This is a genomic window from Streptomyces sp. NPDC058796, from assembly GCF_042745235.1.
Taxonomy (GTDB): domain Bacteria; phylum Actinomycetota; class Actinomycetes; order Streptomycetales; family Streptomycetaceae; genus Streptomyces.
In genome coordinates this window covers 336011-392353 of the sequence record NZ_JBHYOP010000008.1, presented here as the reverse complement: position 1 = coordinate 392353, position 56343 = coordinate 336011, and the positions used below count along the sequence as shown (strand labels likewise).

Genomic DNA, 56343 nt, shown 5'->3' with positions numbered 1-56343 from the left:
GAGTAGTCGTCGTAGTGCACCGGCAGGATCAGGCGCGGGTCGAGACGGCGGGCGAGTTCCGCGCCCTGACGCCCGTCCATGGTCACCACGAAACCGCCCGGCAGCGTCGTCCCGCCCAGGTGCAGCACCGCCAGGTCCAGGTCCGGGAAGCGCCGGGCGATATCGTCCAGGCCGTCGAAGAGCAGGGTGTCGCCGGAGACGTAGAGCCGGTGCCGCGGGGGGCCCGTCGCCGGGCCGAACTCCAGCAGGCTGCCCATCACCGGCGGCAGCAGGCGCCGCAGCACCGGGTGCCCGGCGTGCCGGCCGGGAAGCGAGGTGATGCGCACCCGCGCGTCCGCGCGCCGCACGGTCTCCTCCTGCCAGGTGCGCAGCCCCACGGCACGGTGGAACCCGTGCACGCCCTGCAGCCGGCGGGAGGCGTGCGGGGTGGTGACGATCGGCAGCGACCGCGGCAGCGACCGCCTGGCCCTGCGGTCCCAGTGGTCGCCGTGCAGGTGCGACAGCACCACGGCGTCGAGCTCCGGCAACTGGCCGGGGTCCAGCGCGGGTTCGGTCAGGCGACGGCTCACCAGCCCGTACCCGAGGTGTGCGCGCTCGCCGCGGTGGAGGAAGTTCGGATCGGTGAGCAGGCTCAGCTCGCGGTAGCGGAGCAGCACCGTCGCGTTGCCGACGAAGTGGATCCGCAGGGAGTCGTCCGGGGGCTGGGCCGGGGACGAAGGCGTGGACGGGGACATGAGGGTGGTCCGATCCTGTCCGGGAGTACGGGGCCGGGGCCCGGGCCGCCCGGCTCCGGGACCCCGTCGGAGGACGGAGTACCCCGACCGCGGATCCTCACCCGACCGCCCGCACCGCCAGGTGTCCCAGGCGCGGCCCGGGGCACCCATCGGCCATGGACGCACAACGCCGCCCGCTGATGGACCGCACCCTGGCCGTGCTCACCGAGGGGTACGCCTGGCTGCCCGACCGGATGCGCGAAAGCGCCGACTCCGTGGTGCGCACCCGGCTGCTCGGCAAACCCGCGCTGGCGCTGCGCGGGCCGGACGCCGTGCGCTTCTTCTACGACGAGGCACACGTCCACCGTCACGGCGCCGTCCCCGCGCCCGTGCTGGACACCCTGTTCGGGCAGGGCGCGGTGCACACCCTCGACGGCGACGCCCACCGTGTCCGCAAGGAACTGTTCCTGCCGCTGCTCGACCCCGACCGGGTCGCCGGCCTCACCGAGCACGTCACCGAGGCCTGGGACGAGGCCGTGCCCGCCTGGAGCGGGCGCACCCGTGTCGTCCTGTTCGACGAGGCGGCCGTGGTGCTCACCCGCGGTGTCTGCCGCTGGGCCGGGATCCCCGACGAAGCCGTCGACGCGGAACACCTCGCCCGGGACCTGACCGCGATGGTCGACGGCTTCGCCACCCCGGGACCGCGCCATCTGCGGGCCCGCCGGGCCCGGTCCCGGCAGGAGGCCCGGACGGCCCGGCTGATCGAGGACGTACGGTCCGGGACGGTCACCGCCCCGGCCGGCTCGGTGCTCGAGCGGGTCGCCCTCCACCGCGACGCCCCGGACCGGCCGCTGGACGCCCGGACCGCCGCGGTGGAACTGCTGAACGTGCTGCGGCCCACGGTCGCCGTCAGCTGGTTCGTGGCCTTCTCCGCCCACGCCCTGCACCGTTGGCCGGCCCACCGGGAGCGGCTGCGGGCCGGGGACGGCGCGTTCGCCACGGCCTTCGCCCACGAGGTCCGCCGCTTCTACCCCTTCGCCCCGTTCCTCGGCGGCCGGGTGGTCACCGACCTCGCCTGGCGCGGCGCGTCCGTCCCGGCCGGCGGCATCCTGCTGCTCGACGTCTACGGGCAGAACCACGACGAGGAGCTGTGGGGCGACCCGTACGCCTTCCGGCCCGAGCGGTTCCTCGACCGGCCCCCGGGGCGCGACGAACTGATCCCGCAGGGCGGCGCCGACCCGGCCACCGGCCACCGCTGTCCCGGCGAGCGCCTCACCGTGGGGCTGCTGGAGGCGCTGGCGGTACGGCTGGCCCGCCTGGAGTACACGGTTCCCGAGCAGGATCTGCGCATCCCGCTGCGCCGCATCCCGACCCGCCCGCGCAGCGGCTTCGCCGTCACCGGCGTACGGGCGCCCTGACGCGGTCCGTCACGAGCGGGCGCCCTTGTGCCCTCGGCCCGCCTCCACCGCGTCGCGCCGCCCCGTCTGTTCGGCCTGGTCGAGCCGGACGAGCTCGGGGTGGTTCAGGTCGAAGGCCGGCGACTCGGAACGCACCCGGGGCAGCGCGTGGAAGTTGTGGCGGGGCGGGGGACAGGACGTGGCCCACTCCAGTGAACGTCCGTACCCCCAGGGGTCGTCGACCCCGACCGGCCGCCCGTACCTGGCGGTCTTCCAGACGTTGTAGAGGAACGGCAGCGTCGACAGCCCCAGCAGGAAGGCGCCGATGGAGGAGACGGTGTTCAGGGCCGTGAAGCCGTCGGCGGCCAGATAGTCCGCGTACCGGCGCGGCATGCCCTCCACCCCGAGCCAGTGCTGCACCAGGAACGTGGTGTGGAAACCGACGAACAGCGTCCAGAAGTGCACCTTCTCCAGCCGGTGGTCGAGCATGCGGCCCGTCATCTTCGGCCACCAGAAGCTGAAGCCGCCGAACATCGCGAACACGATGGTGCCGAACAGGACGTAGTGGAAGTGCGCGACGACGAAGTAGGAGTCGGTGACGTGCCAGTCCAGGGGCGGGGAGCCGAGGATCACCCCGGTCAGTCCGCCGAAGAGGAACGTCACCAGGAACCCGGCCGCCCACAGCATCGGCGGTTCGAAGGACAGCGACCCCCGCCACATCGTGCCGATCCAGTTGAAGAACTTCACGCCCGTGGGGACGGCGATGAGATACGTCAGGAAGGAGAAGAACGGCAGCAGCACGGCACCGGTGGCGAACATGTGGTGCGCCCAGACGGTGGCCGACAGCCCCGCGATGGCGATCGTCGCACCGACCAGCCCCATGTAACCGAAGACCGGCTTGCGGGCGAAGACGGGGATGATCTCGGTGACCACCCCGAAGAACGGCAGCGCGAGGATGTACACCTCGGGATGGCCGAAGAACCAGAACAGGTGCTGCCACAGGATCGCCCCGCCGTTCTCGGCGTCGAACACGTGCGCGCCGAAGTGCCGGTCGGCCTCCAGCACCAGCAGCGCCGCCGCCAGCACCGGGAACGCCAGCAGCACCAGGACGGACGTCAGCAGCACGTTCCACACGAAGATCGGCATGCGGAAGATGGTCAGGCCGGGAGCGCGCATGCAGACGATGGTGGTGATGAAGTTGACCGCGCCCAGGATGGTGCCGAAACCCGACAGTGCCAGCCCCATGATCCACAGGTCGGCGCCGAGGTACGGGGAGCGCAGGGGCCCGCTGAGCGGTGTGTAGGCGGTCCAGCCGAAGTCCGCGGCGCCCTGCGGGGTGAGGAAGCTCGCGAGGACGATCAGGCCACCGAAGAGGAACAGCCAGTACGACAGCATGTTCAGTCTGGGGAAGGCCACGTCCGGGGAGCCGATCTGCAACGGCATGACCGCGTTGGCGAACCCCGCGAAGGTCGGGGTGGCGAACAGCAGGAGCATGATCGTGCCGTGCATCGTGAAGGACTGGTTGTACTGCTCGTTGGAGAGGAGCTGCAGCCCGGGGCGGGCCAGTTCCGCCCGGACGAGCATCGCCAGCACTCCCGCGATCAGGAAGAACGCGAAGGACGTGATGAGGTAGAGGTGGCCGATGCGCTTGTGGTCGGTCGTGGTGAGCCAGGAGACGACCACCCGCCCTCTGTGGCGGCGGCGCGCCGCCGGGACCGGAGCGATCGGTTCGGTCTGTGTCGCCATCCGACCACAGCAGCCGACCCCCGGCCGTATGCGTCGACGCCACGTCACGCACCCACCCAGGTAGGGCCGATTGGCTGATCGTTTCTATCCGTCCGGGTGTGTCGCCGCCCCGAAGGGGCGCGGCGGGCGTCACCCGAATGGCCCCCGCTCGCTACTGGTGGCGGCCGATCCGGTGTCTCCTGGAGTGTGTCAGCGGCGTCCAGGCTGGGAGGCCGATCATGTACGAAATGTGCGTGGGCCCGGAGAAGGCGGGCGGAGCGTTGGTGTGGCACGTGATGGCCAAGAAGGCAGCGGCCACCCTGTGCGGAGAGCAGCTCCGCGAACGTATTGAAGCATCCGACGGCGAACGGGCGCGTCACTGCCCGGACTGCATGGCTTCCTTCGAGAAGCTCATGGCGACCACGCCGTGCTGACGGACCGTCCGCAAACCGTCCGCCCCGTCGCGTCCCGCGGCGGGGCGGACGGCGTACGGCGGCCCGACCGTTCGTGGCGGGCGGTCGGCGTGATTGTCGGGCTGGGTGCATGGTCATGGAGCTGGGCTGCTTCGGTGATCTTTCCCCGGGTGGTGCGCCGGAACTCCGCCCGCACGGTGCGGCAGCCGATTGACTGGCGGTGCGGCCGGCGCGGTGCGAGGCCCCGCCGGTTCCCGCTCACCTCCCTGACGTCCCCATCGCGAGGAGTAGTTCGTGTCGCAGATCACCGACTCGGCCCCGGCAGGAGCCTTCCCCCGGCTGGACTGGGTCGACGACATGCTGTCGCCCGCCCTGCGGGCCGCGGTCGAGTCGCTGCCCGCCGCCGAGAGCCTGGTGGCCCGGTACCACCGGGGGTGGTGCGAGGCCGACGGCGAGGCCCGTACGTCCGCCTCCGGCGGTGGCAAGGTGGTGCGTCCGGCGCTCACCCTGCTGTCGGCCGTGGCCGTCGGTGGCAGCCCGTCGGACGCGGTGCCCGGCGCCGTGGCGGTGGAGCTGGTGCACGACTTCACCCTGTTGCACGACGACGTCATCGACGGCGACGCGCTGCGCCGGCACCGGCCCGCCGCCTGGTCCCTGTTCGGCACGCCCGCCGCCGTGCTCACCGGGGACGCGCTGCTGGTCGCCGCGATGCGAGTCCTGGCCCAGACTCCGCCGGCCCGCGCCGGAGCGGCCGTGCAGGAACTCGTGGGGGCCCTGCTGGAGCTGGTGGAGGGGCAGAGCCACGACGTCGCCTTCGAGAAGGCGCACGACGTGACGGTGGCCGACTACATGACCATGGCCGCCGGCAAGACCGGCGCCCTGATCGGCTGCGCCTGCGCCCTCGGCGGCGTGCTGGCGGGCGCGGACAGCGTCCGGGTGGGCGGGCTGCGGGACTTCGGCCGCCACCTCGGCGTGGCCTTCCAGTGCGCGGACGACATCCTCGGCATCTGGGGCCGCACCGCGCGCAGCGGCAAACCGGTCGGCGCGGATCTGGCAGCACGCAAGAAGTCGCTCCCCGTGGTCGCGGCCCTCGCCGCCCCGGGGGCCGCGGCCGAGCGGCTGCGCGAGCTGTACCGGGCACCGCACCCGCTGGCGGATAGCGACGTCGACCTGGCGCGTCACCTGGTGGAGGAGGCCGGCGGACGGCAGGCGGCCGAGGAGGAGGCCCGCCGTCAGACGGCGGCCGCACTGCGCTCCCTGTCACTGGCGCGTCCCACCGCGGACGCCTACCGCCAACTGCACGACGTCGCCCGGTCGATGACCTGCCGCGAGTCCTGACGCGCACCCGACCCCGGGTCACCGCGGGCAGCACCCTTCTCGCGGTCACCGCGTGCGTCGCCGCCCTGGCCACTCCCGCACCCCCCAACCGGCCCAGCCGCCTGGAGCGAGGACGTCACCGGCGCGTGACCTCGGGCCGGACGGACCGTTGTCCTGGCGATGACCGCTCCGTTCCCTCGCCCCGGCCGCGCCGTGGCCGTCCGCCGCGGCCCCGATCCGACGAAACACAGTGGAGCCGTGCAGACCACCGAGCACAGCGCAGCGCCCCCGGGCGACCTCCCGGCCGTGGCCGCCTACGGGCTGACCGTGGCCCGGGGCACCCGGCCGGTGCTGCGCAACGTCAGTTTCACCATCCCCCGCGGCCGCATCGTCGGCCTGCTCGGCCCGAGCGGATGCGGCAGACCACGCTGCTGCGCTGCGTGGTCGGCGTACAGCAGCCGAACGCCGGCCACGTCCAGGTGCTCGGCCACTCGGCGGGCGCCTGGCCGCTGCGCACCCGCGTCGGCTACGTCACCCAGGCGCCGTCCGTGTACGCCGACCTGACGGTGCTGGAGAACCTGCGGTACTTCGCCGCGGCCCTCGGCATGCGCGGCTGGCGCCGGGAGGACGCCGTGGTCCGCGTCGTGAAGGAGGTGGACCTCGTGGCGTACGCGGACCAGCCGGTCGCCCGGCTGTCGGGCGGTCAGTACTCGCGGGTCTCCCTCGCGGTGGCCCTGCTGAACCGTCCCGACCTGCTCGTGATGGACGAGCCCACCGTCGGCCTCGACCCGATGGTGCGCCGGGAGTTGTGGCTGGTCTTCCAGCGGCTGGCCCAGGAGGGCACCACACTCCTGGTGTCCAGCCACGTGATGGACGAGGCCGACCGCTGCGACCGGCTGCTCCTGATGCGCTCCGGCCGGCTCCTCGCCAGCGCCGACCGGGACAGCCTGCTGAAGCACACCGGCTGCGCCGAAGTCGAGGAGGCGTTCCTGCACCTCGTACGCGCCGCGGCGGCGGCGGAGGCGCGGGCGGCCCGGCAGCACGACGCCGTCGACGGACTGTCGCCCCATCTGCTCGACCAGCCCGGCGCGCCCGACGCCGAACGCACCTTCTTCGCTGCGGACACCCTCACATGACTGCCTCTCACCTGACCGACCGGCTGCCGTTCTCACCCGGCATCACCACCGCGACCGCGGTACGGGTGCTCCAGCAGATCTCCCGCGACCGCGGCAGCACCGCCCTGCTGCTGGGCATCCCCTGCATGCTCATGGTGCTGCTCAAGCTGATGTTCCACGACTCCGAGGAGACCTTCGAACGCGTCGGACCCCAGGTCTTCGGCATCTTCCCGGTCATCGTGATGTACCTGGTGGCCTCCGTGTCGACGCTGCGGGAACGCACCTCGGGCACCGCGGAGCGCCTGCTTACGATGCCGGTCCGGCGGCTGGACATCGTCCTCGGCTACAGCCTCGCGTTCGCGTTCCTGGCGCTGCTCCAGGCCGTGCTCTTCACGCTGCTCGCGGTGGGCCCGCTGGGGCTGGACATCAAGGGGCCCGCCTATCTGCTGATGGTCGGCGCCCTGCTGGGCCTCGCTCTGGGCCTGCTGGTGAGCGCCTTCGCCCGCAACGAGTTCCAGGCGGTGCAGTTCCTTCCGGCCGGTGTCCTGCCCCAGTTCCTGGTCTGCGGACTGTTCGTGCCGCGCGACGAGATGCACGGCGTGCTGGCGGCCGTGGCCCGGGCGATGCCCATGACGTACGCCGTGCAGGCCGCGGGCGAGGCCGCCACGCACACGGGCGTCACCGGGCTGTTCGTCCGCGACGCGGTGCTGATCCTCGTGTGCGTGGTGCTGGTGCTCGTGGCCAGCGCCGCCACGCTGAAACGACGATGAGGGCCGTCGACCGACGGCCCTCATCCAGGTGTTCCCGCTGCCCGGTCCGGCTAGCGCGCCAGACCCCAGGAGAAGCCGCCGGAGACGCTGCCGAACTTCGGGATCTCGAACGGGCCGAAGTGCATCGGCGGCTCGTGGCCGCCCCGGAACCCGTTGCCACCGCCGTCGGGGCCGAGCGAGGCGACGGCCGGGGCCGACGCCTCGGCGGCACCGGCGGCCGACACGGCCCCGCCCGCCGTCAGGGCCAGCGCGGCCAGCGACACCACGGCGGCGCGGCGCAGCTTCAACGACATGAAAAACCTCCGAAAGGAATGAGAAAAGGGAGAGGGGGTGTGAACGATTGCAATGCTAGCCAATCCGGTCTCGCCGCGGTGCCGTAAAAGGCCGTGTTCCCTCGAATGAAGTTGCCGGATACACCAACAGAAAACGCGATGAACGTCACCGGCGATGCGAACGCTGCTTTTCGGTGGCCGGAAAAGGAAAGGCGATAAAGAATATGACCCGGATGCGGCGGCCGGCGCTCGCCCTCTGCGCGGTCCTCACCGCACTTCACGTCGTCCAGGGACCCGCCTGGGCCGGACCGCCGCCCGCACCGACGCCGCCCGCCCCCTACCGGGCGCCGCTGTGGCCGGTGCCCGAACCGGGCCGGTGGCAGCCCGCGCCCGGCCAGCCCGCGCCCGGTCAGTCCGCCTCCGGCGCGTCCGCCTCCCGGCCGCAGACGGGCGGTTCCGGCGCGGCGGACGACCGCATGGTCGACGCGGTCAACCGGCAGCGGAAGCAGGCCGGATGCTCCCCGGTGCGGCTGCACGGGGCGCTCGACCGGGCCGCGCAGAAGCACAGCGCCGCCATGGCCCGCATCCGCCGGCTGACCCACACGGGAACCGACGGCAGCAGCCCCGCGGACCGGATGCGGGCCGCCGGATACCGGGTCGGCTCGGCCGGCGAGAACGTCGCCGCCGGGTCGGACACCGCCGAGGCCGCCGTGACCGTCTGGATGCGCAGCGCCCCGCACCGCGACATCCTCCTCACCTGCCGTTACACCCATGCCGGTGTCGGCCGGGCGAAGGGCTCCGGCGGCCCCTGGTGGACGCTCGACCTGGCTTCGCCGCGCTGAGCGGAGCGCACCCGTCCGGTCGTCAGGAGAGGTCCGCGTCCCACCACCACGCGATGGCGGGGGCGCCCTCCACCGGTCCCGGGCGGGTGTCGGACGGCTCGTCGGCCCAGGTCAGCAGCGTGTCGTCCATTTCGTCCGGCCAGTACCCACTGCGGATGTACCGCGGCACCCGCAGCCCCCACTCGTTGTTGCCGCGGATGCCGTACGTGAGCCCTCCCAGGTACGTGCGCAGGTCCTCTCCGGCGGTCGGCCGGACCCGGTCGTGCAGCTCCATGAAGCGCAGCAGGACACGGTCCCGCAGGCCGGTGGCCGCCCGCACCGCGTCCTCGAGCGGACAGGACAGTTCCTGCATGAGCACCGTGTAGACGTTCTGGTCGGCCTCCCCGCCGCCGAGCTCCTTGCGCAGCGAGTGGCCGTCGTTGTCCAGGGCGGCCACGAGGACGGCCATCTCGGTGAGCGCGCGGACGGCCGGGCGGTGCAGCTCACGGTCCGGGACCCGCGCACCCGTCGCCAGCTCCAGCAGGGCGAAGGTGGGCTCGCCTCCCGACGACAGCAGTCGCATCGTCAGGAAGTCGTCCAGGCCCGGCATGCGGCCGGCCGCCTGGTTGCCGATCTGCCAGGCCACCCCCGACAGCCAGGCGCGGTGGGCGTGCACGAACCTGCTGACCTGCGTGGGCGGGGCGAAGCGGCGGAAGCGGCGCATGATGTCCTGCAGGGCGCCGACGAAACGGTCGGCTCCCGTTGCCGAATCCGTCTCGCAGGCCCGCTGCACCTGGCCGGCCAGCGCGTTGAACTGGGCCGGGCGGCTGCTGAGCGGACCGCTGTCGCACCGCGCGTCGTCGAAGGCGAAACCCCAGTACACCCACAGGGCCGCCGCCAGCAGCCGCTCCTCCTCGGCGACCGGCGCGAACCGCGCGAAGAAATCGGCACTGTGCGTCGCCACCACCCAGGCACGCTCCCGCTCCGAGGCGCACATTCCGCTGTCGTCGATCCATTTCACGGCCTGTTTCTCGACCTGCCGGACCCGGGGGTGAATGGCGGACTCGAAAGGGCAGAAAACCGGCGGCAATTCCACGCCGGACACGCGGGAGGCGGGGGAGGTCATGGCAGGACGAACCTTCCGGACGAGGGACGGGGGATTCGTCCACGATCATGGAGAACCGGCTGAGGGAATGGTGACGTGACAGCCCGCCGGGCGGTGGCTGTCAGCCGAAAGGGTTCCGGGCCCCGTCGCTGTTGACGGTCGTGATGATCACTCGCTTGGTGCAGTGTCGAGGTCTACGTCCGGGGCAGTCGCACGTCGTGCCCGGGCGCGCAGTCCTCCCGCGCCGGGCCGCAGGGTGTGCCGCGGCCGGGATCCCCGAGTCGGCCGCGGCACGCCCTCCCGCGCGGCAGGGCACTGCGTCCTCCCGTCCACGACGGGTGTCGTCCGCGGCGGATCCTGGGTCACGTCCCCGATCGCCGCCCGTCGGCCCGGAGTACGACCGTTGAGCGATGCCGCGCCCCGGGGGGCTCCGTGCGGGGGGAAGGAAACCCCCACTCGCCCGTCGTTCGCGGGGCGAACTGCTCGTCGTCGGCTTCCTCGCGCCTTCACGGTCGGCCTCATCCTCGCCGGCCCCCCTGGGAGTCGCGCGTCCGGGAACTGGCGCACCCGCTTCGCCACGCCTTCGCCGGGCCGGTCGCCGCGGCGGCGGCACGGACGGTCCTCATGGACGTCGTCGCCGGGCTGTGCGTCGCCCGCGTGTACGACTACGGTTCCCAGCCCGCTGCGGAGATCGCCACCACCCTGGTCGCCCGGGGGTGTTCGCGCTGATCCCGGCCGCCATGGCCGCGCGCGCCGGACTCGACGGGCGGATCGCCCCCTTCAACGCCGGATACGTCCTCGTCCTCGCCGTGCTCGGCCCCGTCGTCGCGGGACGGGCCCACGTGCTCGCCGGCCGGCAGGGCCGGCACCTGGCACACCGCCCCGATGGGACAATCTGCCCGCAGGGCCGGTGTCCGATGCCGTGGTCGGAGCCGTCCGGACCGGAAGGAGCCGTCAGCATGATCGAGTGGGTGCCCCTGGGCAGCGGTCCCAGACCCGTCCCCCGGCCGGTCGCGGCTCCGCTGGTGTGGGCGGGCGCCTTCTGCGGAGCCCTCGCCCTGGTGGCACTCGTCAACGGCACCGTGGGCTACGGCCGTCCGGGACTCGCCCTGTCCCTGCTCTCCTTGCTGGCGGCGCTCCTGGGGGGCTGCGCCCGGTTCGCGGCCGCTCCCGGCACGGCGCTCCTGTGCTGGCTGTCCCTCAACGGCTTCGCCATCCCGCCGGCCGGCACTCTCACGTGGGCCGGCCGGCGGGACGCGCTCTGGCTGGCCTGCCTGCTCGGCGCGGCCCTCGTCGGCACGGCGCTGGCCCGCCTGGCGCACGCACGGGCCGCCTACCGCCGGCTGACCACGGCGACCGGCCCCGAGGCGCCGGACGCGGGCGCCGGGCCGGGCGGCTTCTGAGCCGCGCTCCGGTGACCCGCCGGCAGCCCCGCCGGTCACCCGGCGGGGCTGCCGGCCGTCCCGGAGGCGGTCAGGCGGTGTGCAGGGTCAGCCCGTAGCGGTTCAGTATCTCGTTGACGGGCTGGAACCAGGTCTCCCCGCCGCTGGAGCAGTTGCCCCAGCCGCCCGAGGTGACGCCCTGTGCCTGGTCGCCGCTGATGAAGGAGCCGCCCGAGTCGCCGCCCTCGGCGCAGACGCTGGTCTTCGTCATCTGGTGCACCGCGCCCTGGCTGTAGTTGACCGTCTCGTTCTTGGCCAGCACGGTGCCGCAGTGCCAGTGCGTGGTGGAGCCGGAGCGGCAGATCGACGCGCCCACGGGAGCCTCGTTCGAACCGCGCACCAACTGGTCGGAGACCGTGCCCCAGCCGAGGACCACCGGCACCGTCCACCAGCCGCTGCCGACGCTGACCCAGGCGTAGTCGTTGCCCGGGAAGGACGAGCCCTGGAACGTCCCGATGTGCGAGCCGTCCCAGCCGCGGACCGCCCCTCCCGTACCGCCGCAGTGCCCGGCGGTGACGAAGCCGCCGTGCACCGAGAAGCCGATGGAGCAGCGGACGTTCCCGGTGTAGTACGGGTCCCCGCCGACCGTGCCGGCCGCGAAGGTGGCCGGCGCCGAGGCCACCGTGCGCACCGTGACCGGACCGGCCTCGCGGGCCCGGTCCACGAAGCGGCGGACATCGTTGTCGGCCCGCTCGCCCCTGACCACGTCCACGACCACGGAGTTGGCGGCCGGGTCGACGTGCCAGCTGCTGACGCCGGCGGGGGCGTCGAGGCGGTCGATGCGGTCCTTGGCCGCGTCGAGTTGCCGCGCGCTGTGCTCGACGGTGCGCACCTGCGCACCGGTGGCGGCCACCGCCCGGACCGTCGTGGGCGACGCGTCCGAGGTGACCGCCACGGTCAGCCGTCCGCGGTCGGCGTCGAACCAGGAGCCGCCGAACGCGTCCCCGGCGGCGCGGCGTGCCGCGGGAGCGAGGCCGGTGGCACGGCGTTCGGCCGCGAGCCGGTCCTCGGCCTCGCCCCGGGAGAGGCCGAAGTCCCGCTGCATCGCGTCCAGGAGACCGGCGGAGGCGGCGGGTCCGCGGTCGGAGGCGGTGGTGGAGCCGGCCGCCGAGGCCGGCAGGGCGCCGGTCGCGCTGAGGCCGCCGAGCACGAGGAGGGTGGACAGGGCGAGGTGCCTGAGTCTGCTGCGTCTCACGTGAGTTGCCCTTCGTCGTTCCAGCAAGGTGGGGGTGGAACTGATGGGTGGAACAACCGCGTGTCTGAGAGCGCTCTCATCGAGGTCGCTCCGAGCTTAGCCAGGACGGGAGATCAGGTCCATGCCAATGCAGGGCCTTTCCTGAGACCCTGGTGCCGCAGGCCGGCGGGTCGGTTGGCCCGGCGTGGACGGGGCACTCGGATCCGCGTCCTTGCAGTGACGTTCATCGGCGCGGGAGGCACGCATGGCGGTTCGGCATCGATTGATCCAGGCGAGTCCCCAGGCGGTGTGGGACGTCCTCGCGGACGGCGACCTGTACGTGGAATGGGTGGTGGGTCCGTCGGACGTCACCCCGAGGAGTGGACAGTGGCCGCAGGTCGGCTCGACGATCGCCTACGAGGTCCGGCTCGGGCCGGTGCGGCTGAACAACGAGTCGGTCGTCAGGCGGTGCGTGCCGGGCTCCGAACTGGAGATCGAGGCCAAGGCGGGCCGGCTCGGCACCGCCCGCATCGCCATCGAGCTGCGCGCCTGGGGCGAGCAGTGCCTGGTCATCGTCGACGAACACCCGCTGCGCGGGCCCGGCGGCTTGGTGCACAACGTGGGCGTCGAGGCGCTGATCCAGGTACGGCACCGCGCGATGCTCGCCAGGCTGGCGAAGCTCTGCGAGAGCGGCGACGGGTGCCGTCCGGAGCCGGTCGACTCGGCCGGGTCCGTGGACCTCGGTACGGGAACCGGCCGTGCCTGACGCGGTCGTCATCGGGTCGGGCCCCAACGGGCTGGTGGCGGCCAACTTGCTGGCGGACGCCGGCTGGAGCGTCGAGGTCCTGGAGGAACAGCCCGAGCCGGGCGGCGCCGTGCGCCACGACGGCGAGGTCGCCCCCGGCTTCGTCAGCGACCTGTTCAGCTCCTTCTACCCGCTCGCCGCCGCCTCGCCGGTCCTGGCCGGACTGCGGCTGCAGGACCACGGACTGCGCTGGGCCCACGCCCCGCACGTGCTCGCCCACCCCCTGACCGACGGCGCCTGCGCGGTCCTGGACCGCGAGGTCGCCGTCACCGCCGCATCCCTCGACGCCTTCGCACCCGGCGACGGTGCCGCCTGGGACCGCCTGCACGAGGTGTGGGACCGCTACCGTGCCGACATCCTCGACGCCCTCTTCACGCCCTTCCCTCCGGTTCGGGCAGGTGCCCGGCTGGCCCTGCGGCTGCGCGGTGGCGGGGGCCTCCGGCTGGCCCGCACCCTGGTGCTGCCGGTGCGCCGGATGGGCGAGGAGGAGTTCCGCGGCGAGGGCGGCAAACTGCTCCTGGCCGGCAACGCGCTGCACGCCGACCTCGCCCCCGAGGCGGCCGGGAGCGGCGGCTTCGGCTGGCTGATGTCGATGCTCGGCCAGACCTACGGCTTCCCGGTGCCGGTGGGCGGCTCGGGAGCCCTCACCGCGGCCCTGGTCCACCGGCTGCGCTCCCTGGGCGGCACCCTGCGCTGCGGACAGCGCGTCGAACGGGTCGTGGTCCGCGAGCGGCGCGCGGTGGGCGTCCGCACGGCCGGGGGCGAGACGGTCGCCGCCCGCCGTGCGGTCCTCGCCGACGTGTCGGTGCCCGCGCTCTACGGCGATCTCGTCGCCCCCGAGGACGTGCCGGACCAGGTCCTCGCCGACCTGCGCCGCTTCCAGTGGGACTTCGCCACCTTCAAGGTCGACTGGGCGCTGGACGGCCCCGTGCCCTGGCGGTGCCCGGAAGCGGCCGGGGCCGGAACCGTGCACCTGGCCGACGGTCTCGACGAGCTGACCCGGTTCGCCGCCCAGATCGCCATGCGGCAGGTCCCCGACCGTCCCTTCTCGCTGTTCGGCCAGATGACGACCACGGACCCGACCCGCTCACCGGGCGGCACGGAGTCCGCCTGGGCCTACACCCACGTCCCCCACGACATCCGGGCCGACGCGGGCGAGGAAGGCATCACCGGAAGCTGGGACGCGAAGGAACAGGAGCTCATGGCCGACCGGGTGGAACGCCAGGTGGAGCGCTTCGCGCCCGGCTTCCGCGCGCTGATCCGGGCCCGCCGCGTCCTGGCCCCGCCGACGCTCCAGGCCCTGGACGCCAACCTGGAAGGCGGCGCCATCAACGGCGGCACCACCGCCATGCACCAGCAGCTCGTCTTCCGCCCCGTGCCCGGCACGGGGCGGCCGGAGACCGCAGTTGCCGGCCTCTTCCTCGCCTCCGCGGGCGCCCACCCGGGCGGGGGAGTGCACGGGGCGCCGGGCGCCAACGCCGCCCGCGCCGCCCTGCGCCGGCACCGGTTCGCCGACCTCACGCGGGTGCAGCGCGCCCTGACCCGCCGTGACCGCACCGGCGACAAGAAGTGAACCTCCCCGCGCACCCCGAGGAAAGGGCCGGCCGGTGACGGACAGTCCCCTGAGCAACCGCACCGTCGTGGTGACCGGCGCCGCACGCGGACTGGGCACCGCCCTGGCCCGCGCCTGCGCGCTCCGGGGTGCCCGGCTCGCCCTGCTCGGCCACGAGAAGCCGCTCCTGGACGCCCTGGCGGCGGCCCTGCCGACCCCGGCGCTCGCCGTCGAGGCCGACGTCACCGACCCCGCCGCGCTGGAGGCGGCGGCCCGCGAGGTGCGCGGGCGCCTCGGGCCACCGTCGGTCGTCGTCGCGAACGCCGGCATCGCGCTGGGCGGACCCTTCGCCACGTCGGACCCGGACGAGTGGCGCCGCGTCGTGGACGTGAACCTGACCGGGAGCGCCCACACGGCCCGCGCCTTCCTCCCGGACCTGCGCCGCACCGCCGGGTACCACCTCCAGGTCGCCTCGCTGGCCTCACTCGGCGCCGCCCCCATGATGAGCGCCTACTGCGCCTCCAAGGCGGGCGTGGAGGCGTTCACCCACTCGCTGCGCGCCGAGGTCGCCCACCACGGCGTCGCCGTGGGCATCGCCTACCTCAACTGGATCGACACCGACATGATCCGCGACGCCGACCGGTACGCGGTCCTGCGCGAACTGCGCGGCCACATGCCGGCGCCGGCGCGCCGCGCCCTCCCGCCGGACATGGTCGCCGCCCGGCTGGTCCGCGCCGTGGAACGCCGCAGCACCGCCGTGTACGTGCCCCGCTGGCTGCGTCTGGCCCAGGCGGGACGCAGCACCCTGCCACCCGTCGTCCTGCGGGTCGCCCGGCGGGACCTGCCCCGGCTGGAGACCGAGGGGGCGCTGGACCCGACCGGCCCGCTCGGCGCGGGCGGCGCGGCGGACCGCGGAGCGTAGCGCTACGGGAGCCCGGCACCGGTGCGGGACCGGCTGCCGCCGCACAGTGTCACGGCCCGGCGCCGAACCGCCGTGCCAGGGCGCGCAGCGGCGCGGACCGCCCCCGGTCGGGCACCGTCCACAGCGTCTCGCCGCGCACCCCCCACCGTTCCAGCAGGGCGTTGGCCGCGAGGAAGCCGGAGGTGGCGGCCCGTTCCATCAGGGCGACGGGCAGGCCGGTGCGGACCAGGTCCCCGGCGACCACGACGGACGGGTCGGGGGTGCGCACCGTCGGGCGGTCGCGGTAGCCGCCGACGGTGAACAGCGGGCAGTCGTCCCGCCACTCGTGCCGTGCGGCCAGCACGCGCGCCCCCCGCGTCTCCGGATACACCCGGTACAGCTGCTCGACGACCCGCTTCTGTTCGACCTCCCGGACGGCCGTCGCCGGTACGGCGTAGGCGTGCAGTTCGACGACGGACCCTCCGGTGCGCGCCGCCCAGCGGGCCGCCTCGCCCTCCCACCGCGAGAGCACGCTGACGTTGTCCAGCGAGCCGTACCCGCTGGTGCCGAGGAACCCGGGCCGGCCGGACGCGACCGGACGGTCCAGCCACAGCCGGGAGACCAGGAACGGCGGCGCGTTCCGCAGCCGCGCCACCCTCTCCCGCCAGGCGGCGTCGCCCAGCTCCGGCGAGCGGTCCACCAGCCCCCGCAGACCACCGGTGTCCAGGGCCAGCACCACGGCGTCGTACGGCCGGGCCCCGGCGTCGTCGGCCACCAGGTGACCGCCGGACGGAGCGGGCCGGACCGACCGCACGGGCGTGCTCGTGCGCACCTCGGTCCCCAGCCGGGCGAGGTGTCCCGCGAGGGGGTCCCACAGGGCCTGCGGGAACGGCTCGCGCGGGACGTCGAACAGCAGTCCCTCGCTGGAGCCGAGGAAGTAGATGTGGAACATCAGCGCCATCTCCGCGGCCGACAGTTCCCGCGGGTCGGCGAAGAAGCTGCGGGAGAACACCTCGAAGGCCAGGTGCCGGGCGGCGGCGGGAAAGCGCAGGCTGTCGAGGAAGTCGTGGGCGCTGACGTCGTCCAGGCGTTCGTGGACGCCGCGGGTGCTGACGTCCAGGAGGGGCAGGGCCGCGGCCGGCCGCATGGCCAGCAGGTCGCGCAGGCCGAAACTGGGACTCAGGGCGACGAAGCCGAGCGCGCTCAGCGGGGGAGTGCGCGGCACCCGGCGGAACCCGTCGCGCAGCCCGCTGCTGTGCTGCAGCGGGTAGTCCGGCAGGCCCGTCAGCATGTCCAGCGCCGGATCGCAGCGGCGCAGCAGCCCCCGCAGGTTGTAGTACTGGCGGAAGAAGGCATGGAAGCCGCGGCTCATCGTGGCGGGCGTGCCGTCGGGCAGCGTGACCGGCCGGCCGGAGACCCGTCCGCCGAGCACCGGTTCGCGTTCGTGGAGCACCACCCGCACCCCGCGCTCGGCCAGTGCGGTCGCCGCCGCCAGCCCCGCGATGCCCCCGCCGACCACCGCCACGGACGGCGGATCGCCGGCCGGCCGCTCCCGTCCCGGCCGGGACGGGAGCGCGCGCGCCCGCCGGTCCCGGCCCGGTGGCCGCGTCCCGTCGAGCCGCCTCACCGCGCACCGTCCGTCTCCACGGCGGCCCGGCGGCCGACGAACGTGTGGGCGATGCCCGTCTGCCAGCCGGGCAGCGGCAGCACCCGCACGCCCTCGAAACCGGCCCGGCCCAGCCGCGCGCCGAAGGCCTGTGCCGTGTCGAAGTCCGCGACGCTGCGCCACAGGTGCCGGTACAGGGCCCGGTCGCCCGAGGCCGTGCCGAGCGGCAGGATGACGCCCCGGCACACCGCCTCCCACACCAGCCGGTCCGCGCGCCGCCCGCCGAGCGTGTACTCGTGCACCGCCAGCCTGCCCCCGGGCGCCAGCAGGTCGCGCACCGAACGCAGGACGGCGTCCGGATCGGTCAGGTTCCGGAACAGGTAGGCGGCGAGCACCGCGTCGAACGGCCCGTGGACCCCGGCCCGGTGCAGTTCCTGCGCCGGGGCGTGCACGAACCGCACCCGCGCCGGCCACGGCTTGGCCCGGGTGCGTTCCAGCATGCCCGCCGAGGCGTCCACCCCGACGATCTCGGCGGCGGGGAAGGCAGCGGCCAGCGCCGCCGTCGACGCGCCGGTGCCGCAGCCGAGGTCCAGCACCCGGCGGCCGGCGCCGCCGTCCGGGAGGCCGAGCCGGCGGGCGGAGCGGCGCAACTGGGCGTGGTAGCCCGGGTTGAGCGAGACCAGACGGTCGTAGCGGCCGGCGCCGTGGTCGAAGGCGTCGGTGAGCGCGGCGTCGCGCAGGAGGGGCATCGGTCACTCCCGGGGCGTGTCTGTGGGGGGACTTTCTCGGCGGTCGGGCAGCGGGCGGCGCGGCAGCCACGGCAGTTCGGCCGCCGTCCGCAGCATCGGCAGCACGGGAGTGCGCACCCCGACCGCGAGGTCCTCGTACAGCCGGGACCGCCCGTCGAGGAAGCGCAGCAGCCGCCCGGCGGGTACGCGGTCGAACAGCCGGAAGAACAGGTCGGGACCGTCCACCCGGCCGGTGTCCAGTGCCCGCAGCAGCACCGCGTCCATCATCCTGGCCCGTGCCGGGTGCGGGGGCGGCGGCACCGGGCGGCGGCCCGCGCGCACGGCACGGGCGACGGCTTCCGACTGCCGCTGCACGGCGGCGAACGTGTAGCCGGTGGACGCGCGGGTCGCCCCGCCCGCGCCCCCGATCCGGAAGACCGAACCGGAGCCCGCCACCCGCCGCTCGAACACCGCGTCGGTCATCGGGATCACCCCCTGCTCGGTCGACAGCACCTGGACGTCACCCGTGCGCAGGACCCGGCGCGTGTAGTCCTCCAGGGCCCGGTCGTACGCGTCGGACGCCAGCGGCGCCGGTCCGAACTCCGTGTACTCGACCAGCGCGGTGTGCCGCCCCGTCGGCAGGACGTACCCGAAGGACAGCCCGTGCTCCGGCTGCTCCGTACGGAAATCCATGAGGTCGACCACCGCCGGGTCGAAGACCGGCCGTTCGGCGCGGACGAACCAGCCGCGGAAGTGCTGGAGGAGCAGGGAGCGGGCGGGCGGCAGCCGCCCCGGCGGGCGGGAGTCGAAGACCCAGCGGGCACGCAGGTCGACGCGTGCACCGGTGGTGTCCGTGGCCGGGACGCGAACCGTCCCGTCGCCCAGCGTGGTCACCGTGCCGGCCGTGGCCTCAAGCCGCCGCACATCCGGCCGGTCCTTCAGGTCACGGGCCACCAGCGCCTCGAAGTCGTCCGAGCGGACCATCTTGTAGCGCGCCGGCGCGATGTGCCGCCGGACGACCGCCCCGTCCCGGCCGCGCACCCGCAGCCACTCCCAGGACGCCGTCGCCGCCGCGTCGTAGCGTCCGGGGCCCGTCTCCCAGAAGCACCAGGTGCGGGGCGGTGGCCGCAGCGGTCCGGGCGGCGGATCGATCAGGAGCACGGAAGCGGCCGCGCCGTGCGGCGGGTTCGCGGGGAGCCGGTGCGCCAGGGAGAGACCCGCGGCGCCCGCGCCGACGACGACGATGTCCGCGTCCACCACGTCCGCCGCCTCCTTCTCACGGGCCGGGCGCCTCACCCCGCCGGAGCCGGGCCGCGCCCCGGCTCCGGCGGAGTATTCCGTCCCCCTGCCGCCCGCGGACGCACGGCGCGCTGAATCGTCCCGGCGCGGGTACCCACCGGGCGCCGGATACCCGCCGCACGGGTGACTGCCGGGCGGGAAGGGACCCCGGGCGGAGTCGCGCCGGAAGCGACGGGGGAAGAGATGACGCCGAGTCACCTCCCCGGGGCCGTGGCCGCGGACCCACGGTGCATCCCGTGGCGCACCGTCCGGCCGAAGCCCCCACGGCACCACGCACCCGGCACGGCCCGCGCCGCAGCCGACGACGAGAGGACCCGGATGCGCCCCACCACCCCCGACGGCGGCACGGACCGGCCGCGTCACCGGCCGCGCGCGGACGAGGGCCCGCGATGACCCGGGCGGTGACCGGCCCCACCGACCACGTCGTGGTCGTCGGCGCGGGGCTGGCCGGCCTCTCCGCCGCCCTGCACCTGCTCGGCGCCGGACGGAGGGTGACCGTCGTCGAACGCGACCCGCTGCCCGGCGGCCGCGCGGGACGGCGCGAACTCGGCGGCTACCGCCTCGACACCGGCCCCACCGTGCTCACCATGCCCCACCTGGCCGACGAGGCGTTCGCGGCCGTCGGTGACCGACTGGCCGACCACGTCGAACTGCTCCCCCTGCACCCCGCCTACCGGGCGTGCTTCGCCGGCGGCGGCACCCTCGACGTGCACACCGACGCCGCCGCCATGGAGGCCGAGGTCGAACGCTTCGCCGGTGCCCGGGAGGCGGCCGGGTACCGGAGGCTGCGCACCTGGCTGACGCGGCTGCACGCCGTGCAGATGCGCCGGTTCATCGACGCCAACTTCGACTCGCCGCTCGGCCTGCTCACCCCGGACCTGGCCCGGCTCGCCGCCCTCGGCGGCTTCGGACGGCTGGACGCGCGCATCGGACGGTTCCTGACGGACGAACGGCTGAAACGGGTCTTCTCCTTCCAGGCGCTGTACGCCGGTGTGGCACCGGCCCGCGCCCTGGCCGCCTACGCCGTGATCGCCTACATGGACACCGTGGCGGGCGTGTACTTCCCGCGCGGCGGCATGCACGCCCTGCCCCGCGCCATGGCCGCCGCCGCGGCCGGAGCCGGGGCCGACCTGCGCCTCGGGCAGGACGTCACCCGGCTGGAACGGTCCGGCTCCCGGATCACGGCGGTCGTCACCGCCGGCGAACGCATCCCCTGCGACGCCGTCGTCCTCACCCCCGACCTGCCCGTCGTCCACCGGCTGCTGGGCCGCCGCCCGCGCCGCCCGGTCGCGCTGCGGCACGCCCCCTCCGCGGTCGTCCTGCACGCGGGCACCACCCGCACCTGGCCGCACCTCGCCCACCACACGCTCTCCTTCGGCGCCGCATGGCGCCGCACCTTCGAGGAACTCACCAGGACCGGCACCCTGATGACCGACCCTTCCCTGCTGATCACCCGCCCCACCGCGAGCGACCCGGCCCTCGCCCCCGAGGGCCGGCACCTCCACTACGTCCTCGCCCCCTGCCCCAACACCGACATCGGCCCGGACGCCCGCGCCTGGACCGACCTCGCCCCCCGCTACCGCGACCGGCTGCTCACCACCCTCGAAGGCCGGGGACTGGCCGGCCTCGCCGCCGCGATCGAGGAGGAGTGCCTGGTGACACCCGCCGACTGGACCGCCCAGGGGCACGCCGCCGGCACCCCCTTCTCCGTCGCCCACACCTTCGCCCAGACGGGACCCTTCCGGCCCCGCAACCTCGTGCGCGGCACGGACAACGCGGTCCTCGCGGGCTGCGGCACCACCCCGGGGGTCGGCGTGCCCACCGTGCTCGTCTCCGGGAAGCTGGCCGCCGCCCGCATCACCGGGGCACCCGGGCGCCGCACGGCGGCGAGGGGAGGGAGCCGATGACCCGCCGCGAACTGGACGCCGCCGGCATCACCGACCCGGCCCTGCGCGCCGCCTACAGCCACTGCCGGAGCCTCAACGCCCGCCACGGCCGCACCTACTTCCTGGCCACCCGCCTCCTGCCCGTCGACCGCCGGCCCGCCGTGCACGCCCTGTACGGGTTCGCACGGTGGGCGGACGACATCGTCGACGACATGGGCGCCGAGGCGACCACCGCCGAGCGCGCCGCCACCCTCGCCCGGCTGGAGGAGGAGCTGCGGCAGGCGCTGACCGGAGGCGCCGGGTCCGCCACCGAACCCGTGGTGCTCGCCCTCGCCGACACGGCCGCCCGGTACGCCATCGACCCGTCGCACTTCACCGACTTCATGGCCTCGATGCGCAGCGACCTCACGGTCACCGACTACGCCACCTACGCCGACCTGCGCGCCTACATGCACGGCTCGGCCGCCGTCATCGGCCTCCAGATGCTGCCCGTCCTCGGTACTGTCACCGCCCGCGCCCGGGCCGCCCCGCACGCCGCCGCGCTGGGCGTCGCCTTCCAGCTGACCAACTTCCTGCGCGACGTCGGAGAGGACCTGGACCGGGGACGGATCTACCTCCCGGCGGACCTGCTGGCCGCGCACGGCGTCCAGCGGGACCTGCTCCTGTGGAGCAGACGGACCGGCCGCCCCGACGCCCGCGTCACCGCCGCCCTGCGCGCCGCCGAGGACCTCACCCGCGGCGTCTACCGCGAGGCCGCCCCCGGGCTGGCCATGCTGGACCCGGTGGCCCGGCCCTGCATCCGCACCGCGTACGTGCTCTACCGCGACATCCTGGACGCCGTCGCGCGGAGCGGGTACGCGGTACTGCACCGGCGCGCGGTGGTGTCCCGCCGCCGGCGCGCGGCCGTCGCCGCCGACGGGCTCGCCCGCGTGGCCGCCGCCCGGCTCGGGGCCGCCGCGCACCGCACGCCACCGGTGCCGTCCCGGCACGACGCCTGCTCCGCGAAGGAGGCCGGATGAGGCAGGATCCGCCCAGCCCCCGCAAGGGCCGTTACCCCCTGCGGCTGCGCCGCCGTGCCGTCCCCTGGCAGCACCAGCGTCCCACCTGGCGCGAGGCCCGCCCCGCGCTCATCGCCGAGTCTCTCGAGCGGGCCCTGGCCCGCCCCTCCGGCAACTGGTACGTCCTCGGCGCGAGCACCGCCGTACGAGCGGACCGCCCGCTGTCCGGCACGGTCGCCGGTGTCGAGGTCGTCGTCTGGCGGGACACCGGCGGCCGCCTGGTGGGCGGTCCCGGCGCCTGCCCCCACCTCGGCGCCCCGCTGGCGGACAGCCCGGTGCGGTGCGGCACGCTCGTGTGCCACTGGCACGGGCTCGCCCTGGACGGCTCCCCGTTCGCCGGCTGGGAGCCGCTGCCGGTCCACGACGACGGCGTCCTGGTGTGGGTACGGCTGGACACCGCCGGGGAGGAGGCGCCCACCTCCGCCCCCGTCGTCCCCGTCAGGCCGGCGCGTGCGACGGCCCTGACGTCCGTGTGGCGCGGGGTCGGCGTCTGCGACCCCGAGGACGTCGTCGCCAACCGGCTCGACCCCTGGCACGGCGCCTGGTTCCACCCGTACTCCTTCGTGGACCTCACCGTCGTCGAGGTCCCCGGCGAGGACGACGACCGCTTCGTCGTGGACGTCTCCTTCCGGCTCACCGGCCGCCTCGTCGTGCCGGTGCGCGCCGAGTTCACCGTGCCGGAGCCCCGCACCGTAGTCATGCGCATCACCGACGGCGAGGGCACCGGGTCCGTAGTGGAGAGCCACGCCACGCCGCTGGGCCCGGACGAGCGGGGCAGGCCGCGCACCGCGGTCACCGAGGCGGTGCTGGCCACCTCGGACCGGCTGGGATTCCCCGTGGCCCGCCGCCTGGCACCGGCCCTGCGCCCCCTGATGCGCGCCGCCGCGGGCCGTCTGTGGCGCGACGACCTCGCCTACGCCGAACGCCGCAGGCATCTGCGCGAGCGCGGTCAGTTCCCCGGCTGAACGGAGCAGCACCGGCATGCAGACCTTCCTCCCCCACCCCGGGTTCCGGGAGTCGGCGCTCGCCCTGGACCGCCGCCGCCTCGGCAAGCAGCGGGTCGAGGCGCTCCAGGTGCTGCGGGGCCTGACCGTGCCGGGCTACGGGTGGCGCCGGCACCCGGCCGTGCGCATGTGGACGGGTTACGAGGAGGCCCTCGTCCGGTACGGCCTGGAGATCTGCCGGGTCTGGCGGGAGCAGGGGCACCAGGACAGCGTCGCGGCCTCCCTCGTCGCCGGACTCGCCGCGTGCCGACCGGGCGAACCGGTGCGGGACCAGGCGGAGCTGGCAGGGGTCGGCGAGTTGCCGCCCTGGCTCGGTGACGAGGCCTTCCACCGCAGCCACCGGTCGGCGCTGGTGCGCAAGGACCCGGAGGCGTACGCCGGGCTGTTTCCCGGCGTCCCCGACGACCTGCCCTACGTGTGGCCGGCCTCGGACCGGGAAGGGGAGAGGGGCGCCTGAAGGGGCGTCAGGCCTGCTGCTCGCCGGCGAGTTCCTTCAGGTCGACCGTCTGGTCGGCCGGCGGCTGCTCGGCCTGAACCGGCTCGTTGTACTCGCTGAAGGTGACGCTGCCGGAGTTCTCGCCGCCCTCGGTGGTGGACTTCAGGATGTACGGCTCGCCCTCCGTGGCGACGTACAGGGCGAGGGTCTCGCCGCCGGAGGTCTTCTTGGTCAGCTTCAGGGCCTCCTCGCCGCCGACCTCCGTCGTGCCGTCGCGCTTCATGCCCTGGCGTTCCGACTTGTCCTCGTCCATGGCCGCGACGAAGCCCTGCTTGTCGCAGACCCCGGCGGTCGCGGCGTCGCTCGCCGGCATCTTCACCCACTTGCCGTCGAGCCTCTGCGCCATCCGCTGCGACGCCCCGGGCTGCTGTCGCAGCGCGTTCTGCCAGTACCGCTCGTCACCGCGCAGGTAGAGCGTCGCGTCGGTGTGCCGCACGTCGGCCCGGGCGTCGCCGGTGCCGATGGTGCCCTCGCAGTTCTTCTCCTGGTCGACCGAGACGTCGATGGTGACGGTGCCGCCGTCCTCCGGGCGGACGTCGCCCTTCATGTGCAGGGACTTGGCCTGCCGGGTCGCTTCGACGGCCTTCGCCGCGATGTCGTCGGCGCTCTGCCCCTCGAACGGTTCGCTGCCGCCGCCGGAATCGCCGCAGCCGGCCAGTAAGGCGACGGAGACGCTCGCGGTCGCCACAGCGGTCGCTACTTTGATGATGCGCACTGGCGGTTTCCTCCCATGTCGGTTCATGACCGTCTCATGACTGTCAAATCCCTTGCCGTCCCGTTGTGTTGGCATCGGGACGTTCCGACTACCCCGATTCCTGTGACATGCACGCGGTGGAGAACCCGTGACGCCCGTGTGAGGGCCTGTCGGTCCGATTGGTCCCCGATGAGGCCCGTCCGGTGGACCCCATGACGGGCCGCCGTGCTTCCTAACGTCGTGGCCATGAACGCCACCACCACGCGCGGGGCCCTGCTCGCCGCGCTCGCCTGTGTCCTAGTCGGAGGGTCCTTCACCGCCAACAGCCTGCTCGGCGACTATCCGTACGCGGGCGGCCAGTTCCTGCGCTACGCGCTGGCCTTCCTGCTGCTCGTCCCGCTCGCCGGCCCCGGCGCGAGGGCCCGGCTGCGCGCGCTCGGGGCCGGCCGGTGGCTGCGGCTGGCGCTGCTCGCGGCCGTCGGCATGGTCGGCTTCAACCTCGCCGTGCTCGCCGCCGAACGCACCGCGGAACCGGCGGTCCCCGGTGTCTTCGTCGGCTGCGCCCCGGTGGTCGTCGCCGTGGTCGTCCCCCTCCTGGACGGGCGCCGGCCGCAGCGCGTCGTGCTGTACGGCGCGCTGTTCGTGGCCGTGGGCGCTTTCACCGTCCAGGGCTGGGGGCGGACCGACGCGGCGGGCATCGCCTTCTCCGTGTGCGCCCTGGTCGGCGAGGTCGGTTTCGCCGTCCTCGCGGTGCCCGTGCTGCGGCCCCTGGGCCCCCGGCTGCTGTCCACCGCGGTGTGCGGGATCGCGGCGGTGGAGTCGGCGCTGGCCGGGCTCCTGATCGACGGCTCGGACTGGCTGCGGCGGCCGGACGCGGTCGAGGCCGGGGCCCTGCTCTGGCAGGCGGCGGTGGTCACCGTCGTCGGCTTCGTGTGCTGGTACATGGGCATGCAGCGGATCGGGGCCGAGCGCGCCACGCTGTTCTCCGGCCTGATCCCCGTCGCCGCCGCCTGCACGGCCCCGCTCGTCGGCACCGGCTCCTACGGCGCCGCGCAGGCCGTGGGCAGCGCCCTGGTGTGCGCCGGGGTCGCGGTCGGGTCGGGCGCCCTGCCGTGGTTCACGCGCCGGGGCCGCGTGCCGGCGGAACGTCAGCGGGCCTCTGAGCGCTCCATGGAGAAGCTGTAGAGGTCCCTGGAGGTGGTGATCAGCTGCCGCTGCTCCCGCCGGGAGCCGACCATGGGCTGCGAGCCGCGCAGCGGCACCTGGGCGCTCTCCGGCAGGAACCGCACGGTCACCAGGCCGATGACACCCGCCGCCATCAGGTAGTACGCGGGCATCAACTCGTCACCGGTGACGCTCACGAGGGCCTCGGTGAACAGCGGTGTGGTCCCGCCGAAGGCCGCGACGGCGAAGTTGAAGCCGATGCCCATGGCCGCGTAGCGCACGGCGGTCGGGAAGAGCGCGGGCAGGGTGGCGGCGCTCGGCGCGGCGAAGCAGGCCAGCAGGGTGGACAGGAGCAGCACCCCGGCCACCGGCTGCCAGGTGCCGTCCGCCTTGAGGAGCAGGAACGCCGGCACGGCGAGGACGATCATCGCGACCGCGCCGACCGCGTAGAGCGGGCGGCGGCCGACATGGTCGCTGAGCCGGCCGAGGAAGGTGATCAGCAGCACGATCCACACCATGCCGATCAGCACCAGCACGTCGGCGAAGCCGCTGGACCGGCCCAGGGTCTCGGTCTGGTACGTGGGCAGGTAGCCGGTGACCATGTAATTGGTGACGTTGTAGAGCAGCACCAGGCCCATGCAGATGAGCAACGGACGCCAGTGGTCCTTGACGATCGTCTTGAACTCGCTGCCCGCGGACTCCTGCGCGAGGCTCTTCTCGTGCTCGTCGAGCTGCTGCTGGAAGGCCGGCGACTCCTCCAGCTTCAGCCGCATGTACAGGCCGATGAGGCCCAGCGGGCCGGCGATCAGGAAGGGGACGCGCCAGCCCCAGTCGAGCATCTGGCCGTCGGTCAGCGCCAGGTTCAGCACCGTCACCAGCGCCGAGCCGAGCGCGTAACCGACGAAGGTGCCGAAGTCGAGCCAACTGGAGAGGAAGCCGCGCCGCCGATCGGGTGAGTACTCCGCGACGAAGGTGGTGGCGCCGCCGTACTCGCCGCCCGTCGAGAAGCCCTGGAGCATGCGGGCGAGCAGCAGCAGGATCGGGGCGGCGATGCCGATGGAGGCGTAGCTGGGGATCAGGCCGATGGAGAAGGTGCCGATCGCCATAAGGATCATGGTGGCGGCGAGCACCTTCTGGCGGCCGACGCGGTCCCCGAGCGGACCGAAGACGAGACCGCCCAGGGGCCGTACGACGAAGGCGGCGGCGAACGTGGCGAAGGACGAGATGACCTGGGCGGTCGGGGAGGCGCCCGGGAAGAAGACCTTGCCGATGGTGGCGGCCAGGTAGCTGTAGACGCCGAAGTCGAACCACTCCATGCAGTTCCCGAGGGCGGAGGCCCCGACCGCCCGTTTGAGCAGCGGTCCCTCGACGACCTGGACGTCCTCCTCGCGGAAGGCCCGCTTGTTGCGGCGCAGCCGCCGGGTCAGTTCCTCGCGTACCTGCCGGGGCAGGTGCGCGACCGTATTCGGCATCTTCACCCGGCCCAGAGGGCCGGATCCGCCGTCAGGCCTCGCGTCGACCACGCTGCCGCCTCTCCGTCGCTTCACCGCGTCTCCTGAGCGAATTCTGCGCCGCAGTGATCGTCCGGCGCATGCGGAGCGGCTGCCCCAGGGGGGCCTGGGCCCCCGCCCCGGGGCGCGCGGTGGTCCGGTCCACGCCCGCTGCGGCCGCGGGCGTCCCAGGTCGCGCCGGCCGACGCGGTGAGCACGTGCGCCACCGCGCCCGTACGAGGGCGGCCGGCACCCAGGCGGCTGCCCGTACGGGCACGGCGCCGGCGCCGTGCTTGGGCCCGCCCGGCGCCGGAATGGGCTCCCGGGCCCTGCCGATGGGCCCCGCGCGCCGCCTACCGTCACCGCACCGGACGTGGGGACGAGGAGCAGGGAGGCGCGGGGTGCCGCTGTTCGGCAGGGCGGGGCAGGAGCGCGATGGCGGTCGCGCCGGGCGGGACGGCGGGCAGGGCGCCGTGGAGTACCTCGGGATGGTCGCGGTGGCCGGCGCCGTCGTACTGGCCATCGCGGGCACCGCCCTCGGGACGGAGATCGACGACCGGATCATGTGCCAGGTGCAGCGGGTCGTCGGCACGGACGGGTGCGGTTCGCACGACACGGAGGGCGCCCCCGGCCCCGAGGGCCCGCTCCCGCCGGGCGGTGACCCCTTCCAGCCCGCCAAGTGCCTGCTCTCCTCGGAGGAGACCAAGGACACCGTCGTGGTGCAGATCCTGTTCATCAAGATCTCCAGCACCGAGCAGGTCAAGGTGATGCAGTGGTCCGACGGGTCCGTCATGCTCGAACGGGTCACCAGCACGGGCGGCGGCGTGACCGCGAGCATCGGCGCGGACATCCCGGGGCTGAAGAACTGGGGCGGCGGTGCCTCGCTGGGCGGAAGCTACGTCAGGAGCAGCGGCAGCGGCGGACGGTGGCTGTTCGACGCACACGACTCCGACGATCCGCAGGCGGACCTGGAGGCGAACCTCGCTGACGCCGAGCAGTTCGCCGAGTACCTCAAGGCCGCGCACAAGTGCCGTACCCGTCCACCGGGCGCCCGGTCCGCGGAACTCGGCATGATCTGCAGCCACGCCGCGGACGACAAGAAGCCGGACGTCGACCCCGAGAAGGCCCCGGACGTCGACATCACGAAGACCACCACGGAGATCTCCGGCGAGGTGAGCTTCGGCGGCAAGTACGCCAAGGACGACAAGGCGGTGAAGTCCCTGAAGGACGACATCGCCGCCGAGATCCGCAGGAACAACCCGAAGGCCTCCCCGAAGGAGCTGGCGGAGAAGACCGAGAAGGCCCAGGAGACGGTGATCGGCTCGGCGCCCGACACCAAGGACATGGGCAACGGCTCCCTCCAGGGACTGTCCGGCACCATGAGCAAGGACGTCGTGGTGATGCGGGCGAAGACGGGACCGGACGCCGGCAAGATCACCTTCGTGTACACCTTCGAGATGAGCGGCAAGTCCGGCGCCGGCGACCAGACGGGCGCCACGCGCATGCAGCAGATCGCCGTCACCTACGACGCCGAGGCCTACGACCGGGAGGCGGAGGAAGGGCTGCCGCACCGCCCCGAGAAGCTGAAGATCACCACGAGTCAGGAGAGCGGCGGCGGCCCCGGCGTCAGCGTCGGCGCCGGAGTCAACACCGGCCCCGTCACCATCGATGTCGGCGGCGGTGGCGGCAGTACCGAGACCCGGCTGCACACCGAGATCGCGGAGATCACCCTCACCGACGACACGGACCGCGAGACGGTGGAGGACTGGATCCGCGGACGCGGCGACAACCCGGCCGGGCAGGGCGTCCCCTCGCCGTCCTCCCTCGTCGGCCCGCTGCCCGCGGAGGCCGGCCCGATCGACCGCCTGCTGCACGGCAAGGCCCAGATCAGCAGCCTGGACTACGACGTGAACACCGACTGGTGGAACGCCTCGCTCGGCATCGGTTTCGGCGTCTCGGCCGGCTCACTCAACGCGGGCTTCAAACTGTTCGGCATCGACGTGACCCACGAGGAGCGCACCCAGACCATCACCGGCAACCCGGCCTACGCGGGGGCGCCCGGCAGCGACGGCAGCCGCCCCTGGAAGCCGTTCACGAACTGCAGCGACACCGAGCCGATCACCACCTGAGCCGGTGTGCGGCGGAGCGCTCCCGCCGCACCCGGCCGCTCCGGCTCAGGGCTGAGCGGGCATGCTCCAGCAGTTGGAGCGGGCCGGTTCCCCGGAGAGCCGGTCGGTGAGCCAGGAGATGGCCTTGCCCTGGTCGGCGAGGAGCGGGGCGAAGTGGTTGAGCAGGCCGCTGCCGACGCCCGGCAGCACCACCGGGTCGTAGGTGACCTTCGCGCCCTTGCGGCACCAGTCGACGGCCAGTTGCCGGGACTGGTCGTGGGGGACCAGGTCGTCGCTGACACCGGTGGCCACCCGGACCGGGCTGTCCGGCTTGAGCGTGCCGATCCGCTGTTCGGCGAGGAAGTCCTGCAACGCGGGCTCGGCCCGGATGACGTCGCCGAGCGACTGACCGGTCTTCGTCCAGGCGGTGCTGCTGTCGCCTGCGTAGGCGAAGAGCGCGTCGCCGACGCACATCGTCGACAGGTCCTTGAGCGCTTCCTCACCGGCCGGGTTGATGTACCGGTCGGCGATCGGCCGCAGCGCGGGCTCGCTCTGCAGGAAGCCGTTGAGCGACCAGCCCAGGGCGCCGGCGAGGTCGCCACCGTCGATGGCCTCGGTGACCTCGACCAGGTCGGCGGGCGGAGCACCGGCGTAGGTGCCCGCCAGGGGCACGTCCGGGGCGTAGGACGGCTGGAGTTCGGCCGCGGCGGCAGCCGCCCCGCCGCCCTGGCTGTACCCGAACAGCCCGACCCGGGAGTCGGAGGTGACCGACGCCGAGTCGAGCGAGCGGGCGGCGCGTACGGCGTCCAGCACGGCGTGGGCGCCGTCGACACGGTTGACGTAGGTGTGCAGCCGGTCAGTGGCGCCGAGGCCGACGTAGTCGGTGACGACGACGGCGACACCGCGCAGCAGCAGCCGGTACACCGACAGGTCTTCGTAACCCACCGAGACGGTCTGGCCGTTGAACCTCAGCGGGTGCTCCAGGGCCATCGAGGCGGCGCACTGGTCGCCCTGGCCCATGGTGCCGGGGGCGACGGCGGCCATCGGCCTGGGCCCGTCGCCGCGCCACTGGGCGGACGGTTCTATGTAGGCGCCGGTCACGGCGACCGGTTCGCCGTTCGCGTCGGTGGACTTGTACATCAGCCGCGTCGCCCGGCCCGGGAGCGGGCCGCCGAGGCTGGGCAGGCTCAGGGCCAGACGCAGCGGCTCGCTCCGGATCAGCGCGCCGTCGGCCTCGGGCAGGGCGGTCGGCGGGGTGTAGAAGGCGGGGATCTCGATGCCGCGGGAGACCTCCGTGGCGGTGGCCGGTCCGTCGGTCGCCACGGCGGGGACGGCCTGGGCGCCGAGGGCGAGCGCGACGGTGACCGCCGCGGCGAGCGTGCGTGGGCGTGGGGGCATGGCGAACCTCCTGGGGAAGGGCCGGAACCGGTCGTCCGCGGCCTGGCGGGGCCAGGGCCGTGGCCGCGCTGCTCCTGTGGGGTTACGGGACGGTAACCGGGCAGGGGTTACCGTGGGTAGCACCATGCTCATTACGGTTCAGTAACTTGACGTACTGTCTAACAGCGGTCGCGGTGAAGACCGCCTTGGCGTTGGTGTGGGTGCGTTCGGCCGGCCGGCCGAACGGGTAGGGCACCTCGTCCCCCGCGCACTGGCGGACGAACTGGTGCCGGTCGTAGTCGCCCCAGCTCGCCCAGGGCCGGACGGCCGCGCCGTGTTCGCGCACCAGCGCGTCGCAGGCGTCGGCGAAGCTCATGCCCGCGTCGGCCTCGGCCTGGGTGACCCCGGTCAGTTCCGTGCAGAACGCGCTGACCCGGGAACGGGCGGGCCGTACCACGATGCGGTGCCGCTCCACCCGCTCCCGGGCCACGAGGTCGACCACGGCGAGCCCGATCTCGACGACCTCGCTCACCGCGCCAGGGGGCGGCTGCCCCTGCCTCGATGGCGATGACGTTCAGCAGGCCCCCGTGGCCCCCGCCCGCGGCGTGCCGGTCCGTCCCGGCACCGTACGGGGGCACACGAGCACCGTCGTCCGGATTTCCGCCGGGGCTGCGCTACCGGCGGCTGCGCACCAGCAGGTACAGGAAGTACGGCGTGCCGATGACCGCCGTCATGAGCCCCGCGCCGAGCTGGGACGGCGCGATCACCGTGCGGCCGATCAGGTCGGCCGCGCACACGAGCACCGCGCCGAGGAGGATCGCGACGGGCACCACCCGCACGTGCCGCCGGCCCACGAGGGCGCGGGCCGCGTGCGGGGCCACCAGGCCGACGAACCCGATGGTGCCCGCGCACGCCACGGCCGTCGAGCTGAGTACGACGCTCAGCACCAGGAACCCGAGGCGCCCCGGGGCCAGCCGCATGCCGAGCAGCCGCGGGGTGTCCTCGTCCAGGGAGACCAGGTCCAGCTCCGTGCGCCGGGCGACGGCCACACCGATGCCGACGACCAGCGCCAGCGCGACCGGCACGACGTCCGGCATGGTCCGTCCGTACGTGGAACCCGACAGCCAGGTCAGGGCCTTGGTGGCGTTGAACGGGTCGGTGAGCACGATCAGCAGGCTGATCAGCGCCGCCGTGGCGGAGGCCGTGCCGATGCCGACCAGGACCAGCCGGTTCTGCTGGAATCCGCCCCGGGCGGCGAGCCCGAAGACGACGACCGCCGTGATCGCGGACCCCGCGAACGCCGCACCCGCGATGCCCCACGTGCCCGCGACGGGCGCGGTGGTCACCAGGATCACGGCGCCCAGCGCGCCGCCGCCGGTGACGCCCAGGACGCTGGGCTCGGCGAGCGGGTTGCGGGTCACGGCCTGCACCAGCGTGCCGGCCAGGGCGAGCGCCGCTCCCGCGCCGAGCGCGGCGAGTACCCGGGGCACCCGCGTGTCGAGGACGAAGGTGACGGTCCGTCCGGCCCGTCCCTGTGCCCAGTTGACCACGTCACCGAGGAGCAGCTTGCTGTCGCCGACCAGGACGGCGGCGATCACCAGGCCCACCAGGGCGACGACCAGGGCGGCCACGGTGGCCAGGAACACCGTCCGGCTCGGGGTGCGCAGCCGGTCGGGCGCGCCGGCCCCGGCGGTGTCCCGCATCCGGATCGCCATCACGACCAGGAACACGGCGCCGACCAGGCTGGTGACGACGCCCGTGGGCACGGCCACCGAGAGGTCGTCCGCGACGAGCGTCCGCAGCACCACGTCCGAACCGAGGACCAGGGCCGCGCCGGTCAGCGCGGCCGCGGGCAGGGCGGCGCGGGAGCGCGCGTAGCCGCGGAACCGGCGGGCCAGCGGGCGGACCAGGGCGGGGGCGCACAGGCCGACGAAGCCGATCGGCCCGGCGAGCGTGACCGCGGCGGCGGACAGCAGCGCCGCCAGGACGACGACCGTGACGCGGGTCGCCCGGACCGGGACGCCCAGCCCGCGCGCGGCATCGTCGCCGAGGGCGAGCGCGTCTACCCTGCGGGCCGTCAGCAGCAGGCCGACGAGCCCGATCAGGGCGACGGGCAGCATCTGCAGGACGCCGTCGAAGCCGTTCTGGCCGATGCTGCCCTGGTTCCACTGGTAGAGGCCCTCGGTCTGCTCGGGGAAGAGCAGCAGCAGGCCCTCGGTCATGGAGTTCAGGCCCAGCATCAGCGCCGTGCCCGCCAGCACGAGCCGGACCGTGCCCGTGCCGAGGCCGGACAGACCGAGCACGACGGCCGCCGCCGCCAGGCCGCCGAGGAAGGCGACGCCGGAGGAGGCGATCATGGGCAGCGAGACGCCGGTGGCGCCGACGAGGCCGAGCGCCAGGTAGGAGCCCGCGTTGACGGCCAGGGTGTCGGGCGAGGCGAGCACGTTGCGGCTGACCGCCTGGAGGACGGCGCCGGCCATGCCGAGGACGGCGCCGACCAGCAGGCCGGCGGTCATCCGCGGCAGCCGGGAGGCGACGACTACGGAGGCGTCGCCGGCGTCGGCGTGCCCGGTCAGGGCCCGCCACACCTCGGAGGCTCCGACGGCGGCGGTGCCCTGGGTGATGTCGACGACGGCGAGGACGGCGACCAGCAGGACGAGTCCGGCCGTCACCGCGGCCGCACCCGGCCTGGGCGTGGGAGCCGTCGACGGACGGGCAGCGGGTTTGGTTGCGGTGACGGCCATGGCCTCGCTACTTCGTGAGCGCGCCGACGACGGCGTCGATGTACGCCTCCATCGACCCGGGACCACCGAACATCCAGATGCCGTCGTTCAGCCGGTGCACGTCGCCGGCCTTGACGAACGGCAGGGACTTCCACACCGAGTTCTCGGCGAGCGCGCCGGTGAACGGGGTGCTGTTCTTGTCCCCGTCGTTGGCGACGTAGGCGAACTGGACGTCCTTCGGCAGGGCGGTCAGGCCCTCCACGTCGGTGGCGCCGAGACCGTAGGCCTCGTCACCCTTCACCTTCCAGGCGTTCTTCAGGCCGATCGCCTCGTTGACCTCACCGATGAGGGAGGTGGCGGTGTAGGGGCGGATGGAGACCTGGTTGGAGGTGACGTAGCCGTCGGCGAAGGCGATGTTCTCGCCGGCCATGCCGGCGTCCGCGAGGGCCTTCTTGCCCTCGGCGACCTTCGCCTCGAAGTCCTGGCGGACGGTCTCGGCCTTGTCGGTGGTGCCGGTGGCCTTGGCGATGAGGTCGACGTTCTCCAGCATCTGGTCGATCTGGCCGGTGCCGTCGGCGGACTTCACCTCCAGCACCGGGGCGACCTCGCGCATCTGCTTCACGGCGGCCGGCGGCAGGTCCGTGGTGGCGACGATGAGGTCGGGGGCGAGGGAGGCGACGGTGTCCATGCTGGGCTCGCCGCGCGTGCCGATGTCCTTGGGGTCGCCCTTCAGCGGGACCGAGGTGTCCCACGTCTTGTAGCCCTTGACGTCGGCGACGCCGACCGGTTCGACACCCAGCGAGAGCAGGCTCTCGACGACGTTCCACTCGGTGGCGACGACCTTGGTGGCCGGGCCGTCGAGCTTCACCTCGGTGCCCTTGCCGTCCGTGAGGGTGATGGCCTCGGAGGCCTTCTTCTCCTCCGACTTGTCGGCGGCGGGTTCGGTGGTGCCGCAGGCGGCGAGGGTGAGCGCCGCGGCGGTGGTGGCGGCCGCGGTGAGCAGGAGGCGTCTCATGAGGTGGTGCCGAGCCTTTCGGGGGTGCGTATGTGGTGGCGGCCGATCGGGCGGGTGCGCAGCCGGCCGGTGAGGGGGTCGGTGTCGACGTCGATCCGGATGCCGTAGACGGCGGTGAGGCGTTCCGGCGTCAGCACGTCCTCGGGCGGGCCGTCGGCGACGATCCGGCCCGCTTCGAGGAGCGTGATCCGGTCGGCGACGGCCGCCGCCTGGTCGAGGTCGTGCAGGACGACACCGACGGCGATGCCGTGGTCGTCCGCCAGGTCCCGGATGAGGTCGAGGAGTTCTACCTGGTAGCGCAGGTCGAGATAGGTGGTGGGCTCGTCCAGGAGCAGTACGCCGGTCTCCTGGGCGAGGCAGCTCGCGAGCCAGACCCGCTGCAACTGCCCGCCGGACAGGTGGTCGGCGCCGCGGTCGGCGAGGGCGTCGACGCCGGTGAGCGCGAGCGCGCGGTCCACGGCGGCCGGACCGTCCGGGTCCGGGCGCCCCCAGCGCCCCCGGTACGGGTACCGGCCGAACTCGACGACGTCCCGCACGGTCAGCCCGCCCGGCGTCGGGCGCCCCTGCGTCAGCAGGGCGACGTGCCGCGAGAACTCACGGGACGTCAGTGCCAGGCCGTCGGTGTCGTCGTCGATCCTGAGCTTGGCACTGCGGGCCCGCTGCAGCCGGGCGACGGTCCGCAGCAACGTCGACTTCCCGCTGCCGTTGGGACCCACCAGGACGGTCACTTCACCGGGCCTGAGCCTGACCGCCGCGTCGTGCACGACGTCGACACCGTCGTACGCCACGGTGACGTCCGTGGCCGACAGTTCGTGTCCGCGCAGGCGTGGGCTGCCGGCTGCGTCTTCACCAGATCTCACGTGGCGAAGGTTAGCCTAACCTAAAAATGGCTGGTAGAGACGGGGGTCACACAGCTACGGGGCGAGCCGGGCCCGCTGCTTCGTCCGCGCTCGCGCCGTGCCTCAACTCACCTGCCACGACTGGGGTTTCCACAGTCCCGCCCGGTTCAGGGACTGCGGGCAGTGCAGGTAGATCTCGTCGATCTCCAGCAGGAGCGCCAGGTCCGGACGCCGTCCGTCCCGCGCCATGGCGTCGAAGAAGGGCGCGTCGGTGAGGATGCGGGCCCGGCCGTTGACCCGCAGCACCTGCTTGCCGCCGGGGACCAGGTACAGCAGGCCGGCGTGCGGATTGTCGAGGATGTTGTGGAAGCTGTCCCCGCGCCGGTTTCCCGGGCGGTCCGGGACGGCGACGGTGGCGGCGTCGAGGACGTGCGTGAAGCCCGGGGCGTCGCCGCGCGGCGAGACGTCGCAGTTGCCCCGGGCGTCGGAGGTGGCGAGCAGACAGAAGGGGGAGCGGGACAGGATGTCCCGGTCGTCGTCGGTGAGCCGGTCGTGCACCTTGTCGATGACGACGGGCCAGGGCTCGCCGAGCAGCCCGCGCAGCTCGGTGTGCGAGCCGAGTTCGGTCCAGCCGGCTTCACCGGTGGTGTCCGGCCGGTCTCCGGCCGCTTCGATCGTGTGTGGCAAGGCCGGCTCCCGGGTGCGTGCGGGCCGGAGGGGTGCCCTTCCGGCGAGTAGTTGCACGTAAAACCGTATCTGGCGCCGGGTCCGGCCCGTCCGCCGCCGTCAGAAGGCGTACCGGATGCGCAGCCAGGGTGCGTGGGCGGCCACCAGGTCCCGGACCCGCGCCACCGCGTCCGCCTTGACACCCACTCGGTAACGCACGTTCAGCGCGCCGTTCTCGGAGCGCTTGGCCTCCTGGACGTCCGGCCGCCACAGCACCTCCTCGGCGCGCGGGTGCCAGCCGAGATTGACCTCGTGCAGCTCCCGGTTGTGCGTCAGCATGATCACCTCGGCGGCGGCCTGCCGTTTGACCCGGTCCGGCAGGACGTCGTCGAGCTGCCGCAGCAGCTCGCCCCAGGCCTCCGCCCAGCCCGGTCGCACGACGACGGGGGACAGGTTGAAGTGCACCTCGTACCCGGCGTCCAGGAAGTCGGCCGCCGCCGCGATGCGCTCGGCGACCGGGGAGGTGCGCACGTCCAGCAGCCGGGAGTCCTCAGGCGGCATCAGGGAGAAGCGGACGCGGGTGCGGCCGCGCGGGTCGAGGGCGAGCAGGTCGGGGTTGACGAACTTGGTGGCGAAGGACGCCTTCGCCGTCGGCCACTGCCGGAAGGCGTGCACCAGGTCGGCGGTGTTGTCGCAGATCAGGGCGTCCACCGAGCAGTCGCCGTTCTCACCGACGTCGTACACCCAGGCCTCGGGGTCGCACTGGTTCGGCCCGGGCTTGGGGCCCTGCCGGGCGATGTGGCGGCCGAGGTGGGCGATGATCCGGTCGATGTTGGTGAAGACGGTGACCGGGTTGGCGTAGCCCTTGCGACGGGGCACGTAGCAGTAGGCGCAGGCCATCGCGCAGCCGTTGGAGGCGCCGGGGGCGATCCAGTCCGCGGACCGTCCGTTGGGGCGGGTGGTCAGCGTCTTCTTCTCGCCCAGGACCAGCGTCTCGCCCTTGACCCGAACCCAGCGCTCCACGTTGCCCTCGTTGCCGTGCAGCCCGGGGATGCGCCAGTGGGAGTCCACCTCGACGACGCGGGCGTCGGGAAAACGGGCGAGGACCTGCCGGCCGCGCGGGGACGCGGCCGCCGCCGGTTCGGCGTGGATCTCCCGGACCGGCAGCAGGCGCCGGGCGGCGGCGGAGTCCCGGAAGAGCGGACCGGCGGGCGCGGCGGCCGACGGCCCGGGGGCCAGGGCGTCGAGGCCGAACAGGGTGCCGGAGCCGTCGTCCGGTGCGGTGGACGGGTCGTGCATGGGGGGCTCCGGGAGGCGAGGGTGCGGCGGGGGCCCGGCGGCGGTCGGCCGGTCCCGTCCCTCCACTGTACGGAGCGGGCGCGAGAGCCGGCCGTGTCACGCCGCCCGTCGGGGGCATACGCGTGACACGGCACCGGCCCGGTGCCCCCGATCCGAAGGGAGACCCACCGTGCTCGCCATCGTCGCGGCGGTCCTGTTCCTCATCGCCTGGCTGATCAACGCGGCGGAGATCTCGACCAACGACATCTTCACCGCCACCAACGTCATGCTCATCGGCCTCGCCCTGCTGGCCCTGCACGTCGCCGGGATCGGCAGCGGCTGGGGGGCACGCGGGCGCCGCCGCTGATCCGCACCGCGGGCACGCCGGCCCCGGACCTCCGGGTCAGGGGATGCGCGCCACGCCCGCGTAGATGCCGCTTTCCTCGGGCGCCGGCCGCTCCTGGCCCTCGCCGTACCACTCGGTGGCCGTGACCAGACCGGGCGGCAGCAGCTCCAGCCCGTCGAAGAAGCGCGCCACCTCCGCCCGGGTGCGGAAGCCGAGCTCGATGCCGCCCTTGGCGTACTGGGCGATCACGTGCTCCGCCAGCTCGGGGAAGAGGTCGATCGCGGCGTGCGAAAGGACCAGGTGACTGCCCGGGGGAAGTGTCCCGACGAGTCCGCGCACGATGCCGTGGGCGTCCTGCTCGTCCGTGATGAAGTGCATCAGGGCGATCAGCGACAGGGCGATCGGCCGGTCGAAGTCCAGGACCTCACGGGCGTGCCGCACGATCTCGTCCGGCTCCCGCACATCCGCCTGGATGTAGTCGGTGACCCCCTCGGGGCTGCTGACCAGGAGTGCCTGAGCGTGCCGCAGCACGATCGGGTCGTTGTCGGCGTAGACGACCTTGGCCGCGGGCACCGTCCGCTGGACGATCTGGTGCAGGTTGGGCTCGGTCGGGATGCCCGTGCCGATGTCGAGGAACTGGTCGACGCCCCGGGCGGCGAGGTGCGCCACCGCGCGGTTCATGAACGCGCGGTTCTGCCGCGCCGCGTCCCGCGCCTCGGGCGGCAGTGTCTCGCCCACCGCCTCGTCGACGGGGTAGTTGTCCTTGCCGCCCAGCAGCCAGTCGTAGACCCGCGCCGGGTGGGCCCGGCCGGTGTCGATCCGGGGGTGCTGGGAATGGTCCGTCGTCATGGCAGGCTCCGTGGTCCGGGAGGTGACGCTCCGCCGCGATTTTCGATCATCGTACTGCCCCGCGGTCCGCGCCATGGGCCCTGCGCCTGGCGGAAGTTGGCGATCACCGCCGGTCGGTCAGCCGCCGGCCCGGCGCGCGGTGCGCGGCGGACGGTAGGCCCACTCCCGGTCGGCGTCGGTGATCTCGCGGATCACCCGCGCCGGTGCCCCGGCGGCCACCACCATCGGCGGCACGTGCGCCGTCACGACGCTGCCCGCGCCGACCACCGAGCCCCGCCCGACGGTGACCCCGGGCATGATCTGCGCGCCCGACCCGATCCACACGTCGTCCTCGATGCGCACCGGCGCCGAGAACTGGGTGCCGTCCCGGCGCAGGTCCGGGTGGACGGGGTGCCCGGTGGTGCTCACGGTCACGTGCGGCGCGAACATCACCCGGTCCCCGACGAAGACCTCGACGTCGTCGACGAGGGTGAGCCCGAAGTTGGCGTACACGTCGTCGCCCAGGTGCACACGGCTGCCGTAGGCCACGTGCAGCGGCGGCTCGATGCACACGCCCGTGCCCAGCGAGCCGAGCAGCTCCTCGAGCACCGCCCGGCGGCCCTCCTCGTCGCGGGCGCCGGTCCGGTTGTAGGCGTCGGCCAGCTCCTTGCCCCGCGTCCGCTCCCGCGCCAGCCCCTCCAGTCCGGGCGCGCCGTCCGCGTAGAGCTCGTGCGCCGCCATCCTGCGGCGTACGCCGAGTTCGCGGGGGTCGGTGGTCATGACGTCTCCTTCGGTCGGTACGGGCCGGCGACCGGCCCCGTCGGCACGGGCGGCGGCCGTGCGGACGGGGCCGTGAGCGGGTGGGCGGAGGCTCAGCCGGCGGACACGTCGGTCACCGTCCAGCGCTGGTTCGCACCGGAGTTGGGCGGCCAGGTGGTCACGGCCGCGCCCTCGTGCGTCGCCTGGCCGCCGACTTCCAGCAGACGGCCGGTCGCGGCGTTGACCAGGGTCCAGGTGCCGTCACCGGTGGTCGACATGATCCACTCGGTGGCCCGGTCACGCCGGCCGGTGTCCGGTTCGGCGACCGGGGCGTCGTCACGTACGGCCAGCCGCGTGCCGTCCTCGGGGTTCGTGAAGACGTGGCGGTCGCGGACGCCGCTGTCATGGCGCACCGCGCTCAGCCGCCACCGCTGGGCGCTGGTGCCGTCCCCCTCGCCGAGGACCAGGCTCCTGCCGTCGCCCGCCACGGTGACGGCCTTGCCGCTCTGCACGCCGGTCAGGGTGTAGGTGTGGCCCTTGCGCAGCAGTGCGGCGTCCTTCGCGACGCCGGAGACGCCCTTGATCTCGAAGGAGGTCACGGACTGCGCGGGCACGGTGAAGGTGGCCGCGCGGTCGCGCACCCTGATCGGGGACCGCTTCTCGAGCTTGCCGTCCGCGCTGGTCACGACCGGGGTGACGGTGGCGCGGCGGCCGACCTCGCGGAACTCGGAGAGGTCGATGGTGACCGCGCGGGCCTCGGTGGTGCGGTTGACGTGGACGAGCGATGCACCCTTGCCGTCGCGGGTGACGGCGGCCGCGCTGGAGGTGTCGTCCGTCTTGATCAGCCGGTCGCCGGGTTTGATGAAGTGCGTGAAGTTCCGGGCGGTGTCGAACTTGGTGTTGGTCCGGATCGGGCAGGTCTCCAGGGTGTCCTCGGCGGTGCAGTCGAAGGGGAGCTGGATGCTGCCCCAGTTGCCGCCCTTGTCGGACTCGCCGCCGGGCTTCATGTTGTCGTAGTCCTCGACGGGCTGCCAGAACACCCAGGCCCGCGGCTCCAGTTCGCGCAGGTCGTCGACGATGTGCTGGGCGAGGCCGAGGCCGGGCCGCATGTCCTCGAAGTCCTGGCCGTCGCCCCAGTCGCCGCCGACCTCGCTCATCCACAGCGGCTTGTCCGCGGCCTTGGCGAGGTCCCGGACGGTCGTGCGCTGCCCGGTGCCGTAGGTGTGGACGTTCATCTGGCCGACGAGGTCGCGGTCGGCGGGGGAGTAGGCGCTCCAGTTCTTCGCGAAGGTACCCGGGTTGGTCTCGTCCATCGCCGAGATGTCCGCTCCGACCTTCGCCTCCCTCAGCGCGGGCGCGAGGGCCTGGAGGACCTCGCGCTGCAGCTCGGGACCCATGTGCGCCCCTTCCTGCCGGCCGCCGACGGGCTCCCCGTCCGCGCCCAGTCGCGTTCCCCAGTAAGGGGTGTTGGGCTCGTTGAACGGGTCGACCGTGTCGACCTCGATGCCCTCGGCCTGTTCCAGCCGCCGCGTCGCGCCCGCCAGGTAGGCGGCGAAGTCGTCGACCGACTCGGCCTTCAGCTGGTCGGCCGAGGAGTCGAAGCCGCCGGAGACGTAGCCGCTGACGGTCATGAACCAGGGCGGGGAGTTGCTGAACGTCTCCCAGTGATCGATGTCGTCCTTGATGCGTTCGACCCACCAGCGCTGGGTGGCGTCGGCGTCCTCGTTCCAGTCGGCCGGGTCGTCCGCGCTCCACCAGTCGGTGTCCTCGCGGGTGGTGCCGTCGGGCGCCCGCCACCAGCCCTCGACGGCGCCGCCGGCCCGCAGGTAGTCCTTCACGTCCGGGGCGTTGCCGCCGCCGATGTTGTAGCGGGCGATGTTCAGGCCCAGGCCCTCGTCGTCGAAGAGGAGCCGGGCCAGCTTCTCGCGTATCTCGGGCGGGTAGTCGCCGGTGGCGTTGGCGAACCAGACCAGACTGGTGCCCCACCCCTCGAACCTCTCCTGCTGGTACGACGGGTCCGGCCGCACGGTGACGGAGGCGGCGGCGCGGGCGCCCTCCGGCCCGGCCTGGGCGGGTACGCCGATCAGGCCGGCCCCCGTGGCCAGTGCGGTCAGGACGGCGCCCGTGAGGAGGCGTCTGCTGCGGGTACGGCGTGCCATCGAGTGCTCCCAACTGGAAGGTGTGGTCGCTGCGGTGGCCCCTTCCGCCCGGTTGCGGGCAGGAGGGGACGGCCCCGGAGCGGGTGTGTGCCGCTCGCTCCGGGGAGAAGGGCGGGCGGTACCGGAGGCGCGCTCAGCCGGTGGGCGTGCGCAGGACGGCGACGCCCCGGCCCGCGAGGACGACGGCGCCCTCGTCGCCCGTGCCGCCCACCAGTACCTCTCCGGCGAGCCCGGGGACGGTGACCGGCTCGTCGGTCCGGTTGACCAGGAACAGGAACCGTCCGCCGGGGCCGCGGCGCACGGTGGTCTCCACCCGGCCGTGCACCTCGGCGGGCAGGTCGCTCGTCACCCCGGCCGGCTCCAGCAGCCGTGGCAGCAGCGCCGCCAGCCCGTCGGTGCCGAGCCGGGTGGAGACGTAGGCGGCCGAACCGCTGCCCGTCGGTCGCCGGGTGACGGCCGGGCGGCCCGCGTGTGTGCCGGTGCGGTAGCGGGCCAGGACCTCGGTCTCCGGCGCGGTCACGGTGATCTGGTCGGTCCACAGGCCGCCGGTGCCCGCGCCGTCCAGCTCCACCGTCCGCCCGGCGGGCAGCGGACCGAACTCCTCGACGCGGATGCCGAGCAGGTCCCGCAGGGCGCCCGGGTAACCGCCCAGCCAGACGTGGTCGTTCTCGTCCACGATGCCGGAGAAGTAGGTGGTGACGAGGTGCCCGCCCTGCTCGGCGTACCGGGTGAGGTCCTTGGCCAGCTCGGCCGGGACCAGGTGCAGCACCGGGGCGATCACCACCCGGTGGCGGCTCAGGTCGGCACCGGTGGGGAGGACGTCGGCGCGGACGCCGAGGGAGAGCAGCGCCGAGTACCAGTCCAGCGCCTCCCGGTGGTAGTCGAGCAGCGAGGTGGGGTGCGAGTCCTGCTCGCTCGCCCACCAGGACTCCCAGTCGAAGAGGATGCCGACCTCGGCGGGCTCCCGCTCGCTCCCGGCGACCGGCGCCAGTGTCTTCAGCGTCTCGCCGAGCGCGGAGACCGCCCGGAACAGGTCGCTGTCGGCGCCGGCGTGCGGGACCATCGCCGAGTGGTACTTCTCGGCGCCCGCGGCCGACTGGCGCCACTGGAAGAAGCAGACCGCGTCGGCACCGTGGGCCACGTGCGTCAGCGAGTCCCGGGCCATCTCGCCCGGTCGCTTGGCGAGGTTGACGGGCTGCCAGTTCACGGCGCTGGTCGAGTGCTCCATCAGGAACCAGGGCCGGCCGCCCGCGATCCCGCTGGTGAGGTTGGCCGAGAAGGACAGCTCGTCACGGTCCCGGGGGCTCGGCACGACGTAGTGGTCGTTGGCGACGAAGTCCACCTCGGCGGCCCAGTCCGCGTAGTTCATGCCCTTGATGCCCGGCATCACCATGAAGTTGGTGGTCACGGGGATGCCGGGCGTCAGCTCCCGCAGGACCTCGCGCTCCGCCCGAAGGTGGTCCTTGAGGGCGTCGGACGAGAAGCGCTTGAAGTCGAGCTGCTGGGTCGGGTTCGGGTGGGAGGCGGCCAGCCGCGGCGGCAGGATCTGCTCCCAGTCGCTGTAGCGCTGGGACCAGAACGCCGTGCCCCAGGCGTCGTTGAGGGCGTCCAGGGTGGCGTACCGTCCGCGCAGCCAGTCGCGGAAGGCGCGGGCCGCGTCGTCGGAATAGTCGTAGACGTTGTGGCAGCCCAGTTCGTTGTTGACGTGCCAGGCGACCAGGGCCGGGTGACCGGCGTAGCGCGCCGCCATCTCGCGGACCAGGCGCAGGGCGTGCTCTCGGAAGACCGGCGAGGTCGGGCGCCAGTGCTGGCGCGCGCCCGGCCACAGGGTCTCTCCCCGGTCGGTGACGGGGAGGATCTCGGGGTGCGCGGCGGTCAGCCACGGCGGCGGGGACGCGGTGGCGGTGGCCAGGTCGACGCCGACGCCGTTCTCGTGCAGCAGGTCCATGACGTCGTCGAGCCAGCCGAAGTCCCAGGCGTCGGGGCCGGGCTGGATGCGTGCCCAGGAGAAGATGCCCACGGACACCACGTTGACGCCGGCCTCGCGCATCAGCCGTACGTCCTCCTCCCACACCTCCCGGGGCCACTGCTCGGGGTTGTAGTCGGCGCCGTAGGCGAGACGGGGGGCGGGCGCGCCGTCCGTCCCGCGGTGGAGACGGGACAGGAGGGTGGAGATCATGGCGGTCCAGGTCCTTCCGGTGTGTTGCGTCAGCAGTTCTCGACTGCTCCTCGGCTGTCTCTCGGCTACTTCCCGACGGTGAATCCCTGCTCGGTGCCGTACTTGACCGACGCCTCCTGCCAGGACTTCAGGCCTTCGGTCAGCGTGGTGTCCGAGACGTAGGCCTTGCCGACGGTGTCGTTGAAGATCGAGTTGGCGTACACCTGGTAGGGCAGGTACGACCAGTCGTCGGCGACGTTCGCGGCCGACTGGGCGAAGATCCTGTTGGCCTTCTGGCCGCCGAAGTAGGGGAACGCCGTGTCCTGGAACTCCTTGGACTCCAGGTCGGCGGTGGTCGCCGGGAAGGCGCCGTTCGCCAGGCGGGTCCGGACGCCCTCCCCGGCGTTGGCGTACTCGACGAAGGCGTACGCCAACGCCTCGTTCCCGCCCAGCTCCGGAAGGGCCAGGGCGCTGCCGCCGTTCTCCGCGCTCGCCCTCCCGCCCTCGGTCCACTGCGGCAGCGGGGCGACGCGCCAGTCGCCGGCGGCGTCCTTCACGCCCGAGGCGAGGTTGGCGGGCATCCAGGCGCCGGTGGCCAGGGTCGCGATGGTGCCGTCACCGAGGCCCTTGTACCAGTCGTCGGTCCAGTTGGTGACCGGGGCGAGCAGCTTCTCGTCGATGAGCTTCTGCCAGGTGTCGGTGAACGTCTTCGCGCCCTGGTCCGAGAAGTCGATCCTCACCTCGGTGCCGTTCACCGTGTAGGGGCGCGAACCGGCCTGCCAGAGCATGCTGGTGGCGAAACCGGCGTCGCCGGCGTCGGCGGTGATGTATGCCTTCGGGTCGGCCTTGCGCAGTTCACGGGCGGCTTCCAGGTACTCGGCCCAGGTGGTGGGCACCGCGATGTCGTACTTGTCGAAGACCCTCTTGTTGTAGAACAGCGCCATCGGGCCCGAGTCCATCGGCAGGGCGTAGACGCCGTCACCGCCGGCCTTCACACCGTTCCACGGGCCGGGGGAGAACGTGCCGGAGAGCTTGTCGGCGCCGAAGCCCTTGAGGTCGGTGAGCTGCTCGGTCAGTGCGTACTGGCCCATCGCGTAGTACTCGATCTGCGCGACGTCCGGGACGCCCTTCTTCGCCGATATCGCGTTCTGCAGCGCGGTGTACTGGTCGGCGTTGGTGCCGGCGTTGACGAGGTCGACCTCGACGCCGGGGTGCTTCTTCTCGAAGTCGGCGGCCACCTGTTCCAGCGTGGGCTCCCACGCCCAGACCGTGATGGTGCCCCCCTTCTCCAGGGCCGCCCGGATGTCCTCCCGGGAGACCGTCTTCCGGCTGGGCCCCCCGTCGTCGGAGCCGCAGGCGGTCACCCCCAGCGCGAGGGCGCAGACGAGGCCGATGCCGCGCAGCAGGCGGCGCGAGTGCTTGTGCATGGGCGAGCTTCCACTTCTTCGTGGGCCGGGACCGGCACCGTTGGGGGCTGGCGGGGGCGGGGAAGGACAGGGGAGCGGCTACTCCTTGACGCTTCCGGCGGCGAGTCCGGACTGCCAGTACCTCTGCAGCAGCAGGAACGCGGCGATCAGCGGCAGGATGGTGATGAGCGACCCGGTGACGACCAGGTTGAAGACGGCCTCGCCGCCCGCGGTCGCGGCCTGGGCGTTCCAGCTGTTCAGGCCGAGGGTCAGCGGATACCAGTCGGGGTCCTTGAGCATGACCAGCGGCAGGAAGTAGTTGTTCCAGGTCGCGACCATGGTGAACAGCAGGACCGTGACGATGCCCGGCGCCAGCAGCGGCAGCGCGACCCGGAAGAAGGTGCGCACCTCGCCGGCGCCGTCGATGCGGGCGGCCTCCATCAGCTCCGTCGGGATGGCCTCGTTCGCGAACACCCACATCAGATACAGGCCGAACGGCGAGATCAGGGACGGGATGATCACCGCCCAAGGGGTGTTGGTGAGCCCCATCTTGCTGAACATCAGGAAGGTCGGCACCGCCAGTGCCGTACCCGGCACCGCCACCGCGCCGATGACCACCGCGAAGACGGCCCGCCGGCCCGGGAAGTCGAACTTGGCCAGCGCGTAGCCGCCGAGTACGGCGAGGAAGGTGGCGCCGCCCGCGCCCAGGCCCACGTACAGCAGGGTGTTGAGCAGCCAGCGGGTGAAGACGCCGTCGTCGTAGGTGAACGTCTGGCTGATGTTCTCCCACAGCGCGAAGTCGCCGTCGAACCACAGCCCGAAGGAACGCGACAGTCCCTCCTGCGTCTTGGTGGCGCTGACCGCCAGCCAGATCAGCGGTACCAGGCTGTAGAGCAGCACCAGTGAGGTGAGCAGGGTCAGCAGGACGCTGCGCCGGGGCTTGTCGGCGGAGTGCCGGCGCCGGGGCGTGCGCAGCCGGGGCGGTACGGAGCCCGGTGTGCCGGAGGCCTTGGCCGCGCCGCGGTCGACGACGGTGACGACGGGACTGGTCATCGCTGCTCACACTCCCTTGCGCATGCCGCGCAGCTGGACGACGTAGGCGATGACCATGGTGATCAGCCCCATGACGATGGCGACCGTCGCGGAGTAGTTGTGCTGCTGGCCGTTGAAGGACAGCGAGTACGTGTAGAAGTTCGGCGTGTAGTCGGTCGTGATGGCGTTGGGGGCGAGCGGCTGGAGGATGCTGGGCTCGTTGAAGAGCTGGAAGCTGCCGATGATCGAGAAGATCGTCGCGATCACCAGGGCGCCGCGGATGGCAGGGAGCTTGATCGCGGTGATCACGCGGAGCTGCCCGGCGCCGTCGATCTGCGCGGCCTCGTACAGGGAGTGCGGGATCACGCGCAGCGCCGAATAGAAGATCAGCATGTTGTAGCCGGCGAACTCCCAGGTCACGATGTTGCCGATGGAGGCCAGCACCAGGTCGGGGGAGAGCGGGTCGGGCAGCGAGACGCCGAAGGCGCCGTTGATGTCGCCGACCAGGCCGAAGCGGGTGCCGTACATGAAACCCCACATCAGGGTGGCCACCACGGCGGGCACGGCGTACGGCAGGAAGATCGAGATGCGGAAGAAGTCCCGGCCGTACAGGCGTCCGCTGTCCAGTGCCAGGGCGACCAGCAGCGCGATCCCGAGCATGATCGGCACCTGGACGGCCAGGAAGAGCGAGACCCGGCCGAGCGCGGCCCAGAACCGGTCGTCCTGGAGGGCCTGGGTGTAGTTGTCCAGGCCGACGAAGGTCGTTCCGCCGATCAGCTGGTCGCGGAAGAGGCTGAGGTAGACGGAGTACGCGATCGGCGCGAGGAAGACCAGGGCGAACACGGCCACGAAGGGACCCAGGAAGCCCCACCCCGTCCAGGAGCGGCGGTTTTGCCTGGCCCGGGGCGGGGCCGGCCGCGGTGCGGCGGCGGCCGGCGGTTGCAGCGTCGTCATGTCGTCCTCGCTCGTCCAGGTACGGGAGCATCAGCATGTTTGCGTAAACATCACGCGGCGCGAAGTGCGGTCCGGGACCGGCGGAGGGCTGTTATGTTTGCGTAAACATTTGATGGCGGCATGTCTACACTGCCCCGTGGAGGACGGTCAAGGGTCCTTCGCGAACCGGGACTCGGACGGCTGCGGAGAGGTGGCGGACGCAAGTGGACACGGCTGAGGGGCTCGCGGACCCGCGGGAGGCGGGCGCGCGACGCCGGCGCGGCGGCCGGGTGCCCACCGCGTCCATGGCGGACGTGGCGCGGCTGGCGGGGGTCTCCTCGCAGACCGTCTCCCGCGTTTCCAACGGCTACGCCGGGGTGACCGAGGAGACCCGGCGGCAGGTGCTGGCGGCCATGAAGGAGCTGGGCTACCGGCCCAACAGCGCGGCCCGCGCGCTCAAGCGCGGCGAGTTCCGCACCATCGGCGTCATCACCTTCTCGCTGGCCACCACCGGCAACGTGCGCACCCTGGAGGCCATCGCCACCTCCGCGGCGAGCGAGGGGTACGCGGTGACCCTCCTGCCGGTCGCCGTCCCCACCCAGGACGAGGTGCGGGGCGCCTTCTCCCGGCTGGAGGAACTCGCCGTCGACGCGGTGATCGTCATCATGGAGGTGCACCTGCTGGACGCGGCGACGCTCCAGCTGCCGCCCCACGTGCAGGTCGTGGTCGTCGACTCCGACGCGGGCGACCACTACACGGTCGTCGACACCGACCAGGCCGGCGGCACCCGGGCCGCCGTGCGCCACCTGCTGGACCTCGGGCACGAGACCGTGTGGCACCTCGGCGGGCCCGAGGACTCCTTCGCCGCCCAGCGCCGCACGGACGCATGGCGAAGCACGCTCGCCGAGGCCGGCCGCACCCCGCCGCCCCTGGTCCGGGGCGACTGGTCGGCTCAGTCCGGCTACCGGGCCGGCCTCGAACTCGCCGCCCGCGAGGAGTGCACGGCCGTCTTCGCGGCCAACGACCAGATGGCCCTCGGCCTGCTGCGCGCCCTGCACGAGCATGGGCGGCGCGTCCCCGAGGACGTCAGTGTCATCGGCTTCGACGACATCGCCGAGGCCGGTTCCTTCCTGCCGCCCCTGACCACCGTCCACCAGGACTTCGCAGAGGTGGGGCGGCTGTGCGTCGAGGCCGTGCTGCGGAAGATGCGCCAGGACGGCCCGGAGCGGGGCACCACGCTGGTGCCGACCCGGCTGGTGACCCGGGCGAGCACCGCACCGCCACCGCGGTAGCGGCCCGGGCGCGGGCCGGCCAGCCGGCCCGCCGGCCCGCCGTCAGCCGGGACACGTGCATCGTGGGATGCCGGCGGCGTCCGCCACCTGCCGCTGGGTCGGACAGTCGCCGAAGTACAGCTTCAGGATGGTCCGCTCCCTGGCGGCAGCTCGGCGACGACCTGAGCGCCACCGGGTCGGTGACCAGCTCGAGCCTGTGGTCGTGCCGCGCGGCTCGTCCGCGGACAGCGGGTTGCGCGCCCGGTCCGCCCGCAGGGCGAGCCGTGCCTCCTGCTCGTGGATGCCGGTGGGCTGCCGGAGGTCGCGAACCGTCCCGCCGTCGGTGCGCCCGGCCCTGCGCACCTCCTCCTGTGCGAGCCGCACCGTCGATCGCGGGCACGGCGCAGGACAGGAAGGCGTGCCCCAGCCCGGGGGCGAAGCGGTCCACCGCCTTGACCCTCATCCGGTGCACGGGCTCCTCCTCGGGCGTCCGGCCGCCCGACCCGTCCGGCTCCCGCACCGTGCCGGGGGAGGGGTGGCGGACATGTGCGTCCACTTTCCGGTCCAGGGTGTACGGCGCGGAGGTCCCCGGCGTGCGCGGGGTTCCGTGCCCGACGGCGGCGGAACGGGCGCCCTCGCTCCTTTGCCCTGCGCACGTCGGCCGGTTCGTCGCCGAACGGGTGACTAACGCCCGGTTTACGGGCGGCCGTGGAAGGCAACTCCACAAGCCGACCGTTGTCCCCCACGTCCGGGAGAGCCTCATGACCCAAGTCGCCGACTATGTGCTCCAGCGCCTGTCCGAGTGGGGCGTCCAGCGTGTGTACGGCTATCCGGGTGACGGCATCAACGGTCTGCTCGGCGCCTTCGACCGGGCCGACGGCGACCCGGAGTTCATCCAGGCCCGGCACGAGGAGATGTCCGCGTTCATGGCCTGCGCCCACGCGAAGTTCACCGGCGAGGTGGGCTGCTGCGTCGCCACCTCGGGCCCGGGCGCCGTACACCTGCTCAACGGCCTCTACGACGCCAAGCTCGACCACCAGCCCGTCGTCGCGGTGATCGGCCAGCAGAAGCGGCTGTCGCTCGGCACGCATTACCAGCAGGAGATCGCCCTCGACCAGCTGTTCGCCGACGTCTCCGAGTTCTGCCAGATGGTCGTGCACCCGGGGCAGGCCCGGCACGTGATCGACCGCGCCTTCAAGACCGCGCTGACCACCCGGGGCGTCGCCACGATCATCATCCCGAACGACGTGCAGGAGGAGGACGCCATGCCCTCCCCGCCCAGGGAGCACGGTTCCGTCTTCTCCAGCGTCGGCTGGAGCCGCCCCCGGGTCCTGCCCGACCACGACGAACTGCGCAAGGCCGCCGATGTCCTCAACGCGGGCGACAAGGTCGCCATGCTGGTCGGCCAGGGCGCCGCCAACGCCGAGGCCGAGGTCATGGAGGTGGCCGAACTGCTCGGCGCCGGCGTGGCCAAGGCGCTGCTCGGCCGCGAGGTCCTGCCGGACGACCTGCCGTACGTCACCGGGCCCATCGGCCTGCTGGGCAGCAAGGCCAGCGACAAGATGATCCAGGGCTGCGACACCCTGCTGATGGTCGGCAGCAGCTTCCCGTACTCGGAGTGGCTGCCCGAGGAGGGGCAGGCCCGGGGCGTCGAGATCGACATCGACGGACGCATGATCGGCATCCGCTACCCCATGGACGCCCACCTCGTCGGCGACTCGAAGGAAACCCTCCGAGCCCTGATCCCGCTGCTCCAGCGCAAGAAGGACCGCGGCTGGCGGGAGAAGATCGAGAAGGACGTACGGGAGTGGCACGACCTGGCCGACCGCTGGGCCGGTGAGCACTTCGGCAAGACCATCAACCCCCAGGCCGTCGCCGCCGAACTCTCCTCCCGCCTGCCCGACGACGCCATCCTCACGGCCGACTCCGGCTCGGGCACCAACTGGTGGGCCCGGCACCTCAAGCTCCGCGAGGGCATGCGTGCCTCGCTGTCCGGCACCCTGGCGACGATGGGCCCCGGGACGCCGTACGCCATCGCGGCGCGGTTCGCGTACCCGGACCGGCCCGTGATCGCCTTCGTCGGTGACGGCGCGTTCCAGATGAACGGCATGAACGAGATGATCACCGTCAAGCGGTACCTGGACCGCCTGTCCGGCCCGGCCCCGCTGATCTTCTGCGTCTTCAACAACCAGGACCTCAACCAGGTCACCTGGGAGCAGCGCGCCATGGCCGGCGACCCGAAGTACCCCGGCTCACAGGACATCCCCGACGTCCCCTACGCCGCCTACGCCGAACTCCTCGGCCTCAAGGGCATCGTCTGCGCCGACCCCAAGAAGGTCGGCGACGCCTGGGACGAGGCACTGTCCGCCGGCCGGCCCGTGGTCCTGGAGTTCAAGGTCGACGCGGAGATCGCGCCGATCCCGCCGCACATCATGAAGGAGCAGGGCAAGAAGGCCGTCAAGGCGGCGCTGCACGACCCGGAAGCCACCGGGATCGCCACCAAGGGCGTACGCCAGAAGCTCACCGAGTACGCCGAGCACCTGCCCGGCCGGGGCAATAAGTGAGCGGCGGCCCACAGGACCGCGGCGGCGGGCGGCACCGCCGGGCGGGCGCCACCGACGTCGTGGTCGTCACCGGGGCGACCGGCGGCGTCGGCCGGGCCACCGCCCGGGCCTTCGGCGCCCGCGGCAGTGCGGTGGCCCTGCTCGCGCGCGGCGAGCACGCCCTCGAGCGGGCGGCCGAGGAGGTCAGGGAGGCGGGCGGACGTGCGCTGCCGCTGGTGGTGGACGTCTCCGACCCCGACGCGGTGGACTCGGCGGCCGGGCGGATCGAGGCGGAACTCGGCCCGATCGACGTGTGGGTGAACGCTGCCTTCTCGACCGTCTTCGCGCCCGTGGCGGAGATCAAGCCCGAGGAACTGCGGCGGGCCACCGAGGTCACCTACTTCGGCTTCGTCCACGGCACCCAGGCCGCCCTGCGGCGCATGACCCCGCGCGACCGCGGCACGATCGTCCAGGTCGGCTCCGCCCTGGCCCAGCGCAGCGTCCCGCTCCAGGCGGCGTACTGCGGGGCCAAGCACGCCATCCAGGGTTTCACCGAGTCCCTGCGCTGCGAACTGCTGCACGACCGCAGCGGCGTGCGGGTGACCATGGTGCAGATGCCGGGGCTCAACACGCCCCAGTTCAGCTGGGTGCTCACCCGGCTGCCCCGGCACCCGCGCCCGGTGGCCCCCGTCTACCAGCCCGAGGTCGCCGCCGAGGCGGTCCTGTACGCCGCGGACCATCCGGAGCGGCGCGAGTACTGGGTCGGCGGCTCCACCGTCGCCACCCTGCTGGGCCAGAAGCTCGCCCCCGGGCTCCTGGACCGCTACCTGGCCCGCACCGGCTACGACGGGCAGCAGACCGACGAGCCCGTCGACCCGTCCCGGCCGGTCAACCTCTGGAAGCCGCCGGACGACGCCGCCCCCGCCGACTACGGCGCCCACGGCGTCTTCGACGACGAGGCCCACCCGCGCAGCTTCCAGTTCTGGCTCTCCCGCCACCGCCGCCCGCTCGCCCTGGCCGCCGCCGTGACCGGAACGGCCGCCGCCGCGCTCGCCGGCGCCATGCGCCGGTGCTCCCGGCACGGCGCGGTCGAGGCGTCGCTGCACCGGGCCGCGCGCGCCGCCCGAAGGGCGTGACCGTCGCCCCGGCCACCCGGTTTCCGGGCAGGGGCGGGTGTGCGGGACGGCTGCAAGGGTGCGGGCGACGGATGGCCCGGTGATGGTCCCGCCCGAAGGCGGCACGCCGTGGTCCTCGGTCGCCTCCGGCCCGGGCCGGTGCGCCCGGCTCGGGGCCAGGGTGCCCGTTCCGGCTTCGTGGTGTCGGGCGTGCGGGTCGGTTGAGCGTGTGTGGGTGAGGGTCCCGTCCGAGGCAGGGGCGCGGCGGCGGTCAGTCGTCTTCGGCTCCGGCGCCGGGCCGGCTGCCGGTGTGCCCGGCTCGGCGCCTGGGTGCCTGTCCCGGCTTCCGTTTCGGGCGTCGGGGGCCGGGTGTGCGGACGCGGTCGGCGGTGGGTGCGGACACCGGGCCGGGCGGCGGCTCCCGGACGGTGCGGGTCCGGCGGGACGATGGCCCGGTTCGTGCCGTCTCGGCCGGGCAGCCCTGCTCCACGGCGGTTTCGGCAGAGCAAGCCTCCGGCCCGCTCCCGGCCGCCCGTGCCTCAGGCGGCCGGCGAGGCCGTGCGCCGGTCGAGTACGTCCTTCGTCACCGCGTCGACCAGGTAGGTCTGCGTGTCGTCCCGGCGCACGGCGGTCACCTCCACGGACCACACCGTGCGAGCCTGCCGGTCCCGCTCCAGGCGGATGCCGGACACCTTGCCGAAGTCCGGGCTCTTCACCTGCTCGACCGCCTCCTCGGGCAGCACCTCGGCCGAGTCGGCCAGCGCGGCGGCCCGCTCCTTGTCCGCGGCCGACTGCCCGCCCGGCACGGAGGAGCCCAGCAGCCGCCCGTGCACGGCCCCGACGCGGACCACGTGAACGGTTCCGTCACGGTCGGCGACCCGGGTGTACCAGACGGGTTCCGGCTCGGTGGCCCCGCGCAGCGCCACCGAGAGCAGGTGGCCGCCGGAGACCTCGTCGAGCGCCTCGCGCACGGCACGGTCGTAGGGCGTCTCGACCTGTGGCAGCACCTCCGGGCGCGGCGAGGGCGGTGGGCCCTCGCAGCCGGCGCCCGTGAGCAGCAGTACGCCCACCGCCACGGACGCGGAGACCCACGGAACGCGGGGGCGGCGCCGGGCGCCGTTGCACATCGGGAGGCGGACCATGGAACGTATGCCTTTCCGGAGCGGGAGGGGGAGGACCGAAGGACTGAGGGACCGCTCACTCCCGGTCGATGGTGCGCGTCCACCAGTGGTGCTCGCAGAACCAGTGACCGACCATCGCGCCGCCGAACACGACGAATCCCACGCCGATCAGCCAGGACTCCACCACCAGCACGATGCCGACGGTGCCGTAGCTGATCGCGTTGTCCAGGATGAGCGGGGTGAAGACCAGGTACGAGAAACCCCGCAGCCCGATGAGGCCGACCATGGTCGCGACGGCCCCCGGCAACAGGTCCCGCCAGCGGACCTGGCTGCCGAGCAGGAAGTGCTGCCCCCACCAGAAGAACAGCATGCCCGTCGCCGTGGACAGCACGATCCGCACCGACCCGTGCAGCGCGGTCCGCGTCTGGACCTCCTGGTAGAGGTAGGCGGTCAGCACGACCACCCAGGTCAGCTGGCGCCACACACGGTGCCACGGGCCGGAGGGCAGCTCCCAGATCCGCTCGTAGCCGTTCTGCACACTCGCCGCGAAGGACACGCCGAACACGGCGAGCGCGATGCCGCCCCAGACACTGGTGGTGCCGATGACCTTGGTCGGCGGACTGATGATGTCGGTCAGCACCTTGGCGGACCGGCCGGACAGTCCCATGCCGTCGGCCAGCCAGGACGCGAAGCCGCCGCGTCCGAGCGGATCGAAGGCGGCCACCACGATGAGCAGCGGCGCCAGGGTCACCAGGGCGAGGGTGGCGAACCCCATGGCACGGTGCATCAGCTCCAGGTCCCGGCCGCGCCGGACCAGGGCGGAGGCGGCCAGCCGGTCCCACACACGGTGGAACGGCTGCCAGAACCGGTTCACGGAGTGCTCCTCGGGCGTCCTTCCGATGGCTCGTGGACGCGCAACTGAGTGACCCGGGGACGGCCTGGGCAAACGTGCCGCCACCCGGACGCCCGCCGCACGGCCGCGGACGGCCCACGCATGGGCCGGGCGGTGCGGGGAACCGGCCCCGGGAAGGCGAGCCGAGAGGATGACCACCATGCGCGCACTGACCGTCCGCCCGGGCCGGGACGGCTCACTCGCCGTGGAGGAGGTCCCGGACCCGGACCCGGACGCCGGTGAACTGCTGGTCCACGGTCTGGCCCTCGGCGTCTGCGGCACGGACCGGGAGATCGCCTCGGGCGCCTACGGCAAGGCCCCGCCGCACCACGACCGGCTGGTCCTCGGCCACGAGTCGCTCGGCCGGGTGGCCGAGGCACCGCAGGGCAGCGGCTTCAGCCCCGGCGACCTGGTGGTGGGCGTGGTGCGACGCCCCGACCCGGAACCGTGCGGCGCCTGCGCGCACGGCGAGTTCGACATGTGCCGCAACGGCCGTTACCGCGAGCGCGGCATCAAGGAACTCGACGGCTACGGCGCCGAGCAGTGGTGCCTGGAGCCGGACTACGCCGTGCGGATCGACCCGGACCTGGGGCTCACCGGCGTGCTCATGGAGCCGACCAGTGTCGTGGCCAAGGCCTGGGAGCAGATCGAGCGGGTAGGCGCCCGGGCCTGGTTCGAACCCCGGACCGTACTGGTGACCGGGGCCGGCCCCATCGGCCTGCTCGCCGCCCTGCTCGGCCGGCAGCGCGGCCTCGACGTGCACGTCCTGGACCGGGTCACGGACGGCCCGAAACCGGACCTGGTGCGCGCCCTCGGCGCCACCTACCACGGCGACGCGGCGGACGCCGTGCTCGCCGCCGTACGCCCCGACGTGGTGGTCGAGGCCACCGGCGCCGGCCGGCTGGTGTTCGACGCGATCCGCGGAACGGCGGCGTACGGCGTCGTCTGCCTCACCGGTGTCTCGCCCACCGGCCGGTCCCTGACCGTCGACGCGGGCACGGTCAACCGTGACATCGTGCTGGAGAACGACGTCGTGGTGGGCTCCGTCAACGCCAACCCGCGCCACTTCCGGCAGGCCGCCGACGCGCTGGCCCGGGCCGACCGGGACTGGCTGGACCGGCTCCTCACCCGCCGGGTGCCGTTGGCCCAGGCGACCCGGGCCTTCGAACGGAGCCCCGGCGACATCAAGACGGTGATCACGCTATGACGCCGGTCACCGGGCCCGACGCCCAGGCACCGGCTCCGCGCGCGGCCGACGCGACGGCACTGGCCTCTTGCACGGTCGACGCGGTCGACGTGCACGCCTTCGAGGTCCCCACCGACGGCCCGGACGGCAGGGAGCAGGACGGCACCCTGGAGTGGGACTCCACGACCCTGGTCCTCGTGCGCGTGCACGCCGGCGGCCGCACCGGCCTCGGCTACACCTACGGAAACCTCTCCGTCGCCACCTTCACGGAATCCGTGCTGGCGCCGGTGATCGAGGGCGGTGCGGTCTCCTCGCCGCCGGCGCTGTGGGAGCGGATGGGGGCGCGCATGCGCAACGCCGGCCGGCCGGGCGTCGGGGCCATGGCCCTGTCCGCCGTCGACGTGGCGCTGTGGGACCTCAAGGCGAGGCTGCTGGGGCTGCCCCTGGTCCACCTCCTGCCGGCCCGCCACGACCGCGTCCCGGTCTACGGCAGCGGCGGCTTCACCAACTACCCCCTGGACCGGCTCACCGATCAGCTCTCCGGGTGGGTCGAGCAGGGCATCCCCCGGGTGAAGCTGAAGACCTCGCGCGACCCGGAGGCCGACGCGGAACGCCTGACCGCGGTGCGCCGGACGGTCGGCGACGGCCCGGAACTGTTCACCGACGCCAACGGGGCGCTCGGCCGCAAGGAGGCCCTGTACTGGGCGCACCGGTTCCACGACGAGTGGGACGTGCGCTGGTTCGAGGAGCCCGTCGGCTCCGCGGACCTGGAGGGCCTGCGCATGCTCCGGGACCGCGGGCCCGCCCGCCTGGAGATCACCGCGGGGGAGTACGCCTTCACCGCCCAGGACTTCGCGAACCTGACCGACGGACCGGCCGTGGACTGCCTCCAGGCCGACGTCACCCGTTGCGGCGGCATCACGGGCGTACTGGAGGTCGCGGGCCTGTCGGCCACCCGGCACCTCGACCTGTCCGCGCACTGCGCGCCCGCCGTCTCCGCCCACGCCTTCTGCGCCGTGCGCCGGCTGCGGCACCTGGAGTACTTCCATGACCACGTCCGCGTCGAGCGGCTGCTCTTCGACGGCGCCCCGTCGCCCGACGGCGGCGCCCTGCGCCCCGACCCGGGCCGGCCGGGGCTGGGACTGGACGTCAGATGGCCGGACGCGGAGCCCTACCGGGTGTACGGGACCCGCCCGGCCCCGGCCTGATCACGGGTCCATGCGCTGTTGCTGCTCGCGCACGCGCTCGTTGTGCCAGGCGATGGCGGCCCGTATCTGCGGTTCCTGAAGGCCGGTCCGGCAGCCGAGCTGGTCCATGGACAGCGCGGGCGGGCCCGTGGTGAGGGCCCGGGTGAGTTTGGCCGCCCACAGCTCCTCGTCCACGAAGGGCCGGTGCGCGTAACCGTCCTTGATCACGTCGAAGTGGCCGTCGCAGCACGTCGTGATGAGCCGCAGCCCGTCGAACCACTCCTTGGTGGCGTGCGCCGCGGAGGAGTCCGGCACGTATCCGCGCACGGCCTCGTCCTCGGGGAAGATCCTGGCGCACAGGTCGCACAGTTCCATGGGGACCGGCTTCGCGGCCCGGCGGGCCTTCCTGCCCTTGCGCTTCCACATGGCGACTCCCGGGGGTCGGCGTCCGGAA

Annotated in this window: 48 protein-coding genes and 3 pseudogenes (1 of these 51 running past the window's edge); 23 read left to right on the top strand and 28 right to left on the bottom strand. The window is 73.4% G+C overall.

Annotation, left to right across the window (positions count from 1 at the left end; all coding sequences use genetic code 11):
* Positions 1-734: the 5' portion of an MBL fold metallo-hydrolase gene (locus ACFW47_RS22255; protein WP_386306785.1), read on the bottom strand. 133 nt of this gene lie to the left of the window's left edge; the window shows 734 of its 867 coding nt (coding positions 1-734); the start codon lies at positions 732-734; the stop codon falls past the left edge of the window.
* Positions 735-889: 155 nt separating this feature from the next.
* On the opposite strand from ACFW47_RS22255, the gene ACFW47_RS22250 reads away from it, so the two are divergent.
* Positions 890-2131, top strand: a complete 1242-nt coding sequence (locus ACFW47_RS22250; RefSeq protein WP_386306784.1) for a cytochrome P450 — start codon at positions 890-892, stop codon at positions 2129-2131.
* Between the two features lie 9 nt (positions 2132-2140).
* Here ACFW47_RS22250 and ctaD read toward each other — a convergent pair whose 3' ends face one another.
* Positions 2141-3856: a cytochrome c oxidase subunit I gene (gene ctaD / locus ACFW47_RS22245; protein ID WP_386288629.1), complete on the bottom strand. Its 1716-nt coding sequence runs from the start codon at positions 3854-3856 to the stop codon at positions 2141-2143.
* Positions 3857-4074: 218 nt separating this feature from the next.
* On the opposite strand from ctaD, the gene ACFW47_RS22240 reads away from it, so the two are divergent.
* From ACFW47_RS22240 to ACFW47_RS22225, 4 genes and pseudogenes are all read left to right on the top strand, one after another.
* Positions 4075-4269: a hypothetical protein gene (locus tag ACFW47_RS22240; RefSeq protein ID WP_073730352.1), complete on the top strand. Its 195-nt coding sequence runs from the start codon at positions 4075-4077 to the stop codon at positions 4267-4269.
* Positions 4270-4542: 273 nt separating this feature from the next.
* Positions 4543-5586, top strand: coding sequence for a polyprenyl synthetase family protein (locus ACFW47_RS22235; protein ID WP_386306783.1), 1044 nt, complete (start codon positions 4543-4545; stop codon positions 5584-5586).
* Positions 5587-5745: 159 nt separating this feature from the next.
* Positions 5746-6701 (top strand): annotated as a pseudogene (locus ACFW47_RS22230) (ABC transporter ATP-binding protein).
* Positions 6698-7450: an ABC transporter permease gene (locus ACFW47_RS22225; protein ID WP_386306782.1), complete on the top strand. Its 753-nt coding sequence runs from the start codon at positions 6698-6700 to the stop codon at positions 7448-7450. Before ACFW47_RS22230 ends, ACFW47_RS22225 begins: the two are co-directional and overlap by 4 nt.
* Positions 7451-7500: 50 nt before the next feature.
* Here ACFW47_RS22225 and ACFW47_RS22220 read toward each other — a convergent pair whose 3' ends face one another.
* Positions 7501-7743, bottom strand: coding sequence for a hypothetical protein (locus ACFW47_RS22220; protein WP_382717630.1), 243 nt, complete (start codon positions 7741-7743; stop codon positions 7501-7503).
* 203 nt (positions 7744-7946) lie between these two features.
* Here ACFW47_RS22220 and ACFW47_RS22215 point away from each other — a divergent pair, with 203 nt between their 5' ends.
* Entirely contained in the window at positions 7947-8564 is a 618-nt protein-coding gene (locus ACFW47_RS22215; RefSeq protein ID WP_386306781.1) for a CAP domain-containing protein, read from the top strand.
* Positions 8565-8586: 22 nt separating this feature from the next.
* On the opposite strand, the gene ACFW47_RS22210 is transcribed toward ACFW47_RS22215, so the two are convergent.
* Complete coding sequence (locus ACFW47_RS22210; RefSeq protein WP_386306780.1) at positions 8587-9669, bottom strand: hypothetical protein; 1083 nt, start codon at positions 9667-9669, stop codon at positions 8587-8589.
* A 481-nt stretch (positions 9670-10150) separates the two neighbouring features.
* On the opposite strand from ACFW47_RS22210, the pseudogene ACFW47_RS22205 reads away from it, so the two are divergent.
* Both ACFW47_RS22205 and ACFW47_RS22200 read left to right on the top strand, forming a co-directional pair.
* A pseudogene (locus ACFW47_RS22205) lies at positions 10151-10502 on the top strand (cation/H(+) antiporter); the annotation flags it as partial.
* 105 nt (positions 10503-10607) lie between these two features.
* On the top strand, positions 10608-11051 hold the full coding sequence (locus ACFW47_RS22200) for a hypothetical protein (protein ID WP_386288646.1): 444 nt from the start codon (positions 10608-10610) through the stop codon (positions 11049-11051).
* Between the two features lie 70 nt (positions 11052-11121).
* Here ACFW47_RS22200 and ACFW47_RS22195 read toward each other — a convergent pair whose 3' ends face one another.
* Positions 11122-12285, bottom strand: a complete 1164-nt coding sequence (locus tag ACFW47_RS22195; protein ID WP_386306779.1) for a S1 family peptidase — start codon at positions 12283-12285, stop codon at positions 11122-11124.
* Between the two features lie 244 nt (positions 12286-12529).
* Between ACFW47_RS22195 and ACFW47_RS22190 the strand changes: the two genes are divergently transcribed.
* Genes ACFW47_RS22190 through ACFW47_RS22180 form a run of 3 tightly spaced genes read left to right on the top strand, consistent with a single transcriptional unit; the run spans position 12530 to position 15543 of the window.
* Complete coding sequence (locus tag ACFW47_RS22190) at positions 12530-13030, top strand: SRPBCC family protein (RefSeq protein WP_386306778.1); 501 nt, start codon at positions 12530-12532, stop codon at positions 13028-13030.
* Entirely contained in the window at positions 13023-14642 is a 1620-nt protein-coding gene (locus ACFW47_RS22185) for a phytoene desaturase family protein (RefSeq protein WP_386306777.1), read from the top strand. Before ACFW47_RS22190 ends, ACFW47_RS22185 begins: the two co-directional genes overlap by 8 nt.
* Positions 14643-14676: 34 nt before the next feature.
* Entirely contained in the window at positions 14677-15543 is an 867-nt protein-coding gene (locus ACFW47_RS22180; protein ID WP_386306776.1) for an SDR family oxidoreductase, read from the top strand.
* Positions 15544-15592: 49 nt separating this feature from the next.
* Here ACFW47_RS22180 and ACFW47_RS22175 read toward each other — a convergent pair whose 3' ends face one another.
* The 3 genes from ACFW47_RS22175 to ACFW47_RS22165 are packed head-to-tail and all read right to left on the bottom strand — an operon-like array spanning position 15593 to position 19116.
* A complete protein-coding gene (locus ACFW47_RS22175; protein ID WP_386283665.1) occupies positions 15593-17149 on the bottom strand; it encodes an FAD-dependent oxidoreductase in 1557 nt (518 codons plus the stop codon).
* Positions 17146-17877, bottom strand: coding sequence for a methyltransferase domain-containing protein (locus ACFW47_RS22170; protein WP_386306775.1), 732 nt, complete (start codon positions 17875-17877; stop codon positions 17146-17148). The genes ACFW47_RS22175 and ACFW47_RS22170 overlap by 4 nt, the downstream gene beginning before the upstream one ends.
* 3 nt (positions 17878-17880) lie before the next feature.
* A complete protein-coding gene (locus tag ACFW47_RS22165) occupies positions 17881-19116 on the bottom strand; it encodes a lycopene cyclase family protein (protein ID WP_386306773.1) in 1236 nt (411 codons plus the stop codon).
* 428 nt (positions 19117-19544) lie between these two features.
* Here ACFW47_RS22165 and crtI point away from each other — a divergent pair, with 428 nt between their 5' ends.
* The 4 genes from crtI to ACFW47_RS22145 are packed head-to-tail and all read left to right on the top strand — an operon-like array spanning position 19545 to position 23560.
* Positions 19545-21062: a phytoene desaturase family protein gene (gene crtI, locus ACFW47_RS22160; protein ID WP_386306772.1), complete on the top strand. Its 1518-nt coding sequence runs from the start codon at positions 19545-19547 to the stop codon at positions 21060-21062.
* A complete protein-coding gene (locus ACFW47_RS22155) occupies positions 21059-22060 on the top strand; it encodes a phytoene/squalene synthase family protein (RefSeq protein WP_386306771.1) in 1002 nt (333 codons plus the stop codon). The genes crtI and ACFW47_RS22155 overlap by 4 nt, the downstream gene beginning before the upstream one ends.
* The gene (locus ACFW47_RS22150; protein ID WP_386306769.1) at positions 22057-23064 is read left to right on the top strand and encodes a DUF5914 domain-containing protein; all 1008 of its coding nucleotides are present in this window, start codon (positions 22057-22059) and stop codon (positions 23062-23064) included. Before ACFW47_RS22155 ends, ACFW47_RS22150 begins: the two co-directional genes overlap by 4 nt.
* A gap of 16 nt (positions 23065-23080) precedes the next feature.
* Positions 23081-23560 (top strand): MSMEG_6728 family protein, encoded by a 480-nt coding sequence (locus ACFW47_RS22145; RefSeq protein ID WP_386283648.1) that lies wholly within the window; start codon positions 23081-23083, stop codon positions 23558-23560.
* A gap of 7 nt (positions 23561-23567) precedes the next feature.
* Here the strand turns inward: ACFW47_RS22145 and ACFW47_RS22140 are convergent, their stop codons facing one another.
* Positions 23568-24314, bottom strand: a complete 747-nt coding sequence (locus ACFW47_RS22140; RefSeq protein ID WP_386306768.1) for a hypothetical protein — start codon at positions 24312-24314, stop codon at positions 23568-23570.
* A 225-nt stretch (positions 24315-24539) separates the two neighbouring features.
* Between ACFW47_RS22140 and ACFW47_RS22135 the strand changes: the two genes are divergently transcribed.
* Entirely contained in the window at positions 24540-25478 is a 939-nt protein-coding gene (locus ACFW47_RS22135) for a DMT family transporter (RefSeq protein ID WP_386306767.1), read from the top strand.
* Here ACFW47_RS22135 and ACFW47_RS22130 read toward each other — a convergent pair.
* On the bottom strand, positions 25442-26929 hold the full coding sequence (locus tag ACFW47_RS22130; protein WP_386306765.1) for an MFS transporter: 1488 nt from the start codon (positions 26927-26929) through the stop codon (positions 25442-25444). The genes ACFW47_RS22135 and ACFW47_RS22130 overlap by 37 nt on opposite strands.
* Before the next feature lie 419 nt (positions 26930-27348).
* Between ACFW47_RS22130 and ACFW47_RS22125 the strand changes: the two genes are divergently transcribed.
* Complete coding sequence (locus ACFW47_RS22125) at positions 27349-29076, top strand: hypothetical protein (protein ID WP_386306764.1); 1728 nt, start codon at positions 27349-27351, stop codon at positions 29074-29076.
* A gap of 45 nt (positions 29077-29121) precedes the next feature.
* Here ACFW47_RS22125 and ACFW47_RS22120 read toward each other — a convergent pair whose 3' ends face one another.
* From ACFW47_RS22120 to ACFW47_RS22090, 7 genes and pseudogenes are all read right to left on the bottom strand, one after another.
* Positions 29122-30453: a lipase family protein gene (locus ACFW47_RS22120; RefSeq protein ID WP_386306762.1), complete on the bottom strand. Its 1332-nt coding sequence runs from the start codon at positions 30451-30453 to the stop codon at positions 29122-29124.
* A 172-nt stretch (positions 30454-30625) separates the two neighbouring features.
* A pseudogene (locus ACFW47_RS22115) lies at positions 30626-31013 on the bottom strand (exonuclease domain-containing protein); the annotation flags it as partial.
* Positions 31014-31106: 93 nt separating this feature from the next.
* Complete coding sequence (locus ACFW47_RS22110) at positions 31107-33176, bottom strand: iron ABC transporter permease (protein ID WP_386306760.1); 2070 nt, start codon at positions 33174-33176, stop codon at positions 31107-31109.
* A 7-nt stretch (positions 33177-33183) separates the two neighbouring features.
* Positions 33184-34170, bottom strand: coding sequence for an ABC transporter substrate-binding protein (locus tag ACFW47_RS22105; RefSeq protein WP_386306759.1), 987 nt, complete (start codon positions 34168-34170; stop codon positions 33184-33186).
* Complete coding sequence (gene cdtA / locus ACFW47_RS22100; protein ID WP_386283629.1) at positions 34167-35030, bottom strand: siderophore ABC transporter ATP-binding protein CdtA; 864 nt, start codon at positions 35028-35030, stop codon at positions 34167-34169. Before cdtA ends, ACFW47_RS22105 begins: the two co-directional genes overlap by 4 nt.
* Positions 35031-35132: 102 nt before the next feature.
* Positions 35133-35696 carry an MSMEG_1061 family FMN-dependent PPOX-type flavoprotein gene (locus ACFW47_RS22095; protein ID WP_386283626.1) on the bottom strand — a complete coding sequence of 188 codons (564 nt, stop codon included), beginning with the start codon at positions 35694-35696 and terminating at the stop codon, positions 35133-35135.
* Between the two features lie 99 nt (positions 35697-35795).
* Positions 35796-36974: a spore photoproduct lyase family protein gene (locus ACFW47_RS22090; RefSeq protein WP_386283625.1), complete on the bottom strand. Its 1179-nt coding sequence runs from the start codon at positions 36972-36974 to the stop codon at positions 35796-35798.
* A 169-nt stretch (positions 36975-37143) separates the two neighbouring features.
* Between ACFW47_RS22090 and ACFW47_RS22085 the strand changes: the two genes are divergently transcribed.
* Positions 37144-37320 (top strand): hypothetical protein, encoded by a 177-nt coding sequence (locus tag ACFW47_RS22085; protein WP_386283622.1) that lies wholly within the window; start codon positions 37144-37146, stop codon positions 37318-37320.
* A gap of 36 nt (positions 37321-37356) precedes the next feature.
* Here ACFW47_RS22085 and ACFW47_RS22080 read toward each other — a convergent pair whose 3' ends face one another.
* The 7 genes from ACFW47_RS22080 to ACFW47_RS22050 all read right to left on the bottom strand — a co-directional run bounded on the left by ACFW47_RS22080 (position 37357) and on the right by ACFW47_RS22050 (position 46595).
* Positions 37357-38148, bottom strand: a complete 792-nt coding sequence (locus ACFW47_RS22080; RefSeq protein WP_386283620.1) for an SAM-dependent methyltransferase — start codon at positions 38146-38148, stop codon at positions 37357-37359.
* Between the two features lie 117 nt (positions 38149-38265).
* A complete protein-coding gene (locus ACFW47_RS22075; RefSeq protein WP_386306758.1) occupies positions 38266-38907 on the bottom strand; it encodes a sugar O-acetyltransferase in 642 nt (213 codons plus the stop codon).
* A gap of 92 nt (positions 38908-38999) precedes the next feature.
* The gene (locus ACFW47_RS22070) at positions 39000-41045 is read right to left on the bottom strand and encodes a glycoside hydrolase (RefSeq protein ID WP_386283616.1); all 2046 of its coding nucleotides are present in this window, start codon (positions 41043-41045) and stop codon (positions 39000-39002) included.
* 133 nt (positions 41046-41178) lie between these two features.
* Positions 41179-43224: a beta-galactosidase gene (locus ACFW47_RS22065; protein WP_386283614.1), complete on the bottom strand. Its 2046-nt coding sequence runs from the start codon at positions 43222-43224 to the stop codon at positions 41179-41181.
* Between the two features lie 65 nt (positions 43225-43289).
* Positions 43290-44630 (bottom strand): ABC transporter substrate-binding protein, encoded by a 1341-nt coding sequence (locus ACFW47_RS22060; protein ID WP_386283612.1) that lies wholly within the window; start codon positions 44628-44630, stop codon positions 43290-43292.
* A gap of 78 nt (positions 44631-44708) precedes the next feature.
* Positions 44709-45662: a carbohydrate ABC transporter permease gene (locus ACFW47_RS22055; protein ID WP_386283609.1), complete on the bottom strand. Its 954-nt coding sequence runs from the start codon at positions 45660-45662 to the stop codon at positions 44709-44711.
* A gap of 6 nt (positions 45663-45668) precedes the next feature.
* Positions 45669-46595 carry a carbohydrate ABC transporter permease gene (locus ACFW47_RS22050; protein WP_386283606.1) on the bottom strand — a complete coding sequence of 309 codons (927 nt, stop codon included), beginning with the start codon at positions 46593-46595 and terminating at the stop codon, positions 45669-45671.
* Positions 46596-46879: 284 nt separating this feature from the next.
* On the opposite strand from ACFW47_RS22050, the gene ACFW47_RS22045 reads away from it, so the two are divergent.
* Positions 46880-47866, top strand: coding sequence for a LacI family DNA-binding transcriptional regulator (locus tag ACFW47_RS22045; RefSeq protein ID WP_386283716.1), 987 nt, complete (start codon positions 46880-46882; stop codon positions 47864-47866).
* Positions 47867-47908: 42 nt separating this feature from the next.
* On the opposite strand, the gene ACFW47_RS22040 is transcribed toward ACFW47_RS22045, so the two are convergent.
* On the bottom strand, positions 47909-48229 hold the full coding sequence (locus tag ACFW47_RS22040) for a hypothetical protein (protein ID WP_386306756.1): 321 nt from the start codon (positions 48227-48229) through the stop codon (positions 47909-47911).
* A 377-nt stretch (positions 48230-48606) separates the two neighbouring features.
* Between ACFW47_RS22040 and ACFW47_RS22035 the strand changes: the two genes are divergently transcribed.
* Positions 48607-50409 carry a thiamine pyrophosphate-requiring protein gene (locus ACFW47_RS22035; RefSeq protein WP_386306755.1) on the top strand — a complete coding sequence of 601 codons (1803 nt, stop codon included), beginning with the start codon at positions 48607-48609 and terminating at the stop codon, positions 50407-50409.
* Complete coding sequence (locus ACFW47_RS22030; protein WP_386283600.1) at positions 50406-51524, top strand: SDR family oxidoreductase; 1119 nt, start codon at positions 50406-50408, stop codon at positions 51522-51524. The genes ACFW47_RS22035 and ACFW47_RS22030 overlap by 4 nt, the downstream gene beginning before the upstream one ends.
* Positions 51525-52042: 518 nt before the next feature.
* Here the strand turns inward: ACFW47_RS22030 and ACFW47_RS22025 are convergent.
* Positions 52043-52645 (bottom strand): PepSY domain-containing protein, encoded by a 603-nt coding sequence (locus ACFW47_RS22025; RefSeq protein WP_386283598.1) that lies wholly within the window; start codon positions 52643-52645, stop codon positions 52043-52045.
* Positions 52646-52700: 55 nt separating this feature from the next.
* A complete protein-coding gene (locus ACFW47_RS22020; protein WP_386283596.1) occupies positions 52701-53498 on the bottom strand; it encodes a ribonuclease BN in 798 nt (265 codons plus the stop codon).
* Positions 53499-53676: 178 nt separating this feature from the next.
* On the opposite strand from ACFW47_RS22020, the gene ACFW47_RS22015 reads away from it, so the two are divergent.
* Positions 53677-54723 (top strand): glucose 1-dehydrogenase, encoded by a 1047-nt coding sequence (locus ACFW47_RS22015; protein WP_386306753.1) that lies wholly within the window; start codon positions 53677-53679, stop codon positions 54721-54723.
* The gene (locus ACFW47_RS22010; RefSeq protein WP_386306752.1) at positions 54720-55910 is read left to right on the top strand and encodes an enolase C-terminal domain-like protein; all 1191 of its coding nucleotides are present in this window, start codon (positions 54720-54722) and stop codon (positions 55908-55910) included. Before ACFW47_RS22015 ends, ACFW47_RS22010 begins: the two co-directional genes overlap by 4 nt.
* Here the strand turns inward: ACFW47_RS22010 and ACFW47_RS22005 are convergent, their stop codons facing one another.
* On the bottom strand, positions 55911-56315 hold the full coding sequence (locus tag ACFW47_RS22005; protein ID WP_386306750.1) for a hypothetical protein: 405 nt from the start codon (positions 56313-56315) through the stop codon (positions 55911-55913).
* Positions 56316-56343 lie beyond the last annotated feature (28 nt).

Excerpts from the sequence above, each read along its gene's own strand:
- ACFW47_RS22250 (WP_386306784.1), top strand. The coding sequence starts at position 890 with ATGGACGCACAACGCCGCCCGCTGATGGACCGCACCCTGGCCGTGCTC.
- ctaD (WP_386288629.1), bottom strand. The coding sequence starts at position 3,856 with ATGGCGACACAGACCGAACCGATCGCTCCGGTCCCGGCGGCGCGCCGC.
- ACFW47_RS22240 (WP_073730352.1), top strand. The coding sequence starts at position 4,075 with ATGTACGAAATGTGCGTGGGCCCGGAGAAGGCGGGCGGAGCGTTGGTG.
- ACFW47_RS22225 (WP_386306782.1), top strand. The coding sequence starts at position 6,698 with ATGACTGCCTCTCACCTGACCGACCGGCTGCCGTTCTCACCCGGCATC.
- ACFW47_RS22220 (WP_382717630.1), bottom strand. The coding sequence starts at position 7,743 with ATGTCGTTGAAGCTGCGCCGCGCCGCCGTGGTGTCGCTGGCCGCGCTG.
- ACFW47_RS22215 (WP_386306781.1), top strand. The coding sequence starts at position 7,947 with ATGACCCGGATGCGGCGGCCGGCGCTCGCCCTCTGCGCGGTCCTCACC.
- ACFW47_RS22210 (WP_386306780.1), bottom strand. The coding sequence starts at position 9,669 with ATGACCTCCCCCGCCTCCCGCGTGTCCGGCGTGGAATTGCCGCCGGTT.
- ACFW47_RS22200 (WP_386288646.1), top strand. The coding sequence starts at position 10,608 with ATGATCGAGTGGGTGCCCCTGGGCAGCGGTCCCAGACCCGTCCCCCGG.
- ACFW47_RS22190 (WP_386306778.1), top strand. The coding sequence starts at position 12,530 with ATGGCGGTTCGGCATCGATTGATCCAGGCGAGTCCCCAGGCGGTGTGG.
- ACFW47_RS22170 (WP_386306775.1), bottom strand. The coding sequence starts at position 17,877 with ATGCCCCTCCTGCGCGACGCCGCGCTCACCGACGCCTTCGACCACGGC.
- crtI (WP_386306772.1), top strand. The coding sequence starts at position 19,545 with ATGACCCGGGCGGTGACCGGCCCCACCGACCACGTCGTGGTCGTCGGC.
- ACFW47_RS22155 (WP_386306771.1), top strand. The coding sequence starts at position 21,059 with ATGACCCGCCGCGAACTGGACGCCGCCGGCATCACCGACCCGGCCCTG.
- ACFW47_RS22150 (WP_386306769.1), top strand. The coding sequence starts at position 22,057 with ATGAGGCAGGATCCGCCCAGCCCCCGCAAGGGCCGTTACCCCCTGCGG.
- ACFW47_RS22145 (WP_386283648.1), top strand. The coding sequence starts at position 23,081 with ATGCAGACCTTCCTCCCCCACCCCGGGTTCCGGGAGTCGGCGCTCGCC.
- ACFW47_RS22135 (WP_386306767.1), top strand. The coding sequence starts at position 24,540 with ATGAACGCCACCACCACGCGCGGGGCCCTGCTCGCCGCGCTCGCCTGT.
- ACFW47_RS22130 (WP_386306765.1), bottom strand. The coding sequence starts at position 26,929 with ATGCCGAATACGGTCGCGCACCTGCCCCGGCAGGTACGCGAGGAACTG.
- ACFW47_RS22120 (WP_386306762.1), bottom strand. The coding sequence starts at position 30,453 with ATGCCCCCACGCCCACGCACGCTCGCCGCGGCGGTCACCGTCGCGCTC.
- ACFW47_RS22110 (WP_386306760.1), bottom strand. The coding sequence starts at position 33,176 with ATGGCCGTCACCGCAACCAAACCCGCTGCCCGTCCGTCGACGGCTCCC.
- ACFW47_RS22105 (WP_386306759.1), bottom strand. The coding sequence starts at position 34,170 with ATGAGACGCCTCCTGCTCACCGCGGCCGCCACCACCGCCGCGGCGCTC.
- ACFW47_RS22090 (WP_386283625.1), bottom strand. The coding sequence starts at position 36,974 with ATGCACGACCCGTCCACCGCACCGGACGACGGCTCCGGCACCCTGTTC.
- ACFW47_RS22080 (WP_386283620.1), bottom strand. The coding sequence starts at position 38,148 with ATGACGACGGACCATTCCCAGCACCCCCGGATCGACACCGGCCGGGCC.
- ACFW47_RS22075 (WP_386306758.1), bottom strand. The coding sequence starts at position 38,907 with ATGACCACCGACCCCCGCGAACTCGGCGTACGCCGCAGGATGGCGGCG.
- ACFW47_RS22070 (WP_386283616.1), bottom strand. The coding sequence starts at position 41,045 with ATGGCACGCCGTACCCGCAGCAGACGCCTCCTCACGGGCGCCGTCCTG.
- ACFW47_RS22065 (WP_386283614.1), bottom strand. The coding sequence starts at position 43,224 with ATGATCTCCACCCTCCTGTCCCGTCTCCACCGCGGGACGGACGGCGCG.
- ACFW47_RS22060 (WP_386283612.1), bottom strand. The coding sequence starts at position 44,630 with ATGCACAAGCACTCGCGCCGCCTGCTGCGCGGCATCGGCCTCGTCTGC.
- ACFW47_RS22055 (WP_386283609.1), bottom strand. The coding sequence starts at position 45,662 with ATGACCAGTCCCGTCGTCACCGTCGTCGACCGCGGCGCGGCCAAGGCC.
- ACFW47_RS22050 (WP_386283606.1), bottom strand. The coding sequence starts at position 46,595 with ATGACGACGCTGCAACCGCCGGCCGCCGCCGCACCGCGGCCGGCCCCG.
- ACFW47_RS22045 (WP_386283716.1), top strand. The coding sequence starts at position 46,880 with ATGGCGGACGTGGCGCGGCTGGCGGGGGTCTCCTCGCAGACCGTCTCC.
- ACFW47_RS22035 (WP_386306755.1), top strand. The coding sequence starts at position 48,607 with ATGACCCAAGTCGCCGACTATGTGCTCCAGCGCCTGTCCGAGTGGGGC.
- ACFW47_RS22025 (WP_386283598.1), bottom strand. The coding sequence starts at position 52,645 with ATGGTCCGCCTCCCGATGTGCAACGGCGCCCGGCGCCGCCCCCGCGTT.
- ACFW47_RS22015 (WP_386306753.1), top strand. The coding sequence starts at position 53,677 with ATGCGCGCACTGACCGTCCGCCCGGGCCGGGACGGCTCACTCGCCGTG.
- ACFW47_RS22010 (WP_386306752.1), top strand. The coding sequence starts at position 54,720 with ATGACGCCGGTCACCGGGCCCGACGCCCAGGCACCGGCTCCGCGCGCG.
- ACFW47_RS22005 (WP_386306750.1), bottom strand. The coding sequence starts at position 56,315 with ATGTGGAAGCGCAAGGGCAGGAAGGCCCGCCGGGCCGCGAAGCCGGTC.